This window comes from uncultured Paracoccus sp. (assembly GCF_937873615.1).
In the GTDB taxonomy this organism is placed as follows: domain Bacteria; phylum Pseudomonadota; class Alphaproteobacteria; order Rhodobacterales; family Rhodobacteraceae; genus Paracoccus.
The window spans coordinates 112,768-167,824 of the sequence record NZ_CALMYP010000066.1; the positions used below are offsets into that span (position 1 = coordinate 112,768).

Here is a 55,057-nt window from a genome sequence, read left to right on the forward strand (position 1 = left end):
AGAATCGAAAGGACATGGCCATGAAACTGACTGAACTGGCCCATGGCGGCGGCTGCGGCTGCAAGCTTGGCCCGGCGGTGCTGCGCGATTTGCTGGCGGATCAGCCGATTGCACAGGTTTTTCCGCAGCTTCTGGTCGGCAATGCCGAATCCGACGATGCCGCCGTCTGGCAGATCGACGACCGGACCTGTGTCATTGCGACCACGGATTTCTTCATGCCGATGGTCGACGATGCCCGCGATTTCGGCCGCATCGCCGCCACCAACGCGATTTCCGACATCTATGCCATGGGTGGCCGACCGATCATGGCGCTGGCGATTCTCGGGATGCCGATCAACGCGATGGAGCCGGCGACCATCCGCGCCATCCTGGCCGGCGGGGCCGAGACCTGCGCCGAGGCCGGCATCCCGATTGCCGGCGGCCATTCCATCGACGCGCCGGAGCCGATCTATGGCCTCGCCGTGATCGGCCTTTGTGCGCCCGAAGACCTGCGCCGGAACGGTGGCGCGCGGGCCGGCGACAAGCTGATCCTGACCAAGCCGGTGGGCGTCGGCATCTATTCCAACGCCATCAAGAAGAACAGCGCGACGCCGGATGACATCGCCGAGATGGTGGCAAGCTGCGCCACGCTGAACCGCATCGGGCAGGACCTCTCGGGCCGGGCCGAGGTTCATGCGATCACCGATGTGACCGGCTTCGGCATCCTCGGTCACGGGCTGGAAATGGCGCGCGGTGCGGGGCTTGGCCTGCGGATAAACCGCGCGGCGATCCCGCTTCTCGACCGGGCGGCGGCCCTTGCCGCCTCGGGGCATCGCACCGGTGCCAGCGACCGCAACTGGACGGCGGTCGAGGCCGAGACCCGGCTGCCCGCCGATATCGCGGGCGCGGAGCTTGACCTTCTGACCGATCCGCAGACCTCGGGCGGGCTGCTGGTCGCGGTTGCGCCCGAGAAGGCCGAAGGGGTGCTGGCAGACATCCGCAAGCGCCACCCGAAAGCCGCAGTCATCGGCGAGGCGGTGCCCGGCGCCGGGATCGAGGTGATCTGAACGACAAGGGGCGGCCCCGCCGCCCCTTCCAACTGCTGCACCCGGGGTCGCAGTCAGTTCAACCCGCGCCCTTTCAGCAACGGCTCGACCCCCGGCATCCGACCCCGGAATTCGGTCCAGAGCGCATCCGCCGGTGCCGATCCGCCCCGCGACAGGATCGCCGCTTCCAGCCGCCGCGCGGTTTCGGCATCGAAGATATCGCCGGCCTCGCGGAAGGCCTCGAAGGCATCGGCATCCATGACCTCGGACCAGAGATAGGAATAATAGCCCGAGGAATAGCCGTCGCCCGAGAATGCATGGGCGAAATGCGGCGTGGCATGGCGCATCGGGATCGCGGCCGGCGCATCCAGCCCGGCCAGAATCTCGGCCTGCCGCGCCATCGGATCGGAGGGCGGCGCGCCGCGATGAAATTCCAGATCGACAAGCGCGCTTTCCAGATATTCCAGCGTCGAGAAGCCCTGATCGGCATTGCCGGCGGCGATGATGCGGTCGCGCAGATCGGCTGGCAGGGCTGCGCCGGTCTCGGCATGGCGGGCGTGGCGGTCCAGCACTTCGGGCAGCTCCAGCCAGTGTTCGTAAAGCTGGCTGGGCAATTCGACGAAATCGCGCGCCACGGACGTGCCCGAGATCGAGGGCCAATGCACATCCGACAGGATATGATGCAGCGCATGGCCGAATTCATGGAACAGCGTATGCGCATCGTCCCATGACAGGTAAGCCTGCCCTCCGGGTGTGGCCGGCGGGGTGAAATTGCACACATTGGTCACGATGGCGCGCTGCCCGGCGCCGATCTTGTGCTGATGGCGCAGCGCGCCGCACCACGCGCCCGAGCGTTTCGAGGGCCGGGCGAAATAATCGCCAAGGAAGATCGCCATTTCGCGCCCGTCGCGCATGATCCGCCAGGCGCGGGTATCGGGCGACCAGAGCCGGGCCTCGAAAGGCTCGAATGTCAGCCCGAACAACCGGCCCGCGACATCGAAGACCGCGCCCAGCATGGCGTCGAGCGTCAGGTAGGGCTTCACCTCGCCCTCATCCAGATCGTGTTCCGCCCGCCGCTTGCGACCGGCATAATAACGCCAGTCCCAGGGCGCGAGGGTGGCATTGACGCCGTCCTGCTGCATCATGTCGGACAGTGCCGCGCCATCGGTATCGGCACGCTTTTTCGCGGCAGTCCAGACCGCTGTCAGCAATTCCTCGACGCGCTCGGCGGTGCCGGCCATCTCGGGTTCCAGCTTGTAGGCGGCGAAATCGGCATAGCCCAGCAATTGCGCGCATTCGTGCCGCAGCGCCAGAATCTCGGCCACGAGGGCAATATTGTCGGTCTCGGCCCCGCCGGCCCCCGCGCCCGATCCGCGCGCGACCCAGGCCCGCCAGGCAATCTCGCGCAGTTCCCGGTCGTCGGAATATTCAAGGAAAGGCACGATCAGAGAGCGGTTCAGCGTCACCACCTGCCCGGCCTGCCCGCGTTCCTTCGCCGCCGCCCGCATTGCCGCGATCAGCCAGTCCGGCAGGCCGGCAAGCCGATCATCGCCCACCGTCATGACGAAATCGCGTTCATCCGCCAGCACGTTCTGGCCGAACCGCGTGTAGAGCACCGCCAGCCGCTGCCGGATTTCGGCCATGCGTTCACGCTCTGCCCCGGTCAGCCCTGCACCGGCACGGCGGAAATCGCGCAGCGCCAGTTCGGTGATGCGGCGATCCTCGGGCGGCAGCGCATCTGCGCCTTCCCAGACCTTCGCCACCCGGTCGTAGAGCCGCTTGTCCATCCCGACCTTGCTGCCATGCGCGGCCAGAAGCGGGGCGAAATCGCGGCTGAGCGCCTCTCGCTCCGGGTTCGAGGCCACGCCGGTCAGCGTATAGAAGACCGCGCAGACATTGTTCAAAGCCTGTTCGGCGGTTTCCAGCGCGGCCACGGTATTGGCGAAGCTGGGGGCTTCGGGATTGGCGGCAATGGCCTCGATCCTGGCCTCGGCCTCGGCCAGGGTCGCCTCCATGGCCGGGGCGAAATCCTCGTCATGGATCAAATCGAAGCGCGGCAATCCGAATTTGCCGGTCCAGTCGGTCAGTTCGCGGTTCATGGCGGTCTCCTTTGATGGGGAAGCTAAGCCTGCGCCGCCCCGCTTCCAAGCCCGGAACAGACCGGGCAATCGGGCCGGCGCGTGACCGCGATGCGGCGCGTCTCTCCGTAGAGCCCGTCATAGACCAGCATCTGCCCGACCATATTCTGTCCCGCACCGGTGATCTGCCGGATCGCCTCCAGCGCCATCATCGAGCCGATGACCCCCGGCAGGGGACCGGCGACACCGGCTTCCGCGCAGGACAGCGCAAGGCCCGGCGCCGGGGCCTGCGGGAAGATGCAGGCAAAGCACGGCCCGCCGGATGCCGGGTCATAGGTGGTCAACTGCCCCTCCCATTGCGAGATCGAGCCGGCGATCAGCGGCACCCCGGCGGCGACGCAGGCGGCATTGATGTCGCGGCGACCCGCAAAGCTGTCGGTGCCATCCAGAACCAGATCGAAAGAGGCCAACAGGCCCTCGTCCCCGGCACCGATTCCGCGGCGCATGGCCTGAACCTCGATCAGAGGATTGAGCGCGCGCATGGCCTCGCCGGCGGCCTGGGCCTTGGGGCGGCCGGCATCGCTGCTGCGATAGATGATCTGGCGTTGCAGGTTCGACAGGCTGACCGTGTCGGGATCGGCGATCCCGATCCGCCCGACACCCGCCGCCGCCAGATAAAGCGCCGCCGGCGCGCCCAGCCCGCCCGCGCCGATGATCAGCACCGAGGCGTGGCGCAGCTTCGCCTGCCCCGGCCCGCCGATCTCGCGCAGCACGATATGGCGGCCATAACGCTCCAGCGCCTCGGGATCGGTGGCGAGGGTTCCGGGCCTGACCGGCACGGGCAAACGGCCCTGTTCCTGCGGATCGCCCCAGAGCGCCACAGCCTTGGACCGCATATTGCGCACGATGCCGGCATAGCCGAGGATCAGCGCCAGGATCACCCCGCCGGCCAGCCAGGCGCGCACATCCATGGTCCCGAAAGCGGTGAATTCCGAGGCCGGTGCCGCCAGCATCAGCGCCAGCACGATCAGCCAGACCAGAAACAGGACGGCAAGAACCCGCAGGAAGCCCCAGCCCATGACCCATGCCGCCGCCACGATGCTGAGAAGGCCAAGCGGCAGAAGCAGCGCCATCGCCTAGCCCCGCCCGGTCGAGCCGAAGCCGCCCGCCCCCCGCGTTGTGTCATCAAGGCTGCCAACCGCCACAAAGCGCGCCTGCACCACCGGGGCGACGACGATCTGCGCCACCCGGTCGCCATGGCGGATCACCAGCAGCTTGTCGGACAGGTTGATGGCGATCACGCCGACCGGGCCGCGATAATCGCTGTCGATGGTGCCGACGCCATTGACCATGGCCAGCCCGTCGCGCAGCGCCGCACCGGATCGGGCCCGGATCTGGACCTCGAAACCCGCAGGGATCTGCATCTTCAGCCCGGTCGGGATCAGCCGACGCTCCAGCGGGGCCAGCACGATTTCGGCGCCGCCAAGGTCGGCGCGCAGATCGGCACCGGCCGCGCCCGCCGTCTCGTAAGCCGGCAGGGGCAGCGCGGGATCCGCGTCATCGGTCTTCTGGATCAGGATTTCTGGCATCATCAGCATGAAAAGGCCGCCCGAAGGCGGCCCCCTTTTTAACCCGACCGGCCTTATTTCGGCGCGATCATCATTACCATCTGCCGGCCTTCCAGCTTCGGCATATTCTCGATCTTGCCGGCCTCGCCGACATCGTCGCGCACCCGGTTCAGAAGGTCGAGCCCAAGGTCCTGGTGGGCCATCTCGCGGCCCCGGAAGCGCAGCGTCACCTTCACCTTGTCCCCGGCTTCGAGGAACTTCATCACGTTACGCATCTTCACGTCATAATCATGCGTATCGGTGCCGGGGCGGAATTTGACTTCCTTGATGTCGATGATCTTCTGCTTCTTGCGGGCCTCGGCCTCGCGCTTCTGCTGTTCATACTTGAACTTGCCAAGATCCATGATCTTGCAGACGGGCGGGGTCGCGTTGGGCGAGATCTCGACCAGATCGAGACCGGCCTCCTGCGCCATCTCAAGCCCACGCGCGGGCGAGACGACACCGACATTCTCGCCATCCGCCCCGATCAGGCGAATCTCGGCGACACGAATTCGTTCATTGACTCGGGGACCGGAGTCGCGGTTTGGGGGCGGCGCGTTATGGGGACGACGGGCTATGGCCAGATTCCTTGTATGGATTCGTACGAATGGCCGGCAAAATAGGCAGTTGCGCCCGGCGGTTCAACCGGATTCGCTGCCCGTGACCGCGATTTCGCGGGGTTTCGGCGGGCTTGGGCTTGTGGCAAGAAGCGGATTGTCAGGACAGGGACGAAGATGAACAGGACCGTCGCCATCATCGCAGCCATGCTTCTGCTCGCCAGCGCGGGCTGGTGGGGCTGGGCACGGCCGGACCTGCTGCCTGCTGGCGTGGATGGGGAGGAAGCCGCTGCAACCGCACCGGCGACAGCGGAAGCGCCCCAGCCCGAAACGCCCCCCGCTGGCGAGAACGCTGAACCCCCGGAAGCCCCCGCCCCGAACCCGGACACCCCTGCCCTAACACCCGCCCCGCGCGACGCCGAACTGCCGCCCGAGACCGGCAGCGCATTGGCGCGAGAGACCGAGGCCGTGGCCGAAGCCGCAATTGCCGCCGCCGATGCCCGCGCCCGGGCCGAGGCGACCGCGCGGGCCGAACGTCTGGCGCTGGAAGCGGCGCAGACCGAATTGCGCGCGGCATTGCAGCCCTTCCTGAACCCCGCCGGCTTTTCGGCGGCGGCGATCCGCGACGCCATCGCAGCGCTGCCAGCATCGGACGGCCCCTTGGTCATGCAGATGCGCGGACGGCTGACAGGTCAGATCTCGGCCATTCTTGAGACGGCGGAATTGGCAAGCCTGCCCGGACCTGCCGCCGATCCCGCCGAAGATGCTGCGGATGATGCCGGATCCGAAGTTGACTCCCCGTTACCGCCCTTCGACCCTGAACCTTATATCGACCTGATAGAGCGACTTCTGTAATGGTTCCGACGCTTTCCACATATCTGCAAGGCAATCGCTCCGAACTCGCCGCAGGCCCGATCGCCGTCATCCTGTGCGAGGACCAGACCGAAATCGCCTCGACGCTGGAACATGCCGAGCGGGTGGGGTTCAAGCTGATCCTTGCGCTCTCGCCCGAGCCGCTGGCGCTTGCCGACCGGCCCCGCTTGCGCAACCTGATCTTCGACACGCGCCGCGCCGATGCCCATGTCGGCGCGGTAAACGCGGTCAATGACGCCGCCATGTCGGGGACCTGGCTTTATTACGGTTATAACGCCGAATACCTGTTCTTCCCCTTCTCGGAAACGCGCCGTGTCGGCGAGATGCTGGCCTTCCATACCGAGGAACGTCGCGCCTCGATGCTCAGCTATGTCATCGACCTTTATGCACCCGATCTGCAGCGCAACCCCAATGCGGTCAGCCTGACTGACGCCATGTTCGACGCCTCGGGCTATTACTCTCTCGGGCGCCGCAATGCGCAGGGCGAATATCCGGAGCGACAGCTGGATTTCCACGGCGGGCTGCGCTGGCGCTTCGAGGAACATATCCCCGAGGATCGCCGCCGCATCGACCGCATCGCGCTGTTCCGCAGCCGCCCCGGCCTGCGCCTGCTGCCCGATCACCGCTTCAGCGACGAAGAATACAACACCTATTCCTGCCCCTGGCATCACAACCTGACCTGCGCCGTGGCCTCGTTCCGGGTCGCCAAGGCCCTGGCCAGCAATCCCGGATCGCGCGACGAGATCACCGATTTCCGCTGGCGCAACTCTCGCCGCTTCGACTGGAGCGCGCAGCAGCTGATGGATCTGGGCCTGATGGAGCCGGGCCAATGGTTCTGATCCGGGACGAGTGAACCGGCCTGTCTGCTGCATTGCTTGCGCGCCAAGCCGCGCCAATGGTAGACGTCGCGTCAAAGAGCGAATGATCGCCCACGAACAGGAAGGTTTTACCAGGCATGGCAATGCAACAGACCCAATTCGACAAGAACGACCTGCTGGCCTGCGCGCGCGGCGAATTGTTCGGCCCCGGCAATGCGCAACTGCCCGAGCCGCCCATGCTGATGATGGACCGCATCACCGGGATTTCCGAAGATGGCGGGCTGCATGGCAAGGGCCATGTCGTCGCCGAATTCGATATCAACCCGGACCTTTGGTTCTTTTCCTGCCATTTCCCCGGAAACCCGATCATGCCGGGCTGCCTCGGCCTCGACGGGCTGTGGCAACTTACCGGCTTCAACCTCGGCTGGCGCGGCTGGCAGGGGCGCGGCTATGCGCTTGGCGTGGGCGAGGTCAAGCTGACCGGCATGGTCCGCCCCGACCGCAAGATGCTGACCTACAAGGTCGATTTCACCAAGGCCGTGCAGACCCGGCGGCTGACCATGGGCGTGGCCGATGGCATCGTCGAGGCCGATGGCGAGGTGATCTATCAGGTCAAGGACATGAAGGTCGCGCTGTCGGAAAGCTGAGCGCCTTCGGTCATCGCCGCTATGGGAACTGCCCACCGAAGAACCTGAGAGCGGCAACACTCTGCGGGGTTGTGTGGTAACAATCGCCTGATTAGTTTCAACCTATCATGGGGGCAGCCCCCTTGAACGAACGGGAAGAGGAGCGTGCATGCGCCGCGTCGTCATCACCGGGCTGGGGATCGTCTCGCCCATCGGCAACAATGCCGAGGAAGTCACCGAAAGCCTGAAGGCGGGCCGATCCGGCATCGTTTTCGCGCCGGAATATGCCGAGCACGGCTTTCGCAGCCAGGTCCACGGCATGCCCCAGATCGTGCTGGAAGACCATATCGACAAGCGCAACCTGCGCTTCATGGGTCCGGGTGCGGCCTATAACTTCATCGCCATGGAGCAGGCGATCGCAGATGCCGGGCTGGAAGAAGGCGATGTCTCCAATCCGCGCACCGGCCTGGTCATGGGCTCGGGCGGGCCGTCGACCTCGAACTTCTTCGACGCCCACCAGATCGTGATCGAAAAAGGCGCGCCCAAGCGGATGGGGCCGTTCATGGTCACCCGCTGCATGTCCTCGACCAATTCGGCCTGTCTGGCGACGCCCTTCAAGATCAAGGGCGTGAACTATTCGATCACCTCGGCCTGTTCGACTTCGGCGCATTGCATCGGCAATGGCGTCGAGCAGATCCAGATGGGCAAGCAGGATATCGTCTTCGCCGGCGGCGGCGAGGAACTCGATTGGACGCTCAGCTGCCTGTTCGACGCCATGGGGGCGATGTCGTCGAAATATAACGACACCCCGCAAAGCGCCTCGCGCCCCTATGACGCAACGCGGGACGGCTTCGTCATCGCCGGCGGCGGTGGTGTGGTCGTGCTGGAGGAACTGGGTCATGCGCTGGCGCGCGGCGCGAAGATCTATGCCGAAGTCACCGGCTATGGCGCGACCTCGGACGGCTACGACATGGTGGCACCGTCCGGCGAGGGCGGCGAGCGGTCGATGCGCGTGGCACTGGCGACCCTGCCCGAGGGGCGCAAGGTCAGCTATATCAACTCGCACGGGACCTCGACCCCGGTCGGCGATATCGGCGAGATCAAGGCGATCCGCCGCGTCTTCGGCGAGGGCAACACGCCTCCGGTCGCCTCGACCAAGTCGCTGACCGGGCACAGCCTTGGCGCGACCGGCGTGCATGAGGCGATCTATTCGCTGCTTATGATGCAGAACGGATTTATCGCCGCATCGGCGAATGTCGCAGAACTTGACCCCGAGTTGAAACCCGAGGAAATCGCCACGAGCCGCAGGGATAATGTCGATTTCGACACGGTCCTGTCGAACAGCTTCGGCTTCGGCGGCACCAATGCGACGCTGGTGATGTCGAAATACCAGGAGTGATTTGAGAATGGGCGATCTTCTGAAGGGCAAACGCGGTCTGGTCATGGGGGTCGCCAATGAACGATCCATCGCCTGGGGGATTGCCCGGGCGCTGGCGGGCGAAGGGGCGGAACTGGCCTTTACCTATCAGGGCGACATGTTCGCCGAACGGGTGCGACCGCTGGCGGAGTCGGTCGGCTCGGACCTGCTGATCGATGTCGACGTGACCGACGATGCCAGTCTGGACCATGCCTTCGCCCAGATCGCTGATCGCTGGGGCAAGCTGGACTTCCTCGTCCATGCCATCGCCTTCTCCAACAAGGACGAGTTGGCCGGCAGGTTCATGGATACCAGCCGCGCCAATTTCAAGCATTCGCTGGAAATCTCGTGCTATTCGCTGATCGAGGTTGCACGCCGCGCCCATCCGCTGATGTCGGCGGGCAGTTCGATCATCACGCTGACCTATGGCGGCTCGAACCGGGTGACGCCGTTCTACAACGTCATGGGCGTGGCCAAGGCAGCGCTGGAGGCGTCGGTGCGTTACCTTGCCAACGACCTCGGCCCCGACGGGATCCGCGTCAATGCGATCAGCCCCGGCCCGATGAAGACCCTGGCCGGTGCGGCCATCGGCGGGGCGCGCAAGACCTTCCGCCACACCGCCGCCAATTCGCCGCTGCGCGCCAATGCGACGCTGGAGGCGATCGGCGGCACCGCCGTCTGGCTGACCAGCGACTGGGCCAATGCCACCACGGGCGAGATCATCATGGTCGACGGCGGCTATCACGTTCTGGGCATGCCGCAGAGCGAGAACCTGTAACCCGCGAAAGGGCCGGACATGACGCAGTTCTTCACCGCCGATGATGGCGCCAAGCTGGCCTATTCGGACGAGGGCGAGGGGCTGCCGGTCCTTTGCCTGGCCGGACTGACCCGCAATATGGCCGATTTCGACCATGTCGCACCGCATCTGTCCGGCGTCAGGATGATCCGCATGGATTATCGCGGCCGCGGCCAGTCGGATTACACCGGGGCGGCCACCTATACCGTCCCGCAGGAAGCCAAGGACGCACTGGCGCTTCTGGATCACCTGGGGGTGAAGAAGGCGGCCGTGCTGGGCACCTCGCGCGGCGGGCTGATCGGGCTGTTTCTGGCCGCCGTCGCCAAGGATCGTTTACTGGGCCTCTGCCTGAACGATGTCGGCCCGCATATCGAGCGCGAAGGGCTGGAACGGATCAAGGATTATGTCGGCCGCAATCCCAACGCCAAAACCCATGAGACAGTGGCCGAGCGCATGGCCGCACTGAGCCCCGGCTTTGCCAATGTTCCCGAGGGGCGCTGGCTGTCGGATGCACGGAAATTCTATGATGAGACGCCCGAGGGGCTGCGCATCAAATACGACCTTGCCCTGCGCGAGGCGTTTCTGGCCGCCTTCGAGGGCGAGGCACCCGATCTCTGGCCGCTCTGGGAGGCCACCGCCGGCCTGCCGGTCGCGGTGATCCGGGGGGCAAATTCCGATCTTCTGGGCCGCGAGGCCTATGCCGAGATGCAGCGCCGCCGCCCGGACGGGATCTATACCGAGGTCCCCGACCGGGCGCATGTGCCATGGCTGGACGAGGCGGAGAGTTTGACCGCTATCGGCGCGTGGATTGACGGGGTAACGAAAACCGGCTGAAATTGCCGTTCCGCCGCGCATTGCTGATCCAGAAAAACCGCCCTGTAGCGGCAGACCGGTTCGCGAAGAAATGGCCACCGTCAGCCATCCGCGCGGCCGTGGAGGCCGCTCTTACCCGGATACCTTCTTGACGAATTCGGACTTCAGCCCCATCTGGCCGATCCCCGGAATCCTGCAGTCGATATCGTGATCGCCGTCCACAAGTCGAATGCCGCGAACCTTGGTTCCCACCTTGACGACGGAAGAAGACCCTTTGACCTTCAGATCCTTGATCACTGTAACAGTGTCGCCGTCTTGAAGCACATTACCGACGCTGTCGCGCACCTCGGGCATTGCGTCCAATGGCTCCGCCAGCGTCCATTCGTGCCCGCACTCGGGACAGGTCAGCAGAGCATCTACCTGATAGGTATAGGTTGAAGCGCATTCAGGGCACGGGGGCAATGTATCGGTCATGACGCAGCTATAGCCTCTCGCCTGACCGCAGGCCACACCTGTCGACGAAGATATTTTGCCGACATTATCCTTATCACGGGTGGCGGATCGTGCGTCTCCGGACTGGTCGAACATGACCGCCGCCTCGACGATGCGCATTATGAGAGCTTGCGGCGACACCTAACTCGCCGGGTTGCTCGTCCGCAGTTCACACGTCGCCGCGTTTTATTGAAAAGCCGCAAGCGATATGCCAAGGGTGGCCCGCATGCCTAACCGCGAAAGACCTTACGGATATGCCTCAAGCTGACGACACGAACCCATTTCGAACCAATCTGATCGTCGGCACGCATCACAAGTCAGGCACGATGTGGATGCAAGCCTCGCTGAGGGCAATGGCCAAGATGGGAGGGTTGCCTATCTCCGCTACAGAAGATCGCTGAAACTGAACGACAGCCTTCCGCAACTGGCGGCCGAGCGGAAGGGCGTCCTGCTGCGTTTCGAAGAAAACTCGTATATCCGTCAGGAAGACCTCGACAAGGCAACCGTCGTTCATGTCGTCCGCGATCCCCGCGACATGCTGGTCTCGGCCACCCATTACCACCAGAAAGCCACGGAGAAATTCCTTCTCAGGCCATGGGCCGATCAAACCGGCACCTCCACCTACAAGGATCACATCAGCAGCCTGCCGAGTTTCGAGGAAAAGCTGATGTTCGAAATGGGTGCCTATACCGGAAAGGTATTTTCCGAGATGATGCGGTGGCCTTACGACGCCGAAGCCCATCACGAACTGCACTATGAAGACCTGATGGCCGATACCGAGATGACCATTTTCCGCGGCATTCTCGACGGTGCCGGCCTGACGCCGGACGAGGTCGAAACCTGCCTGCAGGCGCTGTGGAACAACAGCCTGTTCGGGGGGCTCGCGACCAAGGAATCGCAGGGCAAGGTCCGTTACGAAGGGACGAACCACATCCGCTCCGGGACTGCGCAGCAATGGGTATCGAGCTTTACGCCCACCATTGCCGAGGCGTTTCGCGAACGCTATCAGCCGCTCCTCGAACGCTATGGCTACGAGACCGACGATAGTTGGGTCGAAAAGGTGGCGAATCCGAAGCAATAGGCCTTGGCGGGGCGCGATCACCCGGGGTCCCATCCCGGTCAGGCCGGATCAGGCCCCGTTCGGCAGCAATTCCATCTTGCGGGCGATCATTGCCACGGCCTCGTCCTGCAACCGCGCAAGCTCCGGGTCGGCCAGGAAGCGGTCGACATTGGCCCGCAGGCGCGCATGCCAAAGCGGATCGACCTCCAGCGCGACCTCCTGCCGGTTGGCGCGGCGCCAGAACTGCGAGCCGATCTGGTATTTCCCCGGCTTCGGATTGATGCCGAAGCCCCGTAGCGCCTTGATGGCGAAGGCCTGACGCGAGCGCAGCGCGTAATGGCGCATCTCAGCCGCCTCCCAGGAGAGGTGGTCGGTGCTGCCACGGATATAACGGCTCTTGCGGGGATGAAACATGGCCGCATTGGGCAGTTCCTCGCCCAGGCTGTTGCGCACGACAACCCCCTCGCGCTGCGGCATCTTCGGCATGTGATCGCTGAAAAAGCCGAACAGGTCCGGGCGGAACATGGTCTTGGAAAAGGTTTCCGGCTTCGACATCGTGGCCGAACCGAGCGGACATTGCTCCACCACCAGCCCGCCCGGCCAGGCATCAAGCCCGGTGCCGGCGAAGCGCCAGTCGAAGGCAACCGCATCGCAGGCCGGCAAGCCGGCGACGAAACGACCGATATCGGGGTCGGGCATGTGCAGGTAAAGCAGTTCGTCCGCATCGCAATGCAACAACCAGTCGAGCCCATCGAGCTCACCCGAGGATTTCAGCATGGCCATGCCATGCTCCTGCGCGAAGCCCCCCTCGGGAACCTCGTTGCGCAGATGCGTGACCGGGGCGAGCGCGGCCAGCCGGTCGGCAATCAGGTCGGTGCCATCGTCGCAATCATTGGTCAGCACGATGGCCCGGTCGAAGCCGAGCGCCAGATAATGCGCGACCCATTCGACGAGGAAGGCCCCCTCGTTCTTCATACAGGCGGTAACGGCGAATTGCGGCATCAGGACGATTCAGCCATCTTGGATCGCAGCTCGGCTGCCCAAGGCGCATCCGCCGCGAAAAGGCCCGGGAACTGCTGACGCAGCGCCTCGTCCTGCTGCCAGTTCTCGAACTCGTCCCAGTTCCGGCCAAGCTGCACACGGGAATCGTTCACATCGTGGATGCAGCGGATGAACATCGGGGCGCTCTCGATCAGCTTGCCGCCCAGGCGCTGATGCGATTTCTTGTGCGCGATGGCAAGGATGTTCTTGCCCGAGCGCGTCCCGACCATGGACAGGCCGAGATTGATGAAAGGATAGCGATGGCCATAGACCGCGACCTCGCCCCCGGCATCGTCGCGCAGCGAAAGGCCATAACCGTTCGCAAAGGAGATGAGATAGGGCAGCGGATGCAGGTCCTCGGGCGGTTCTTCGTCCAGCAGGGTCAACTCGGTCCGCAAGGTGGCGATGAAGTTCGCGGCCAATCCGTCATCGTCGTCCAGAACCACCTGGATGACGGTCTGCTGCTCGAATTTCCGCTCCATGAAGAAGCGCAACGCCCGACGGGCGCGGCCGGGCTTGCCGGCAACCACCGAAAAGCGGCTTTCGTCGCCATAAGTTTCCCGGCAGACATCGCGCAGCGCCTCAAGCGCCCATTCGGGCATCTGGTCGCTGGTCAGAACGAAATGATGAAAGCCCTGATCGGTCTGCGCCTTCAGCGAGGGCAAGGTCACCGCGCGGAACAGTTCCAGCCGGCGTTTCAGCCGGCTTTCTTCGAACAAAAGCTCGGCGTCGCGCGAAGCTTCGCTTTTCCAGCCGGAATCGCCCAGGAAAGAAAACCGCGTGACGATCAGGATCGGTGCGGAATCGAACCGTTCCTGCGGAGTTGCGGTTGGCGTGTCGGCTGCGGGGTTGTGATCGGTCATACCCGCTTCACCCTGTCATTCATTGGTCTTGCGCCGGGCAATCTAACGTCTCGAAGCGGGATTGCACAGGGCCAGTTTCACCGCATGATGAACAGGCCAAGACGTCAAGCCGGGTGGCCGACATGATCGAGTTGACGCGGCAATACGGTCGCTAGGGCGGTCGCCGGACCGCCGTGCTGCTGCGAGATGCCGGCTGGCTGGTGAACGACACGCGGCTCAAACGGCTGCGGCGGCATGGCGACGGGTTTCTGAATGGCGAGTCCTTCTGCAGCCTGCGCGGGGCGCAGATCCTGACGTCCTGAGCTTTGTGTCTGTCCTGGCCCATTCTGCGCCAGTTCGCCATGAATCTCGGGATGCGTAGCACCCGGGTAATCTCGGCCAGCGTCGGAAAGGCGGTCGAGAGCATATCTTTGCAAAGGCCAACCTGCTGAAAGGGTGATCCATGCTGGAACTCCGGCAAGTTGGACGATGGATATGGGCCTGTTTATTGGCCGCTTGCCAGATAAACGGTGCCGTCAAAGCTGTTCAGCCGGGCGATCAGGTCGGGCGCGGTGTCGGCTTCGGCGGTGTTTACGGCATCGGCCAGGCGCTTCGCTGCCCCCGCACCCAGGCCCATCGAGATATAGCTGGCCGGCAGCACAAGGCTTTCGCCCGAGAAAAGCTGGACAGACCAGCCCGCACCGTCATTGCGCAGAAAGGCCCGACCGCCCTTGTCGCCCTGCGTCCAGCCGGCGACAGCGACATTGCCCTGAACGGTGATCGGCGCGACCGTGAGCGTCGCTTCAGGCCGCTCAAAGCTGGCCTTCATCGCCGATTCGATCTCGGTGGCATCGTCGCTGTTCTGCGACTGATCGGTCGGTGCTGCAGCGCCGTGCCCCTCTGCATCGGCGGGATCGACGGAAAACCCGATCTCGACTTTGCCTGCGTGTTCGAAGATCAGGGTTGCGGGGACCATGTCGCCTTCGGCCAGCGAACCGCTGAGGCCCTGAAGCAGCACATGCATGCCGCCCGGATGCAGTTCGACAGTGCTGCCTGCGGGAATGTCTATCGCGGCCAAGGGCGCGCCATCGGCCCCGGCGAAGATCGCCGTTTGTGTCATGGGCGCCTCGATCCCCGTCAGTCGGTCGGGATCGTCCCCGTGGTTCTCGATGCTCATGAAGCCCTTGGCCTCAGTCGCCCCTTCCGGCGGCACGGCAATCGAAGGGTGAACGACGGTCAGGTTCTCCGCCTCCATCTGGTGTGCCAGCGCCGCGGGCGCAGCAGCAAGCAGAAATGCGGCGATCATACGCGTCAGGGTTGTCATTTCGTCTCTCCGGTTGTGGTTGTTTGCCAATCGCCGGTCAGCGAAATCTGTTCGAAATCGCTGATCAGCAGGGTCAGGTGGATCGTCCAGGGCCCGGGCGTCGGCAGTGTCGAAGGCCCGGCGGACCATTCGCCGGGGCCGAGATGCTGCATCGGGACGGATAGCGGCCCGATGCCCCTTTGCTGGTCCGTCAGGGTCATGGTCAGTTCCTTCGGGTCCAGCGTCGCCATATCCCCGTCCATCGTCGTCACCTCGAAGGTGATCGGACCCGGGGGTGCGCCAGATGGCGTGAGCAGGGCCATCGCCCGGTCTCGATGCATGTGGATGATCTCGGCAGGCTCGGGCAGTGCAGCGGCGGGTGGGGGCGCGAACCGGAATCCCATCGCCAGTACGATCACCGCAAATCCCAGAACAGCCTCAAGGCTGATGCTGCGGGACAGTCCGGCACCCTCGCCGGCGGCCAGACGCGGCGTCGAGACAAACCGATGCCACAGCGCCAGCGCCAGCATGGCGGAAACCAGAGCCAGCTTGACCGCCAGCAGACGCATCCAATCAGAGCCGAAGAGCCCCGGAATGCCGGTGCGGATCCAGATCAGCCCTGTGCCCGACGCGATCAGGACCAGCACAATCGGCAGCGCGAATTGCGAAAAGCGGCGCAAGATGCGCAGCCGCGCGGTGCCAAGCATCATCTGACGGGCCAGTGGCAGCAGGCTGCCCGCCCAGAACAGCATTGCGCCGGCATGAAGGACGGTCAGAAACGGCGCCAGATGCCCCGGCGCGGATCGCGCATGGCCCGAGACAGCGAAGGACAGCGCCGCCAGCAGCCAGGCGACAGGCGCCGCCCATCTGCGCCCCGACATCGCCACAAAAGCAGCCAAGGCGGACAAGACAACCGTCGGCATGACGGGCGCCGCAAAACCGGCAGAGAGCGCAGCCCAGGACAACAGTTGCAGCGGCGACAGCCCCATGCGGTCGGCGCCCTCGGCCCCCATCAACAGAAGGCCGGCGGGCAGCACCAGCAATGCCGCCCCGATGGCAATGCGGCGCGAAACCGTATCGACCGGCGCGATCAGCCAGCCGAATACGGCGGTTCCGACCGACACCACCAGCGCCAGCACCATCACCGCCCGCAGGACCACCGGCGAGACCGCCGGACCACCTTGCGCAACCTGTGGCGCGCCGGTGATCTCACCCACCGAAAAGACCAGCCCCCCGGAGACCGGATGACCATCGGTGGAGGCGACGCGCCAACTGAGCGCATAGGTGCCAGTGGGACCGGCGGACGGCGTGGTGATGCGGAGGCCCTCACCATCGCCAACCGCTTCGGCGGGCAGGCTTGCGCCGTCCGGCGTCAACCAGTGAACGGTCAGGACGCCGACCGGCTCGGAAAAGCGCAGCACGACTTCGGGCGGCATGGCCTGAAGCAGCGCGTCGGCCTCCGGGGTCGAGCCCCGATATTCCGCATGCGCATGGGCCGCGACGATCCCGACGCAGAGCCACAACAGCGCAGCGCCAAGCAAGGCGCCGAACTGCCGAAGGATGTGACGGGGCCGGATCATCGCGCCGTCCCGTCAGTGCGCCGCCGCAGGGACGATCTTCACGCCGGGCGCCGGCCCCTCAAGCTCGTGGGGGTCCTGACCTTCGGCGGGAATCTCGATCCAGCGTTCGGCCCCGTTCGCGCATTCCTGCACGGTCGGGAAATAGACGGTCGAGCCAGCAGGGAAGGCTTCGGTTATCGTGGCGCGAAAGACGAACTCGTCATAGTATTCCTCCGGCAATTCCCCGGTCCAGACCAGTTCCTTGACGCCTTCGGTCAGCTTGGTCCCGAAATAGTCATATTCCTTCTCATAGGCGCCTTTCACCGTTTCCAGCGCCCAGCCGGCCTTGGGCATCGGCTTGACCGAAATCACCCCCTCGGGGATCTGGACGCGCAGCTTCTGGGTCGGTTCGCCGTCGCAGCCATGCCCGATCCGCATCACCGCCTTGTAGGTCGCGCCTTCGGGCGCCTCGGACTGTTCAAGCGTGGCATGGGCCAACGCGGCGGGGGCGCCAAGCATGAGGGTGGCCACGGTCGCAATGAGGCATTTCACGATGTTTGCCTTTCGGGTTTTGGGCACTCCTGGTGCCGGAAATCGTTGCCCGATGCCGCAGGCTCCACGCCGGCGGCATCGCTTTTTCGAGGTGTCAGGACAGGGCCTGCCGAAGTGCCGGAAGCCGCTCGATGACCAGCAGATCCACCAGCAGGACCACGATCAGAGAGATCCCGGCCATCGGGAATGCCAGCGCAATGGCAAGCGCGACCAGCAGCGCCCCTTTCCAGTGCGGCAAGGCTTCTGGGCGGGGCGGCGCGGCCAGACGGCCAGCCCCTGCCGGGCGGCGCTTCCACCAGACCACCGCGCCTGAGATGCAGGTGAACAGGATTGCGCTGATCAGCACGATGTTCAGAACGAAGTTCCAGGTCCCGGCCAAACCCCTGTGCAGGGCAATGCCCCAGGCCATCGCCTTGGCCACCAGCGAGTATTCGGCATAGCCGATATCGGCCAGCACGTTGCCGGTATACTGGTCGATATGCACTGTGCGGTCGCTCGAAGGATTGACGCTGTCTTCGTTGCGCCCCTCGGCCATGACGGTATAGACGCCGGTTTCCGAGGCAGGCAGGCTGACCTTGTATTGCCTGACAAAGCCGTTTGCAGCGGCCCATTGCACAACACTGTCAAGCGCAACCGGCGACGGAACCCCGGCAATGCCCGCATCTGTACCCGAGACGGGCATCGGCGTCAGTTCCAGCCCCCAGGGCACCTCGTCCAGCGGGCCGTGGTTCAGCGAGGCATGGGTGACGTCCGAGGACCACATCGAACTGTTCTTTTCAGCCGGGAACGACGACCAGGGCTGGACGAATTTTCCGCCCCAGATCCCTGCCCAGGCCAGGCCCGACAAAGCGAAAAGCACGAGGAAGACGGCGATCCATGTGCCCGTCGTCGCGTGAAGCGATTTCCAGAAGCTGCGGCCCCTGCCAGAAAGGTCGGGCACCAGCGCGCGCCAGCCCATTTTCGGCAGCCACATGTAAAGCCCCGTGGCGATGAGCAGCAGCATCAGCGAGACTGCCGCTTCGATCAGCCGGTCCCCCGCGTCGCCGATCATGAGCGTGCCGTGGATCTTGTTGGCATAGGCGTAAAGCGTTTTCGTCTTGTCGATCTGGTTCAGCACCTCGCCGGTATAGGGATTTACGGCAACCGAGATCACCGCATCGGCGTCACGGATTGCGAAGAAGGTCGGTCGGTCGACGCCCTCTGGCGCGATATACTGGTTCAGAACGCCGCCGGGAACGGTTGCCAGCGCGGCCTGGGCCTGAGTCGAGATCGGCAGCGTGCTTTCGCCCACGGCGATGTCGGCGACATAGCCCATCTGGTTGGACTGGCTGGTGGTCAGCAGCATGATCATGCCGGTGATCGCCAGCGTCATGACGAAGGGGATGACAAAAAGCCCGGCATAGAAATGCCAGCGCCAGGCGGTGAAGTACAGCGCGTTGCTCCGCGGCGCAGCCTGTTGGTTGCTTGGTGCCATTATCTTTCCTTTCCAGGTCAAGGCATGATGCGATTGGTGTTGGCCGGATGCCCGTCCGGCCAGGGGTCGGAAAGGCGCGGATCGGACAGGAAATCCTCGTCCGTCAGGCTTTCCAGGAAGGCGATGATGTCGTCGATCTCGGCCTCGGTCGCGGTGAAGCCCGCGATCATGCCGTCCTTCATCGGATGGCCGGGTGCGCGGCCCGCCGTGGCGTAATGCGCCATCACGCCCCGCAGATCGGGGACCGAGCCGTCGTGCATGTAAGGTGCCGTCACCGCGACATTGCGCAGCGAGGGGGTCCGAAAGCGCCCTGCATCCTCGGCCCTGCGGGTGATCTCGATCAGGCCGGGGACGGCGGCGGGATAGGGGTCGTAAAGCCCGGTATTGTGGAAGCCGATTTCGGGCTGCGACGATCGCGAGGTCTGCAGATTATCCGTGAACATCGCGCCCTGATGGCAGTGATAGCACTCAAACCGATGATCAAAGAACAACTGCTCGCCGCGCTTGGCGGAGGGCGACAGGGCGTCGGTCTCGCCCCAATATTTGTAGCGGTCATAGGCGCTGTTGACCGAGATCATGCTGCGCTCGAACGCGGCCAGCGCGCGGGTGACGGTAAAGAGGTCTGGCGCGGGCCGGTCGGGGAAAGCCTCGGGAAAAGCCGTGGCGTAATAGGGATCGGCGGCGAGCAGCGCAAAGATCCGGTCGTCCTGGCCCGCGCTGCCCATCTCTTCCGGGTTTTCGCCGAACATCGGGATCAGCGACTGGAATTCGAGGCTGTCCATATGCGGATTGGCCCAGGTCAGCACCGGGAAATAACCCGCATTCGCCAGACCCGGCGCGTTCTTCGCCCCGGTGATGCCCTCGATCCCGACAGCGGTTTCCCGGCCATCGGTAAAGGCGCGCTCCTGCACATGACAAGACACGCAGGCGACCGTGCCGTCGCGCGACAGCCGGGCATCGTAGAACAGGTGCCGCCCCAAATCGACCTTGGCCGCCGACATGGGATTGTCGGCGGGCACGGGCGGCGGCGGCATCCAGACGGGCAGCGGCCAGACGTAATCCTCGGCAGGGGCACTTTGCGCCCCGGCCAGGATCATGACCGCCACCTGAAAGATCAGGCGGCGCATCGATATCTACCGTGCCGTGATCAGCGATTGCTGGCCGGCCGCCACATCCATGTAGGGCAGCCCCAGCTTTGCCATCACCGTCATGCAATCGCCATCGTCCGGGAAGGACATGCAGCCGGGCGAGGTCTCGGGGGCGTTTACCGTCAGATCGGCATCGGCCACGACCGGCGCCGGATCGACAACCAGAACGTTCTTCGCCGGATCGAACCCGTCCACCTTCAGCGAGAGCGTGTTCGGATTCTTGCACGCGGTCGGTGCCTCGGTCTTGGAGGCGGCATCGCACATGGTCGAGCCGAGGTGCAGGAACCAGCCGGCTGCCTCATTGCCCTCGGCCTTCTGCGCGGGCACCATGTCGATGCGCACGAATTTATAGCCACCCTGCCAGTTCCAGAACATCGCCGTCGTGTTGAGCGGCGCAGGCGCAAGCGTTGGGTCGACGTGGTTTTCCTCGAAGGGAATGCCGACATCGAATGCGATGCCGGTATACTCACCTGCCGGGACGGTCCCGGTCAGCGCGGCATGGGTGCCCGGCGTGCCATTGGTGCAGCCACCGCTCGCGTCCTCGAAATCCAGCAGCGCGACATCGCCCGACTGCCACTGGCCGTCCTGATCCAGCGTGATGGGCTGTCGGCTGCCGTCCGCGCGGATCATTGCCGCGTTCGAGACAAACATCCGGAAATCGGTCGCGGTCACGTCGGCGCTGGTTGATCCCATCTCCGGATAGCTTTCCGTGCAGGAAAACGGCTTGCCGCCGATCTCGGCCACGAAGGGAATCGTGACGTTCACGTCGTCGGCCAACGCGGGCATCGCGACAGCTGCAGCGATTGCTGCGACAAGAATATGTTTCATTGTGGTTCTCTCTGGCTTGGTCGCCATTGCGGCGACATCATGAGTTGATCGAAGTCGTCAGATTCGATCAGGCCAGAGGTGGAGCGCGTGTCCCATGCGCGGGATCAAGAACCGCACGCCGCGCGCGGTCCTGACATGGGGCAACGATTCTCGCGACGAAGATCAGGTCGGCTTTGAAGACGCTGACGGGTGGGTCGGGCAATATCGTGGCCGCGACGATATGGCAGGCTGGGCAATCGCCAGTCATCGCCTGCTCGTCATCGCCCATATCGCCGCAAAGCGCCGAAAGATCGCCACCCGAGAGGACATAGTTTTCAAGCGCCACATCGGATGCGGTCGGCATGCGATGGCCAAAGCCCACCGCGACAAGCGCGAAGGCGATCAGGCCGACAACGGCGACCCTGCAGACCAATGCACGAACCTTCATGTCCATCGGCTCATCTTGTCAGAACGACTGCATTGCGACAAGACGCATTGCAGCGCCAGAGCTGGGCATTATTGACACATCCCCTGCCCGGATCGAGACGGAACTGCTGTGCGATGCGGGCTGGAGGCACCGAGCATGGTGAGGTGACTGAATTTGATAGAGAAATCGGTTCTGTAGGCAGCGCCGAAACCGGGGCCGGGACTGTCGGATCCTCGGCAGCGAGGTGCAGAGATTTGCGCCCTGCATCCACCGTTTGCGGCAACTGGGCGTTTACCCTGCACTGTTGCCGTGCCGGACGCCCGAGGGTGTCCAACCCATCATCAAAGCCAACATGGCGCAGCATAGCATATTCTTCAAAACAAAAAATTTTGATTGAATAATTTTTTAATTCAAAATATTATTTGCCGTAGATCAGCGAGGTGTCTTCATGCGGCGGCAGCCATTGCACTCGAGTCTCGATGCAGTGTTCAAGCTATGCGGCTTTGTCGCCAGCGCCAGTTTCGGCGCTCTGACGCTGAACGTCACGGCGGATATCCTGTTCCGCAATCTCGGCATCGCCAAATGGCCATGGCTGAACGAAGTCACGGAGTATCTTCTGACCATCGCCACCTTCTTTGGTGCGCCCTGGCTGTTGCGCGCCCATGGCCATGTCAATGTCGATGTCGTGTTGCGGCTGGTGCCGGATGTGGTGGCGGGGCTGCTTGGCAGGCTGGCCAATATTCTGGGCCAGCTGATCTGCGCGTTGATGTTCTACGAATCGCTGCGGGTGATCGCTGACACCCGCGCCGTGGGGTCGCTGGTGTTCAAGAACCTGATCTTCCCCGAATGGTATCTGCAGATCCCCATGGTCGTCTGTTTCGGCCTGTGCACGCTGGAACTGTTGGGCCGCGTCCTTCAGGGAAGGGTTGAGGCATGATGACCTGGTGGTTGACCTTGCTGGTGCTGGGCGGCCTGCTGGCGGCGCTCTTCGCGGTTGGGCTGCCGGTGGCCCTGGCCTTTCTTGGCGTCAATACCGCGCTTCTGGGCGGGACCCTGTCGCAAGCCACAGCGACGTCCTGCCAGCCCAGCACTTCGTCAGCTTCGCCCTGCCAGAAATCATCGGCCTTGCCACGGGCGTATTCATACCTGGTCGAGGCTGCCAGATCCTCTGCCGCCTGCCCATGTTCCTCGAAGGTCGGCGTGGGTGCCTCGGGCAATTCACCTATGACCCGTCCGTCATCATCCAGTTCGACGAAACCGCCCAACCGGATGTCTTCATCCTCATCCAGCAGATAGCGGTAATAGGCAGCCTTGGCAGCCGCGACCTGATCGGGCGTCAGTTCATCCTGAACCCCGATCCGCTCGCCCCTGATCTTGCGGCGATGCGCCTCGAACCGGCGATCAACCTCCACCGCAGCCAGCCGGACCAACCGCAAGGCCACGGCCCGGTCCTTGGTCTTGAGCGAGGAGGTTTCCTCGGCTTTCGGGTAGCTGTCCTTGATGTGCTGCGGGATGGCAGCACGGTGATAATATACCGCTCCACGGCGGGCCAAACGGGTGTGTCCAGTCACGGCAACAAGCCTCATCACTGTAACACTTCCCCGTAGCAGGACACCGAAATTCCCCGGCAATTGCAGGAAATTAGATGAAAAACAATGCGCTAGAAGTGACTGGTGGAGCCGAGGGGAATCGAACCCCTGGCCTCATCATTGCGAACGATGCGCTCTACCAACTGAGCTACGGCCCCATCAGGCGCGGTATTTGGGGCAGGCTCGTCTCAATGTCAAGCTGGGAATCGCGGGGCTTGCGCCGGGGGGCGCGGCGGTTCATGACATTGGGAAAAAAGGAATGTCATGGATATCGTCATCTTGGGCGCGGGGCAGGCGGCGGCGTCGATGGCTGCGAAGCTACGGGCGCTTGGCTCGGGTGCCACGATCACCGTTATCGGGGATGAGGCAGCAGCACCCTATCAGCGCCCCCCCTTGTCGAAGGCCTATCTGCTGGGCGATATGCCGCTGGAGCGGCTGACCCTGCGCGCCGACGAGTGGTGGAGAGAGCAGGATATCCGGCTGATGACCGGCACCAAGGCGACCCGGATCGACCGCGCAAAGCAGGTTGTGGAGACGGGCGCCGGACCCCTGCGCTATGACATGCTTGCCCTGACGCTCGGAGCGGAGCCGCGGCACCTGCCGGTCGGGATGGGCGGCGATCTGGCGGGGGTTCATGCGATCCGCAAGCTGAACGATATCGCGGGGCTGGCGCCGGAGCTGGTGGCGGGGCGCAATCTCGTGGTGATCGGCGGCGGCTATATCGGGCTGGAAGCGGCGGCGGTCGCCCGCAAGCTGGGTCTGAACGTGACCCTGATCGAGGCCGCGCCGCGCATTCTCGGGCGGGTCGCGGCGGCGGAAACGGCCGATCTGATCCGCGAGTTGCACCGGGCGCATGGGGTCGAGATCGTCGAGGGCACCGGGCTGGCGGCACTGGAAGGCACGGATCGGGTCAGCGCCGCGCGGCTGGACGACGGGCGCAGCCTGCCAGCGGATCTGGTCATCCTCGGGATCGGGATCGCGCCCGAGACGGCGCTTGCCGCCGAGGCCGGATTGCAGATCGAGAACGGGATCGCCTGCGATGCGCAGGGGCGGACCTCCGTTCCCAATATCTGGGCGGCGGGGGATTGCGCCTCGTTTCTTTGGCAGGGGCAGCGGATGCGGCTGGAAAGCGTCGGCAATGCCATCGACATGAGTGAGCTGGTGGCCGGGAACATGCTGGGCGCGGGGCAGGATTATGCGCCGAAGCCGTGGTTCTGGTCGGACCAATACGACGCGAAGCTTCAGATCGCCGGGCTGAACGCGGGCTATGACCGGATCGTGCAGCGCCCGTGCGAGGGCGAACATGCCGGCTCGGTCTGGTATTACCGCGCGGGGCAGTTGATCGCGGTCGATGCGCTGAACGACGCCCGCGCCTATATGGTCGGCAAGCGGCTGATCGAGGCCGGGCGCAGCCCCGAGCCGGCGCGCGTCGCCGATGCCGGCATCCCGGTGAAGGAATTGATGTGAGGATCATCGGCGGCAGGCTGCGCGGGCTGAAACTGGCCGAGATCGGGGCCGGCGATCCGGCGGCGCATCTGCGTCCGACCACCGACCGGGTGCGCGAGACCATGTTCAACCTGCTGATCAACAGCCTCGGCATCGGGCTGGAGGGCGCGCGGGTGCTGGATCTCTTTGCCGGCAGCGGTGCCCTTGGGCTGGAGGCATTGTCGCGGGGCGCGGCACGGGTGGCCTTTGTCGATGACGGGGCGGCGGCACGGGCGCTGCTGCGCGCCAATATCGAGAAGACGCGCGCCATGGGCACGACCGATGTCTGGCGTCGGGATGCGACAAGGCTGGGACCGAACCGGGGCGCGGGTTACGATCTGGTCTTCATGGACCCGCCCTATGGCATGGCCCTGGGCGAGGCCGCGCTGCAATCGGCGCTTGAAGGCGGCTGGTTGGCCCCCGACGCCGTGCTGGTCTGGGAGGAGAGCACGCCCCCCACCCTGCCAGATGGCTTCGCGCTGCTGGATCAGCGCCGCTATGGCGAGACGCTGGTGACGATCCTGCAAAGGCAGGCGGCATAGGCCGCCCGCCCTGTCCGGTCAGTCGCGCAGAAGATCGTTGATCGAGGTCTTCGAGCGGGTCTTTTCGTCCACGCGCTTCACGATCACCGCGCAGTAAAGATGCACGCCGTTCTTCGAGGGCATCGAACCGGCGACGACGACAGAACCGGCCGGCACCTCGCCATACATGACCTCGCCGGTCTCGCGGTCGACGATCTTGGTGGACTTGCCGATGAAGACGCCCATGCCAAGGACCGAGCCCTCGCGGATGATGCAGCCCTCGACCACCTCGGAACGGGCACCGATGAAGCAGTTGTCCTCGATGATGGTGGGGCCGGCTTGCATCGGTTCCAGCACGCCGCCGATGCCGACGCCGCCCGAGAGATGCACGTTCTTGCCGATCTGCGCGCAGGAGCCGACCGTGGCCCAGGTATCGACCATGGTGCCTTCATCGACATAGGCGCCGAGATTCACGAAGCTCGGCATCAGCACCACGCCCTTGGCGATAAAGGCGGATTTGCGCACGATGCAGTTCGGCACGGCGCGGAAACCTGCCTCGCGCCACTGGTTGTCGCCCCAGCCGGCGAATTTGCTGTCGACCTTGTCCCACCAGCCGCCGTTCTGCGGACCGCCCGGCTGCATTTCCATGTCCTTGATGCGAAAGCCCAGCAGGACCGCCTTCTTGGCCCATTGGTTCACATGCCAGTCCGCCCCGCGCTTCTCGGCCACGCGCAGTTTGCCGCTGTCGAGCGCGTTCAGCGTGTCCTCGATCGCCTCGCGGGTCTCGCCCGTGGTGGCAGGGGTGATCGCATCGCGGCCCTCCCAGGCGGTTTCGATGGCCTTTTCCAGCGCGTCGTTCGACATGGGTCTCTCCTCGGTCAGGGTGGAAACTGCTTCGCAACGGCTATAAGCGGGGGGGTGAGCAGGCGCAATGCGCGCGAACCAACCAGAGGCCATAGATGACCGAAGACGACGCCCGCGCCCATCCCTTCCCGCATAGCCGGGAAGATGCGAAATCCGCCGAGAAGACCCCGGACACGCCGCAGACCCGCGCACCGGCCTATAAGCTGGCCTTCGCGGATACCGATTTCCTGCTGCGCGAGGAATTGCGCGCCGTGCGCCTGCAGCTGGAACTGCTGAAGCCGCAGATGATCCTGGACGAGCGCGGCATCGAATCGACCGTGGTCATGTTCGGCGGCGCCCGCATCCCCGCACCCGAAGACAAGGGCAGCGCCCGCACCGAAACGCTGGCCGGCCTGTCGAAATATTACGACGAGGCCTATCGCTTCGCCCGGCTGATGACCGAGCGCAGCCTGAAGACCTATGGCCGGGAATTCGTTATCTGCACCGGCGGCGGCCCCGGCGTGATGGAGGCCGGCAACAAGGGCGCCCATGAGGCCGGTGGGCAGTCCATCGGCCTCGGCATCGTGCTGCCGCACGAACAGGCGCCGAACGAATATGTGACCCCGGACCTGTCATTCAACTTCCACTATTTCGCCATCCGCAAGATGCACTTCCTGCTGCGCGCACGGGCGATCACCGTCTTTCCCGGCGGTTTCGGCACCATGGACGAGCTGTTCGAGACCCTGACCCTGATCCAGACCGGGCGCATGAAGCGGGTGCCGCTGCTGCTGTTCGGACGCGAGTTCTGGGATTCCGTGATCGACTGGAAGGCATTGGCCGATGCCGGCACGATCAGCGCCAGCGACCTGAGCCTGATGCAATATGTCGAGACGGCGCAGGAAGCGGTCGATATCATCGACGCCTTCGATCCCGACGCCTGCGACTGAATTGGAAAGGCCCGGCGCAATGGCCGGGCCTTCTATCCATCCGTGAAATCCGCTCAGGCCAGCTTGTCGCGGAAGATCGCGAAAACCTGTTCATAGACCGCGCGCTTGAAGGGCACGATGGTTTCGATCAGGTCGCCGGCGCGCATCCAGGCCCATTTGTGGAACTCGGGATGTTCGGTGGCGATGTCGATCCGGGATTCGTCGCCGGTCAGGCGCATCAGCACCCATTTCTGGCGTTGCCCGCCATATTTGCCCTTCCAGACCTTGCCGACCAGTTCCGGCGGCAGGTCGTAATAGACCCAGTCCTCGGCCTCGGCCTCGATCTCGACCGCATCGGGCGGCAGGCCGGTTTCCTCGCCCAATTCGCGGATCGCGGCCTCGACCGGGGTTTCGACCTTGTCGATCCCGCCCTGCGGCATCTGCCAGGCTTCGGCGGTGGTGTCGATGCGCAAACCGGCAAAGACCAGCCCCGCATCGTTGATCAGCACCACCCCCGCGCAGGGGCGATAGGGCAGCCCGGCGGGGCCAAGCCGTCCCTTATCCCCGGTCATTGCGCAGCACCTTCCGGTGCCGGAGCCTCGGCCGAGCCGTCGTCCGCATCGCCGCCGTCGTCCTGCATCTCGGGCGCGTCGGTGGCGGGTGCGCCGTCTTCTGACGGTGCCGCATCGGTGCCGGAATTCTCGCCGGTCACCGCCGGCGTATCCGCCGCGACCACGTCATCGGCCTTGAAGTCCACGGCCGCCAGCCCTTTCAGGATGTCGATCGCATAGGCCAGTTGATAGTCCTGCTCGCGCAGCTTGGCGGTCGCCTGAACCTCGGCGGCTTCCTGTTCCAGCTGACGCTTCTCCTCGTCGGAATAGCTGTCGTTGTTCAGCGCCCCGCGCAGATCCGCTTCCGAGGTCGAGAAGCTCGACTGCGTGCGCGGCGCGTCCTCTTCCGTCGGTTCGGGCTTCGGTGCGGGCTGGGCCACGATAATATCGGGATTGATCCCGAGCGCCTGAATCGAGCGGCCCGAGGGCGTGTAATAACGCGCCGTGGTCAGCCGCATGGCGCTGTCCGAAGTCACCGGCAGCACCGTCTGGACCGAGCCCTTGCCGAAGGATTTCTCGCCCACGACGATGGCGCGGCGGTGATCCTGCAGCGCGCCGGTCACGATTTCCGAGGCCGAGGCAGAGCCGCGATTGATCAGCACGACGATGGGCTTGCCCTCGGCCAGATCGCCCGGTGTGGCGTTCCAGCGCTCGCTGTCCTCGGGATTGCGGCCCCGGGTGGAGACGATCTCGCCCTTGTCGAGGAAGGCATCCGAGACATAGATCGCCTGATCCAGCAGCCCGCCGGGGTTGTTGCGCAGGTCGATGACGAAGCCGGTGACCTTGTCGATCCCGCCAAGTTCCTCGACCGCCTTCTTCAGATCGGCCTCCAGCGAAGATATGGTCTCGTCGTTGAAGGTGGCGACGCGCAGGACCACGGCATGGCCCTCGGTCCGGCCCTTCACGGCGGTCAGCTTGATGGTGTCGCGCACGATCTTGACATCGAACGGTTCCTGCTCGCCCTGACGCAGGATGGTGATGGTCACCTCCGAGCCGATCTCGCCGCGCATCATGTCCACGGCCTGATCCAGCGACAGGCCCATCAGCGCCTCGCCATCGACATGGGTGATGAAATCGCCGGCCTGGATCCCGGCCTCGGCGGCGGGGGTGTCGTCCATGGGCGAGATGACCTTCACCAGCCCGTCTTCCTGCCCGACCTCGATACCGAGGCCGCCGAAGCTGCCCCGGGTCTGGGTCTGCATGTCGGCGTAATCGTCAGCCGGCAGGAACGAGGAATGCGGATCCAGCGATTGCAGCATGCCGTTGATGGCCGCCTCGATCAGCTTCTTGGAATCGGTTTCCTCGACATATTGGCTGCGCACCGTCTCGAAGATGTTTCCGAAAAGGTCGAGCTGTTCATAGACCGATTCGCTCTTGCCGGCATCCTGCGCCGAAAGCGGGCCGGCCAGCGTGGTAGTCAGCAGGATTCCGGCCAGAGTGCCGCCGATGCCTGCAATCAGATAATGCTTCATTGCGTCTCCGCCTGTTCTTCAGCCTGCGCGTCCATGCCTTCAACGATATGGTTGAGCACGAACCATTCCCCGGGGTCCAGCGTTTCCTTGCCCCGCCTCAGTTCCAGATACAGTGTTTCGCTGCGATCCGCATCCCTGCCCGTTGCGGCATTGACGACGAAATCTATCCCGAATTCCTGCGCCGAGGGTTCGGTGCCGCCCATCAGGCCGACCGGCTCGCCCGCCGCAAGCACATCGCCGACCTCGCCAAAGACCTGGGCCATGCCGGCCAGGATCAGCAGATAGTCCTTTGCCGGCTCCAGAATGGTGACATTGCCGTAATCCAGCAGCGGGCCGCGATACCGGATCGTGGCCGGCCAGGGTGCGGTCACCAGCGAGGCCGGCGCGGTCGCGATCACCAGCTCCGGCCGTTTGATCCCGGCGGCATCGGCTTCATCATAGCGCCGCAGCACCGTGCCCAGCACCGGCATCGGCAGCGATCCCTGCGCCCCGTCGAAATCGGCCAGTGGCGGGCCGACATCGGATTCCATCCCGGCGATGCCTTCCGCAAAGGCGTCCAGCGTCGCCGCCGAGCGTTCCAGCGCCTGCAATTCCTCGGGGTTGTCGGCAAAACGCGCCGGCATGGTCGAGCGGTCCTTGGCCGCGCTTGCCAGCAGGCGGCGGGCCTCCTGCACGCGGCCCAGCCCCTCGGCCAGCGTATTGGCTGCGCCTTCCTGCAATTCGCGCACCTCGCCAATCTCGTCGAGGCCCTGCTTCAGCCGGTCGGCCTCGGCGCGCAGGCCCGGGGTCACGCTGGACAGGATCATGCCGGAACGCGCCGTCGCCTCTGGCCCCGCCGGATGCAGCAGCATCAGCGTCTCGGGCGATTGCTGCATCGACAGCATGACGCCGACGATATCGGACAGCTCGGCCCGGCGGCTTTCCCATTCGGCCCGGATCTCCTGCTCGCGGATCCCGGCCTGACGCAGCCCGGCCCGAAGCGAGGCCAGCCCGGCCTCATAGGCCTCGATCATGTCGGTCAGCGCGGCGACCTGGTCATCCTTGCTGAGCGCATCCTCCAGCCGGCCCGTGGCCTCGCGCAGTTGGAAGGCGGCGCGGGCGGCATCGTCGCCGGCCCGGCTTTCGGCCAGAACCGGCCCGGCCAGCAGGGCGCAGAGCGCGCCGGACAGAAGGATCGGCGCCTGCTTCATGCCCGCTCGATCAGGCTCTGGCCGGTCATTTCGGGCGGCAGATCCAGCCCCATCAGATCCAGCACGGTCGGCGCCACATCGGCCAGCCGCCCACCCGGGCGCAGCGCCTTGGCAGAGGCATCGCCCACCACGATCACCGGCACCGGATTGGTCGTATGCGCGGTATGCGGGCCGCCGGTTTCGGGGTCGATCATGGTTTCGCAGTTGCCGTGATCGGCGATGATGACCGCAGCCCCGCCCGCATTCGCCAGCGCATCCAGCGCCCGGCCCAGATTGCGGTCCACCGCCTCGCAGGCCTTCACCGCCGCCGGCAGGCTGCCGGTATGACCGACCATGTCCGGGTTGGCGAAATTCACCACGATCAGGTCATAGCCCTGTTCGATCGCCTTCACGAACCAGTCGCCGACCTCGTCTGCGGCCATTTCCGGCTGCAGGTCATAGGTCGCGACCTTGGGGCTTGCCGGCATGTGCCGGTCCTCGCCGGCCTCGGGCGCCTCCTTGCCACCGTTCAGGAAGAAGGTGACATGGGGGTATTTCTCGGTCTCGGCCAGATGAAACTGGCTCAACCCTTTCGAGGCCACCCAGGCGCCAAGCGTGTTTTCCACCTGCCGCTTGGGATAGGCGGCGCTCATGAAGGTGTCATGGATGGCCGAATAATCGACCATGCCCAGCAAAGCCGCCCATTTCGGCCTCGGGCCGGTCTCGAAAGCGTCGAAATCCGGCTGGCCGATGGCCGACAGGATCTCTCGCGCCCGGTCGGCACGGAAGTTCAGGCAGAAGAACCCGTCGCCATCCTTCGCCCCATCGAAACCCGCGACCACCGTCGGCTGAATGAATTCGTCGGTCTCGCCGCGCGCATAGGCGGCGTCCACGGCATGGGCGGCGTCGGGGGCAGAAAGCCCCTCGCCCCCAACCATGGCGGCATAGGCGCGCCCGACCCGGTCCCAGCGATTGTCGCGATCCATGGCGAAATAGCGCCCGATCACCGTGCCGATCCGCGCGCCCTTCGGCAGGTTGCCCTGCAATTCGGTCATGAACCCCATGGCCGATTTCGGCGGCACGTCGCGGCCATCGGTGATCGCATGGATCACCACCGGCACGCCCTTTTCAGCGACCGCGCGGGCGGCGGCCAGCACATGCTGGATATGGCCGTGAACGCCACCATCCGAGACCACGCCCATCAGATGCGCCGTGCCCCCGGTCGCCTTCATCTTCGCAATGAAATCGCCCAGACCGGTATTGTCATAGAAACTGCCGTCCTCGATGGCGAGGTCGATCTGGCCCAGATCCATCGCCACCACCCGACCGGCGCCGATATTGGTATGGCCGACCTCGGAATTGCCCATCTGGCCCTTCGGCAGACCGACATCGGGGCCGAAGGTAATCAGCGTCGAATGCGGACAGGTGGCCATCAGCCGGTCCATGACCGGCGTGTCGGCCTGATCGGGCGCGCTCTGTTCCGGTCGGTCGGAAATCCCCCAACCGTCGAGAATGCACAGAACGACCGGCTTCGTCGCGCTCATAGCCCCGCCCCCTCGTCGATGCCCAGCATGATGTTCAGGTTCTGCACGGCAGCGCCGGACGCGCCCTTGCCGAGATTGTCCAGCACCGCCACAACCACGGCGCAACCCGCCGCATCGTCGCCATGGACCGAGATTTCCAGCATGTTGGTGCCGTTCAGCGCGGTTGCGTCGATGCGCGCGCCGATCTCCTCGGCCTCGCGGACGCGGACGAATTCGGCGCCGGCATAATGCTGCACCAAGGCGCCGTGCAACGAGGACAGCGTCCGCGCACCGCCCAGATGCAGAGGCAGCGACACCGCCATGCCCTGCGCGAATTGCCCGACCGAGGGCGCGAAGACCGGCTGCACCGCCAGTCCGGTCATGGCCATGATCTCGGGGATATGCTTGTGATGCTGGTTGAGCGCGTAAAGGAATTGCGGCGAAGCCTCGCCCTTCTCGAACTCGGCGATCATCGCATTGCCGCCGCCGCTATAGCCCGAGACGGCATTGATCGAGACGCCCTCTTCCGGCCCGACCAGCCCGGCCTCGACCAACGGGCGCAGCATGGCGATGGAGCCGGTGGCATAGCAGCCCGGATTGGCGACGCGGCGCGCGGTGGCGATACGCTGGCGCGCCCCGGCGATCAGTTCAGGGAAACCGTAGGCCCAGTCGGGGTCGATCCGATGCGCGGTCGAGGCGTCGATCAGCCGCACCGGCAGATCGGCCGAAAGCGCCACCGCCTCGCGCGCAGCATCGTCGGGCAGGCACAGGATGGCCACGTCCGCAGCCTCGAAACAGGCGCGGCGGGCATCGGCATCCTTGCGCAGCGCATGATCTATCTGGATCAGCTGGATATCGTCGCGCCCGGCCAGCCGGTCGCGGATCTGCAAGCCGGTCGTGCCGGCCTCGCCGTCGATGAAGACCTTATGTGCCATGTTCGCCCCCTTCTTGCCTGCGCCCCTGACATAACGCCACGGCGTGCCGGGGGCAATGCAGGCAGGGCTTCGCCCAAGCATGTCGCGCAGAGTTGAAACGCCCCTGCCCGATCGCGTATCACCGGCCCATGACCGACCGTTACGCCCCCAGCCCCTCCGCAACCCGCGCCTCCGCCGGCCAGCCCGCGCGGCTTTATCACACCCCGCTTTCCCCCTATTCGCGCAAGGTCCGGCTGGTCCTGGCCGAAAAGCGGATCGAGGTGGAACTGGTCGAGGAACGCTATTGGGAGCAGGGGCCGGAACTTTTCCGCCGCAACCCCGCCGGCAAGATCCCGGTGCTGCGCCATGACGGGATGCTGATGGCCGAAAGCCAGGCGATCTGCGAATATCTGGACGAAACCGTGCCAAGCCCGGCCCTGATGCCCGAAAGCCCCGCCGGGCGTTACGAGGTCCGCAGGCTCTGTTCCTGGTTCGACGACAAGTTCAACGCCGAAGTCACCCGCCCGGTGCTGACCGAGCGGGTCTGGAAGAAGGTCCAGAAGATCGGCTATCCCGACAGCCGTGTCGTCAAGGCGGGCCTCGGCGCGATCAAGGCGCATGTCGATTACATGCACGGCTTGCTGGAAGAGCGCCGCTGGCTGGCCGGCCCCTCGCTCAGCATCGCCGATTTCGCCGCCGCCGCGCATTTTTCCTGCCTCGATTACATCTCGGACGTGGATTGGGACCGTTCCGATCTGGTCCGGCAATGGTATGCGACGATCAAGTCGCGCCCGGCCTTCCGCAGCGTGCTGGCCGATCAGGTGCCTGGGCTGCATCCAGCCCCCCATTACGCCGAACTGGATTTCTGAACCGCCAGCCGCCCCCGGAAGCCGCAATAGAGTCAGCATCGAAACGATGGCCCGATTCCCCGCTTTGCCGGGTATGGGCTGGACCCAATCGTCACGCAGGAATGGGACGGGGACGGCCTGCCCATGACTCGCCCGACTGACGAGAAAATGCCATTTGGCCTTGAGATTTCCGCCGAAATCGCCTCTAAGCTCGGTCATCGCGCAAGGACCCGGTGAAATTCCGGGTGGCTCTTCCGGCCGCTGATCCGCCGGACAACCCCTAAGATAAGCCCAAACTGTCATGCCGGCCCGTCTTGAGAAAGGCGCACCGACACAGGGTCTTGGACTGTAATAATGATATCGATTTCCGACTACCGGCAACAATGGTTCGGCAATATCCGTGGCGACGTACTGTCGGGTCTGGTCGTCGCCTTGGCGCTGATCCCCGAAGCCATCGCCTTTTCCATCATTGCGGGCGTTGACCCGAAGGTGGGGCTCTATGCCTCCTTCTCGATCGCGGTTCTTCTGGCCATTACCGGCGGGCGGCCCGGCATGATCTCTGCCGCCACCGCCGCCACGGCGGTGCTGATGGTGACGCTGGTGCGCGATTATGGGCTGCAATATCTGCTGGCGGCAACGGTCCTTGCGGGTCTGATCCAGATCGGCGCCGGGTTGCTGAAACTGGGGCGCTTCATGCGCTATGTCTCGCAATCGGTGATGACCGGCTTCGTGAATGCACTGGCGATCCTGATCTTCATGGCGCAATTGCCGGAATTGAACCCGGCGACCGAAGGCGTCACCTGGCTGACCTATGCTCTGGTGGCGGCGGGGCTGGCGATCATCTATCTGTTTCCGCGCATCACCACCGCCGTGCCCTCGCCTCTGGTGACGATCATCCTGCTGACGGCGCTTGTCGTCGCGATGGGCTGGGACGTGCGAACGGTCGGCGACATGGGCGAGTTGCCCGATACGCTGCCGGTCTTCCTGATCCCGCAGGTGCCGCTGACATTCGAGACGCTGGCCATCATCTTCCCCTATTCGCTGGCGGTTGCGATCGTCGGGCTTCTGGAAAGCCTGATGACGCAGAACCTCATCAACGACCTGACTGACACCAGATCGGACCGCAATCAGGAATGCATCGGTCAGGGCATCGCCAACACCTGCACTGGCTTCATCGGCGGCATGGCCGGCTGCGCCATGATCGGGCAGTCGATGATCAACGTGAAATCCGGCGGGCGCGGGCGACTGTCGACCTTCATCGCCGGGGCGGTCCTGCTGGTGCTGGTCGTTGGCCTCGGCGATCTGGTCGCGCGCATCCCGATGCCCGCGCTTGTCGCCATCATGATCATGGTGTCTATCGGCACCTTCTCCTGGTCCTCGATCAAGAACCTGCGGGTGCATCCGCGCTCTTCCTCCATCGTCATGATCGCGACCGTGGTCACGGTGGTCTATACCCACAACCTCGCCATCGGTGTGCTGGTCGGGGTGCTGCTGTCGGGGATCTTCTTCGCCGGCAAGATCGCGCAACTGTTCCGCATCTCCTCGACCCTGTCAGCGGATGGGCGCGCGCGCACCTATATCGTGGAAGGCCAGCTTTTCTATGGCTCGACTGAGGATTTCGCCGATGCCTTCGATTTCCGAGAGGCGCTCGACCGCGTCACCATCGATGTCAGCCGCGCCCATATCTGGGACATCAGTTCGGTGCAGGCCTTGGACATGGCGATCCTGAAGCTGCGCCGCGAAGGCGCCGAGGTCGAGCTTATCGGTATGAACGAAGCGACCGAAACCCTCGTCGACAAGCTTGCCATCCATGACAAGCCCGGCGCGATGGACAAGTTGATGGGACATTGAGCGAGGACAGAATGGACAAGATACTGACACTTCTTGACGGCTCGGCCTATTCGGAAAGCGTCTGTCACCATACCGCCTGGATCGCGCAGAAGCTGAATGCCGGCGTGGTCGCCATGCATGTGCTGGGCCGCGAGGCAGGGGCGTCGTCGAAGGACCTGTCGGGGGCGTTGCGCCTTGGTGCCCGAACGGCACTTCTGGAGGAGCTTTCGGCGCTGGATCAGCAGCGCGCCCGGCTGGCCCAGGCCAAGGGCCACGCCATCCTGGAGGATGCGAAGGGAATCATCGAACAGGACGGTGTGCCCGATGTCAGCCTGCGCCTGCGCAAGGGCGACCTTCTGGAAGCGGTGCGCGAGATCGAGGGCGAGATGCGCGCGATCACCATCGGCAAACGCGGCGAGGGTGCGGATTTCGCTTCGGGCCATCTGGGGTCGAATCTCGAACGGATCCTGCGCAGTTCCAAGGTTCCGGTCTTAGTGGCCTCGCGAGAGTTCCGGACGATATCGAAGGTGCTCGTCGCCTATGACGGCAGCGCGAGCGCCAAGGTCGCGATCAAGCGCATGTCGGCAAGCCCTGTCTTCACCGATCTGGAAATCTGCGTGCTGAGCGTCGGGCCGGATCAGGCGCGCGCGCAGTCAGTCGCGGATGAGGCGGTGGCGGGACTCAAGGCCGCGAATATCGTTGCGGCACCGCGAACGGCCACGGGCGAGGCCGAGGAGGTGCTGGGCGCGTTGATGACCGGGGAAGGCTTCGACCTTCTGGTCATGGGCGCCTATGGTCACAGCCGCATTCGCTCGTTGATCATCGGTTCCACGACAACGGCGATGATCCAGTCGGTAAAGGCGCCGGTCCTGCTCTATCGCTGAGACCGTCGGGCAGCCGCTTCCCGAAAGGCGTTGCGCTTCGGTCGCGGCCCTGTCAGCCGAGCGCGTAACCGGCACCGCGCACGGTGCGCACCGGATCGGCGCCGCCATGGATCATCAGCGCCTTGCGGAGCCGACCCACATGAACGTCGATGGTGCGCGTATCGACATAAATGTCGCGCCCCCAGACCCGATCCAGAAGCTGCTCGCGCGTCCAGACGCGGCCCGGCTTTTCCATCAGCGTCGACAGCAGCCGGAACTCGGTCGGGCCGAGATGCAGCGCCTGACCGGCGCGAAAGACGCGATGCTCGCCCGCATCGAGGATGATGTCGGCGAAGCTGAGCCTTTCGCCCATGGTCGCGGGCCGGGTGCGGCGCAGCTGGGTGCGCAGCCGGGCCATGAGTTCGACCACCGAATAGGGTTTGACGACGTAATCGTCCGCCCCGGTTTCAAGGCCCCGCACCCGGTCGACCTCGTCGCCGCGCGCGGACAGCATGACGATGGGGATCGGCCGGGTCGCCGGATCGGCCTTGATGCGGCGGCAGATCTCGATCCCCGAGACATTGGGCAGCATCCAGTCCAGCACGATCAGGTCGGGCTGTTCCTCCTGCACCAGAAGCAGCGCCTCGTCGCCGTTCTCGGCCATGACAACCTCGAAACCCTCGGCTTCGAGGTTGTATTTCAGCACCTCGCGCTGCGCGCCCTCGTCCTCGACCACGAGAACACAAGGAGTCTGACGCACCGACATGGCTTCAGCCCCCCAGCTCGATCTGGTCGGCGGTCGGGGTCTGCACCACGCCGTCCCTCTTGGGTCGCGCATCTTCTGGAAGGGAACCGGTGACCAGATAGATCACCTGTTCGGCGATCGAGGTCGCGTGATCGCCCATCCGCTCGATATTCTTGGCGATGAAATGCAGATGCATGCAGGCGGTGATCTGGCGCGGGTCTTCCATCATATAGGTCAGGAATTCGCGGAACAGCGCATTATACATCTGGTCGACTTCCAGATCGCGCGCGCGCACATCGGCGGCCAGATCCGTATCGCGCTGGATATAGCTGTCGAGCGCATCCTTCAGCAGCCGCTCGGCGGTCACCGCCATGCGGCGCAGCGCCATCCCGGCGCCGTCGATCACCGGCTGCTGGGACAGGACGTGGGCGCGTTTGGCCATGTTCTTGGCATAATCGCCCACCCGTTCCAGCGAGGCCGAGATCTTGATGACCGTCAGCACCAACCTGAGATCGGTGGCGGTGGGGGCACGCAGCGCGATCAGGCGCGCGGCCTCCTCGTTGACCTGATGGTCGAGCGCGTCGATCTCGCGGTCACGGCGGCGCACATCCTCGGCCAGTTCGTCGTCGAAGGTTTCCAGCGCACGGGCGGCATCGATGATGGCGCTTTCCACCATGCCGCCCATGCGCACGACCAGTGCCTGGACGGTTTCCAGGTCGCGGTCGAAGGCCGAGGCGATATGTCTGTCGTTCTGCATCCTGCTCTCTCCACTTCCCTCAGCCGATGCGGCCGGAGATATAGCTTTCCGTCCGCGGGTCCTGCGGGTTGGTGAAAATGTCGTCGGTCTCGCCGTATTCGACAAGGTTGCCGAGATGGAAAAAGGCGGTTTTCTGGCTGACCCGTGCCGCCTGCTGCATGGAATGGGTCACGATCACCACCGAAAATTCCTGACGAAGCTGGTCGATCAATTCCTCGACCTGGCTGGTGGCGATGGGATCGAGCGCCGAACAGGGCTCGTCCATCAGCAGCACTTCGGGCGCGGTGGCCACCGCGCGGGCGATGCAAAGCCGCTGCTGCTGGCCGCCCGACAGCCCGGTGCCGGGCTCTTGCAGGCGGTCCTTGACCTCGTTCCACAAAGCCGCGCCGCGCAGCGATTTCTCGACGATCTCGTCCAGCTCGGCCCGGCCCCGGGCGAGGCCGTGGATGCGCGGACCGTATGCCACGTTGTCATAGATCGACTTCGGAAACGGGTTCGGCTTCTGGAACACCATGCCGACCTTGGCGCGCAACTGCACCGGATCGACGCGGCGGTCATAGATATCCTCGCCATCCAGCGCGATCCTGCCCTCGACCCGGCAGATGTCGATGGTGTCGTTCATGCGGTTGATGCAGCGCAGGAAGGTCGACTTGCCGCAGCCCGACGGGCCGATGAAGGCGGTCACCGTCTTGTCGAGGATATCGACATTCACATCCTTGATGGCGTGTTTCTCGCCATAGAAGACCTGCACGTCGCGGGCCGTGATCTTGATTTCGTCCTGCACCAGTCTACGCTCCACAAGGCTCATGTCGTTCATGGGTTCACCCTTGGCCGCATCTACCAGCGGCGTTCGAACCGGCGGCGCAGGAAGATCGCCAGCAGGTTCATGCAAAGAAGGAAGATCAGCAGCACGATGATCGCCCCCGAGGCTCGCTCGGAAAAGGCCGGGTCGGCGCGCTGCGTCCAGTTATAGACCTGCACCGGCAGGGCCGAGGCGGGGTCGAAGAAGCCCTCGGGCGGGGCCGCCGGGAAGGTGGTGACAAAGGCCACCATGCCGATCAGCAGAAGCGGCGCGGTCTCGCCCAGGGCTTGCGCCAGACCGATGATGGTGCCGGTCAGGATCCCGGGCATGGCCAGCGGCAGGACATGGTGGAACACCGTCTGCATCCGCGAGGCGCCCACGCCAAGTGCCGCGTCGCGGATCGAGGGCGGCACCGATTTCAGTGCCGCGCGGGTCGAGATGATGATGGTGGGCAACGTCATCAGCGTCAGCACCAGCCCGCCAACCACCGGGGTCGAACGCGGCAGGCCGACGAAATTGATGAAAGCGGCCAGCCCGAGAATGCCGAAGACGATGGAAGGCACCGCCGCGAGATTGGCGATATTCACCTCGATCACATCGGTCAGGCGATTCTTCGGCGCGAACTCCTCCAGATAGATCGAGGCGGCAACGCCGATGGGCAGCGCCAGGATCAGCACGATCAGCATCATGTAGAAGGACCCGAGGATGGCCACGCCGATCCCCGCCGCCTCGGCCCGGTTGTCCGAGGCATCGGGCTTGGTGATGAAATCGCCGTTGAACTTCGTCACCAAAGCCCCGTTTTCCTTCATCGCCTGCGCCAGCCGAAACTGCGCAACCGAAGTCTTGCTGTCGAGCGCCGCCGTTTCCTCGGTCACGCGGCCCTTGAACATGCCGTCGATGCGGCTGGAGGTCAGGGCCGTCATCTCGACGGTCTGGCCGACCAGTTCGGGATCGGCCAGCACCATGTTGCGCAGCCGCGCCGGCGCCTCGCCCGAGAAGAAGGACTTGGTGTCGGCATCCGACAGGCCCTCGATCCGGATATTCTCAGCCGCGATCCATGCTTTCAGCGAATCATCCAGAAGCTTGCCGTAGGACAGCGAAATGACCTTGGCCATCTCGGCCGGATCGCGATTGCCCTTCGGGTCGACGACTTCGGCCGAGACCGTGACCGGGATCGAGGCATAGGTCTGCCGGAACGCCCCCGCGCCGTCCCGAACGATGGAAGACATCAGAAAGCACAGTGCCAGCACGGCGATGGCGATGGCGGCGATGCCGTAAGCCTTGAAGCGGGCTTCGGCGGCATTGCGGCGCTTTGTGCGCGCCGAGGCGGTCAGCAACGAGCCGCTGGTATGGCGCGCTGGCTGGGCTGGAATGGTGCCCGGATCGGTCGCGTCGGTCATTCGTACTGCTCCCGGTATTTGCGCACGATATAAAGCGCGAAGATGTTCAGCCCCAGCGTCAGCACGAACAGCGTCAGGCCAAGGGCAAAGGCGACCAGCGTTTCGGGGCTGGCAAAGTCGTTATCGCCGGTCAACTGGCCGACGATCTTGACGGTGATGGTGGTCATCGCCTCGAACGGGTTGCCACTGATCTGCGCCATGGCGCCGGCGCCGAGGACCACGATCATGGTCTCGCCGATGGCGCGCGACGCAGCCAGCAGCACCGCACCGACAATGCCCGGCAGGGCGGCGGGCAGCACGACCTGACGAATGGTTTCCGAACGGGTGGAACCGAGGCCGAGGCTGCCATCGCGCAGGCTTTGCGGCACGGCATTGATGATGTCGTCAGACAGCGAGGACACGAAGGGAACCAGCATCACCCCCATGACCAGCCCCGCCGTCATCACCGACGATCCGCTATTGCCCAGACCCAGCGGCGAGGCGATCCAGTCGCGGATCATCGGGCCGACCGTCACCAGTGCGAAAAGGCCGTAAACGATGGTCGGAATCCCGGCCAGGATCTCGATCGCCGGCTTCACGACGGAACGCACACGGGGGCTGGCATATTCCGACATGTAGATCGCCGCGAACAGCCCGATCGGCACCGCGAAAAGCAGCGCGATCACCGAGATGTAGAGCGTCCCCCAGAGCAGCGGCAGCATTCCCAGCTTGGAGCCGCCGCCGAAGCTGGGCGTCCATTCGGTGCCGAAGAAGAAATGCTGCCATTGGTAGAGCCGGAAGAAATGTATCGATTCGAAGACCAGCGACAGCACGATGCCGAGGGTGGTGGCAATGGCGATGCTGGAACAGGCGATCAGCATCCCGCGCATGACCCGCTCGACCACGTTGCGGGCGCGGAAGTCGGGCTTCGTGCGCATCAGCGCCCAGGCAAACCCGGTCCCGGCAAGGGCCAGCGACAGGATGCCAAGCCAGATCGAACCCATGCGCTGCATTCCCAGATATTGCTGGGCGGCGCCAAGGACCGGCGGACGGGTCAGCACGGCAAGTCCGGCATCCTTCAGGCGACCCATCCCATCGGCGTCATCGACGCGCAGCGCCATCATCTCGGGCCGCGAAAGAACCCCCTGCGACACGGCCGAGGATAGTTTGTCGGCGATCTGGGCGGCCTCGCTCAGCACGATGCCGCGGGTCTGGCCCTCGGGGATGGCATCGTCGGAAATGGTGGAACTGACACTGTTCCCGATGATCGCCGGCTGCAGGAACAGCCAGATCACCATCAGGACAAGGGCCGGCAGGGCGGTGGAAAAAGCCACGTTCCAGCCGTAGTAACCGGGCCGGGAATGCAGCTTGCGGGCGTCGCCATCGACCTGGGTCAGGGCGCGGGACTGCCCCAGCACATAACCTGCCGCAGCAAGCGCCAGAACGATCAGGACGATCCAGAAGACGGGCATGTGATCCTCCGCAAAGGCGCAAGGCCGGGCGGCGCGAAGGCCGCCCGGTCGGATGCGTTATTGCATCGCCGCTTCATCAGCGACGGTCTGCTGGACGGTGGCCAGTTCCGGGTCGGGCACCAGACCATAGCTGGACAGCGGGCCGCCGGGGCCGGCGATGGCGTCCGAGACGAAGAACTCGGCATATTCCTTCAGACCGGGGATGACGCCGATATGGTCCTTCTTCACATAGAAGAACAGCGGGCGCGACACCGGGTATTCCGCCGAGGCGACGGTTTCGACCGAAGGCGTCACACCGTTGATGGTGGCAACCTTCAGCTTGGTGGTATTGCTCTCATAGAAGGACAGGCCGAAGACGCCGACGCCGTTCTTGTCGCTTTCGATGCGGGCCAGGGTCTCGGGATAGTCGCCGTCGACATCCACCGACTTGCCATCGGTGCGGATCGCGATGCAGGCGGCTTCGGCGGCCTTTTCGTCGGCATTGGCGGCCTTGAAGGCGTCGAGCGCGCCCGATTCCTCGCAGCCGGCCTTCATGACCTTTTCCTCGAAGACTTCACGGGTGCCGTGCTTGGTGCCGGGGATGAAGGCCATGATCGGCTGTGCCGGCAGGTCCGGGTTCACGTCCGACCAGTTGGCGGCGGCGTTGGCGGTCACCACGCCGTCCACGACGACCTCACCGGCCAGCGCCAGGAACACGTCCTTCGGGGTCAGCGCGAAATCGGGGCCGTTGATGTCGCTGGCAAAGACGATGCCGTCATAGCCGAACTGGACCTCGATGATATTGGCGACGCCATTGGCCTTGCAGGTCTCGATTTCCGAGTCCTTGATCTTGCGGCTGGCATTGGCGACATCGATGGTATTTTCGCCCACACCTTCGCAGAACTGCTTCAGCCCGGCCGACGACCCGCCACCTTCGACCACGGGGGCCGCGAAGCCGGAATTTTCGGCAAAGGCCTCGGCCACGATATTGGCATAGGGCAGCACGGTCGAGGACCCCGCGACCTGAACCTGATCACGCGCGGCGGCGACCGAGGCCGAGGCGGCGATGACGGCCAGGGCCGAGACGGTGAGCTTGACGGATTTCATAGGATCACTCCTGAACACATAAGGACGGCCCGAATTGGCCTGCGCCTTCCCTAAGGCGGGATTGCGACGCTTATGCGACGGGAATGTGACGATTTCGTGACGATGCCGGGCCGGGGCGAAAGGCCCCTGAAATACCGGGGTTTATCGGGCGCGGGGGGTTCCCCGGCGCGCGGCGAATCATCGCTTCTTCGCGGCCTTCTTCGGCAGGTTTGCGACGGTCAGCGCAAGGATGCGCGCCATATGGCCGGGATCGTCCAGATCCTCGGGCCCGATTCGCAGATGCGGACGGGCATTGTGATAGGGAATACCCTCGCGGGGCGCGCGCAGGACGGCGCGGGCGGCATCGGTCGGCTTGATGAAAAGATCGCCGTCGCAGATCACCCCGAAAATCACCCCGTCCAGATAGACCCCGTATTCGCCGAACATCGGTCGGGCCACGACATCGCCTGCGGGCGTCAGCCTGGCAAGGATGGCCGCCGCCTGATCCTTTGTTGTGCCCATCAGCCGATCCGGCCCCGGATGCCGCCGGTCTGGGCGCGGTCCAGAAGCAGGTGGTCCAGCACCACGCAGGCGGCCATGGCCTCGGCCACCGGCACGGCGCGGATGCCGACGCAGGGGTCGTGGCGGCCCTTGGTGATCAACTCGATTTCCTCGCCCGTCCGGGTAATGGTGCGGCGCGGGGTCAGAATGGAACTGGTCGGCTTGACCGAAAACCGCACCACGATATCCTGCCCGGTCGAAATCCCGCCAAGGATCCCACCGGCATGGTTCGACAGGAATTCAGGCCCGGCGGGCCCCATGCGGATCTCATCGGCATTGTCCACGCCGGTCAGCGCCGCCGCCGCCATCCCCTCGCCGATCTCGACGCCCTTCACGGCATTGATCGACATCATCGCCGCCGCCAGATCGGTATCGAGCTTGCCATAGACCGGCGCGCCAAGCCCGGGCGGGCAGCCGCGTACCAGCACCTCGACCGCCGCGCCGACGCTGTTCTGCGCCTTGCGAATGCCGGTCAGGTAATCCTCCCACGCCTGCGCGGCACCGGCATCGGGCAGGAAGAAGGCGTTCTGACGGATCGCGGTTTCATCGAAATTCGCCCGGTCCAGATGCATCTCTCCCATCTGGACCATATAGCCGATCACCGCGACAGAGGGCGCCAGATCGCGCAGCACCGCCTGCGCCACCGCCCCCGCCGCCACGCGCGCAGCGGTCTCGCGTGCCGAGGAACGCCCGCCGCCGCGATAATCCCGCAGCCCGTATTTCTGGTGATAGGTGATATCGGCGTGACCGGGCCGGAAGGCCTTCGCGATCTCGCCGTAATCCTTGGACCGCTGGTCGGTATTCTCGATCATCAGCATGATCGGGGTGCCGGTGGTGCGCCCCTCGAACACGCCCGACATGATCCGCACCCGGTCGGCCTCCTGCCGCTGGGTGGTGTTCTTCGAGGTGCCGGGCCTGCGGCGGTCCATGAAGGGCTGGATCCAGTCCTCGTCAAGCGCCACGCCGGGCGGGCAGCCGTCGACCACGGCCCCAAGTGCCGGCCCGTGGCTTTCGCCCCAGGTGGTGACGCGGAATACATGGCCGAAACTGTTGAGGCTCATCGCGGATCTCCTTTCGTCCTTGGTTAGCGGTCCCGCCCTGCCCGGACAAGCCGGGGCGGGCAACATTCGCTTGCGCTGCCGGCGCTTATTGCCCATCTTGTGCGGGCCTCGGGGGGCCATAAGGCTGAGACGCATCACGCGGACCCGTAGAACCTGATCCGGCTAACACCGGCGGAGGGAAGGTTTCGCTGCCCTTTCATCCGAAACCCGATCGATGGAGGAAAGCGATGCGACACGCCCTTCTTGCCCTTTTGGCAAGCACCACCCCGGCCCTTGCCGCCGGCCCTGAATTCACCGTCTATGCGCCGGAATATTTCGCCTCGGAATGGGGTCCCGGCCCGAAGATCGAGGCAGGCTTCGAAGCCATCTGCGATTGCGATCTGGTCTTCGTCACCGGCGACGTGTTGCCCCGCATCCTGCTGGAGGGTGAAGGCACCAAGGCCGATGCCGTCATCGGGCTGAGCATGGACCAGACCCTGCGCGCCCGCGACAGCGGGCTGTTCGCGCCGCATGTGCAGGACATCTCGGGCCTGACCATGCCGCTGACATGGGACGACCCGATCTTTCTGCCCTTCAACTGGTCCGAAACCGCCTTCATCTATGACGAGACCCGGCTGGCCGACCCGCCGCACAGCTTTCACGAACTGATCGAGGCCCCAGACGATCTGAAGATCGTCATTCAGGACCCGCGCAGCTCGGTCTCGGGTCTGGCGCTGCTGATGTGGATGAGGGAGGTCTTCGGCAGCGAAGGCAACGCCGAGGCCTGGGAGAAGCTGAAGCCCAAGATCCTGACGGTGACGCAAGGCTGGTCCGAAGCCTATGGCATGTTCACCGAAGGCGAGGCCGACATGGTGCTGAGCTTCACCACCTCGCCCGCCTATCACATCGGCGCCGAGGACGACGCGACCAAGCACGCCGCGATTTTCGAGGAAGGCCATTACCTGCTGGCGGAACTGGCCGCGCAGGTGAAAACCTCCGATCAGCCGGAACTGGCGCAGAAATTCATGGAATATATCCTGTCGCCGGATTTCCAGGGCATGATCGCCGAGGCGAACTGGTCCTATCCGTCGAAACTGCCCGACGATCGGTTGCCGGATTATTTCGCCGCCCTGCCCCGCCCGGCAATCACGCTCTGGCTGCCCGAGGATGAGGCCGAGGCCCTGCGCAAGCCCTTGTTGGACGAATGGCTCAGCGTCTTCGCCAACTGAGCCCTTCGCCCGGCGGGCTGGCGGCGGGGCTGCTGGTGCTGCTGATCCTCGGCACGCTGGCGGCGGTCGCGACCCATGCCGGCGGGCTGTCGGCGCTCGGTCCCTGGGACTGGCGCGCGGTCTGGTTCACGCTCTGGCAGGCGGCGCTGTCGGCCACGGTCTCGGCGGTGCTGGCGGTGCCGGTCGCGCGCGCGCTGGCACGGCGGCGCTTTGGCGGGCGCGCGCTGCTGATCACGCTTCTGGGCGCGCCCTTCATCCTTCCGGTGATCGTCGCGGTCATGGGACTTGTGTCCGTCTTCGGGCGAAACGGGCTGGTGAACGATCTTCTGGGGGCGTTCGGCCTTGCGCCGCTTTCGATCTATGGCTGGCAGGGGGTGATCCTGGCTCATGTCTTCTTCAACCTGCCGCTTTCGGTGCGCATGATCCTGCATGGCTGGCAGGCGATCCCGACCGAGCGGTTCCGGCTGGCCGCCTCGCTGGGTTTCGGGCCGGGGGACATCGCCCGCCATCTCGAACGCCCGATGCTGAGAGAGGTCCTGCCGGGTGCCTGGCTGGCGGTGTTTCTGGTCTGCCTGACCAGTTTCGCGGTGGCGCTGGCGCTTGGTGGCGGACCAGGCGCCACGACGGTGGAGTTGGCCATCTATCAGGCCTTCCGCTTCGATTTCGACATGGGCAAGGCGGCAACGCTGGCGCTTGTGCAGGTGGGGCTTTGCGTGGCGGCGCTGGCACTGGCGTCACGGGTCAGCCGGCCCGCCGGTTTCGGCGCCGGGCTGGATCGCGACACGCCGCTGCCCGCGCCTGCGGGTTGGCGGCGGGGCGCGGATGCCGGGGCGATCCTGCTGGCGGCGGGCTTCCTGCTGGTGCCGATGCTTGCCGTGATCCTGCAAGGTGCGCCGGGGCTGGCCGGCCTGCCCGGCGCGGTCTGGGCGGCGGCGGGGCGTTCGGTGGTGATGGCGCTGATTTCGGCCATGGCAGCACTGGCATTGGCGCTGGCACTCGCGCAGGTCATCGCGGGCGGGCGGGCGTGGGCGGAACTGGCCGGGATGCTGCCGCTGGTGGCCTCGCCCCTCGTGCTGGGGACCGGGCTTTACCTGCTGCTGCGCCCGCTCGTCTCGCCCACGGCTCTGGCGCTGCCGGTGACGGTGGCGATCAATGCGGTCATGGCCCTGCCCTTCGCGCTGCGCATCCTCATTCCCGCCGCCCGCAGCCTGCAGGCGGATTACGGGCGGCTGGCCGATTCGCTTGGCCTGCGCGGACTGGCCCGGCTGCGCCTGCTGACCCTGCCGCGCCTGGCCCGCCCGCTTGGCTTTGCCGGCGGGCTGTCGGCGGCGCTGGCCATGGGCGATCTGGGGGTGATCACGCTCTTTGCCGACAGCCGCAACCCGACCCTGCCGCTGAAACTTTACCAATTGATGAACAGCTACCGCATGGGTGATGCCGCCGCCTGCGCGGTGCTGCTGATGGCGATCAGCTTTGCCCTTTTCTGGCTGTTCGATCGCGGAGGACGCATCCATGCTGCGCTTTGACCGGGCCGAGGCCACCCTTGGCGATTTCCGCCTGAACGCCGATTTCGCGCTTGAGGCCGGCGCGCGGGTGGCGGTGATCGGCCCCTCCGGCTCGGGCAAGTCCACGCTTCTGGGCATGGTCGCGGGTTTCGTGCCGCTCAGCGCCGGGCGGATCCTGTGGCAGGGGCAGGATCTGGCCGGGATGGCACCGGGGGCGCGGCCGGTCTCGATCCTGTTTCAGGACCAGAACCTGTTCCCGCATCTGAGCGTGGCCGAAAATGTCGGCCTCGGCCTGCGCCCCGACCTGCGGCTGAGCAGGGCCGAACATGCTGCCGTCGCCGGGGCCTTGCAGGAGGTCGGGCTTCAGGACATGGCCGCACGCCGCCCGGCGCAACTTTCCGGCGGCCAGCAGAGCCGCGTGGCCCTTGCCCGCGTGGCGCTGCGCGCCCGCCCGGTCCTGCTGCTGGACGAGGCCTTCGCCGCCCTCGGCCCGGCGCTGAAATCCGACATGCTGGCGCTTCTGGCCCGCATCGCCGACCGGAACGGCGCCACGGTGCTGATGGTCACCCATGACCCCGACGACGCCCGCGCCTTCGCCGATCAGACCGTCGCCGTCATCGCCGGCAGGGCGCATCCGCCGGTGCCCACCGGCCCGCTTCTGGACGACCCGCCCCCGGAACTTGCCGCCTATCTCGGTTAGCGAACCGCCCGGATCATCTTGCGATCGAAGACCCGCAGCACCTGCGCCAGGTCCTGCCCGCGCTTCAATATCCGCCCATCCATGGCGATCACCGCATACATGCCCTGCGCGCCGCGCAGCTTCGGACGTTTCTCGACCCGGAAGATCGGCGTCTCGGCGGCATGGCGGAAGATCGAGAAGACCGCGACATCGTTGAGAAAGGCCATCGCGTAATCGCGCCACTCGCCGGCGGCGACCATGCGGCCATAGATGGAAAGGATCGACGCCAGCTCCTTCCTGTCGAAGGCGACGCGGTCGGGCTGCGGGGCGAACGGCTGCATCGGGCTTTGCATGAACAAATGGTGACAGGCCGGACGGTTATGTCAACGGCAAATCACCGGGCTGCCGGGCAAGGCCCATCAGCCGCAATCGACGCCCGAGATATTGCCCGTCGAATCCAGCCGGAACACGATACGGTTCGGATTGTATTCCTGCGGCTCGATCCCACGATATTCGACGATGCGATATTCCTTGGTGATCCCCAGCGTCGGCACCACGCCGCCGGGCTGGCCGATATAACCGGCATAGGTCGAGGCCTTGCACAGGTCCGGCTTGCGCTCGGTCAGCCCGTCATCGGCGGCGGTCGGCAGCGGCTCGATCCCCGGCGGCTGCACCGGCATATCGTTGACGGGTACGCTGCGCGCGCAGCCGACCACGGCCAGCGACATCAGCAACGGGGCGAGGAAATGGCGCGTCTTGATCATTCTGGTCATCTGTCCCTGATAGGTTCCCGCGATCCCGACCCGCACCCCTTGGCGGGGCTTTGATCTGGTCGGGCCGTCTGGCAAGCTATACGCGCGCAAATGGCCGCTGTTAAGCCCGACCGCGGTCAACTTCGCATCAGCAACGGAGAAGGTCACGCGCGGCATCTGTGCCGTAATGGGACAGAAACATTTCGACCGCATTGTCGACCGAGCGCCGGATCATGTCATCATCGACCGAATCGCGACCCTTGAGGAGCACGCGTTCACGGACCCCGACCGCGCTCAGGCTGACGAAGCACTCTGCGGCAAGGCCAAGATCGGGAATGTTCCCGCGCAGCATCCCCTCATCCTGCCAGCGCTTCAACTGTTCGGCCAAAGTGCATTGCAGGGCGGCCGGGCCGATAACGTAATACTCCCGCGCCAAGGCGGGGAAACGTTCGGCTTCGGCAATCGCAAGTCGCAATGTGCGGGATCCAAATTCCGACACGGCATGGTTGGCGATCAGATGGCCGGTGAAGCGCAACACCTGGTCGATGGGCAGGTCCGTGGCCACCAGTTCAGTGCCGTCAACACGCTGACGCTCCAGTTCCTCACGGAACACGGCATCGAACATCAGCCGCTTGTCGGGAAAATAATTATAGAGAGTCGCCTTCGACACCGCCGCCTCGCGGGCGATGTCATCGACGCTCGCGCCGGCAAAGCCCTCGCGCATGAACACACGCCGCGCGCCCTCAAGGACCTGATCGAATTTGCGACCGCGTGTAATGATACGTTCCTCGATACCCATAATACCTGTGAAAATAAGTGCACTATTATGGTCATATAGTTCCCCATCTGGCCCGAAGGCACAAGATGCGAAGCAAGCCGACGAATTTCGTTGCGATTTTCCGCCATTGCCCCGAAGCTCTGCCTTGTAAATGGGCAAAACGGAGAACCATCATGTCGAATGCGCATCCCTCCTTCCGCGACTCCGTTGATCGGATGTTCACGCATGCTGCCTCGTTGATGAAACTTCCGCCGGGTCTGGAAGAAAAGATCCGGGTCTGCAACTCGACCTATACGGTCCGTTTCGGGGTGCGCCTGCGGGGCGCGATTCACACCTTCACCGGCTATCGCTCGGTCCATTCCGAACATATGGAGCCGGTCAAGGGCGGCATCCGCTATGCCATGTCGGTGAACCAGGACGAGGTCGAGGCGCTGGCAGCGCTGATGACCTATAAATGCGCGCTGGTGGAGGTGCCATTCGGCGGCTCCAAGGGCGGGCTTCGCATCAACCCGCGCGAATGGGACGAGGACGAGCTGGAGCGGATCACCCGCCGCTTCACCTATGAGCTGTCGCGCCGCTCGCTGATTTCGCCCTCGCAGAACGTACCGGCGCCCGACATGGGTACGGGCGAGCGCGAAATGGCCTGGATGGCCGATGCCTACAAGCGGCTCCATCCCGACGACATCAACGCCAAGGCCTGCGTGACCGGCAAGCCGGTGACCATCGGCGGTATCCTCGGCCGGGTCGAGGCGACCGGGCGCGGTGTGCAATATGCGCTGCAGGAATTCTTCCGTCACCCCGACGCGCTGAAACGGGCCGGGCTTTCCGGCAACCTCTCGGGCAAACGCGTCGTCGTGCAGGGCCTGGGCAATGTGGGCTATCACGCCGCCAAGTTCCTGCAGCAGGAAGATGGCTGCGTGATCGTGACGGTGGTCGAGTATAACGGCACCGTCCACAATCCGAACGGGCTCGATATCGACGCCCTGAAGGCCCATATCCGCGAAACCGGCGGGGTCGAGAACTTCCCCGGCGCCAGCTTCCGCCCGGCCGGGATGGAAGGGCTGGAGGACGAATGCGACATCCTCATCCCCGCCGCCGTCGAAAGCGTCATTACCGGCAAGAACGCCAACAGGGTTCAGGCCAAGCTGATTATCGAGGCCGCGAATGGCCCGGTTACCGCCGAGGCCGATGAGATCCTCAAGAAGCGCGGGGTCGTGATCATCCCTGACATGTACGCCAATGCCGGCGGTGTGACCGTGTCTTATTTCGAATGGGTCAAGAACCTCAGCCAGATCAGCCTCGGCCGGCTGGAGCGCCGGCACGAAGAAGCCCGGAACATGCTGTTGATCTCGGAAATCGAACGGCTTTCGGCGGATTCCGGCGTCAAGTGGTCGCTGTCCAGCGGCTTCAAGGAGGCCTATCTGCGCGGCGCAGACGAGTTGGAACTGGTCCGTTCGGGCCTCGATGACACCATGCGCGAAAGCTACATGAAGATGCAGGAGGTGTGGTTCGACGACAACCGGGTCCGCGACCTGCGCACCGCCGCCTATGTTGTCGCCATCCGTCGGATCGGCAATGTCTACGGCTCGCTGGGACTCTGAGGTCCAGCCACGGGGCGACAGAAAGCCACCACGCTGAAACAATGGCCGGTCGCGAATATCGCGGCCGGCCATTGCTTTCGCCCCCTGCCCTTTCGGTCCCGCACCGACCAACCCATTCCACAAATGAAAACGCGCCCCGAAGGGCGCGTTCGCTATCTCATGTGCAATGGATCACTCGTCGCGGCCATGCTTGATCGGCCACCACAGGCGCTTGTTGGTCAGGTAGAGCAGCGCCGCCAGGATGGTCAGGAAGATCACCGCAATGAACCCGTTCTGCTTGCGGTCCATCATCTTCGGCTCGGCTGTCCACATCAGGAAGGCTGAGACGTCACGGGCCATCTGGTCGATCGTCGCCGGGGTCCCGTCCTCATAGGTGACGAGGTCGTCGAACAGCGGCGCCGGCATCGAGATCCAGTTCCCGGCGAAAGCGGCGTTGTGATAGAGGACGGTGCCCGCCTGCTCTTTCTCTTCTCCGTCATAGCCGGTCAGCACGGCATGGATATATTCCGGCCCGCCGATACCCCGAAAGAACTGGTTGATCCCCGAACCATAGGGGCCGTGGAAGCCGGCACGAGCCTTGGCCATCAGCGACAGGTCCGGACCCATGCCATCGGCCTGAATGATGGTCGGGAAATGGTCGGTCGGAATGCGCGGACGATCCTCGCCGGTTTCCGGGTCGGTGATATCCATATTCGCGGCATAGGCGCGGACCTGATCCTCAGGCAGGCCGGGGCCGCCATCGTCATGCAGGGTGCGGATCGGCACCTGCTTGAGGCCGTGGCAGGCCGAGCAGACTTCCGTATAGACCTGTAGCCCGCGCTGCAACTGGAACTGGTCGTATTTGCCGAAGGGACCTTCGAAGCTGAAGGCGATATCCTCGATATGCGCGGTTTCATGGCTGGCAGCGGCTTCGCCTTCTGCCGCAGCATGTTCTTCTCCGGCTGCGGCCTCTTCCTCGGCAGCGGCCTCTTCCTCGGTTCCGGCGGCCTCTTCGGTGGCAGCCTCCTCGACAGCGGCGGCACCTTCGTCTTCAGCGGCGGCCTCCTCGGCGGGGGCTTCTTCCGCCGGGGCTTCCTCGGTCGCGGCCTCTTCAGGCGCGGCTTCGGGCTCTGCCTGGGCTTCTTCCGCCATGTCGGCCTCGGCGGCGGTTTCTTCCGCCGCATCGGCTGCTGCTTCCTCGGCCGGAGCCTCGGCTGCCATGTCTTCTGCCGGGGCTTCTTCTGCCGCAGCTTCTTCTGCCGGAGCGGCTTCTTCCGTGGCCGCATCTTCTGCGGCAACGGCTTCACTGGCGTTGTCGCCAGCGGCTTCGGCGGTTTCAGCCGCAGTCTCCGCAGCGGCGTCAGCCGCTTCGGTCACGGTCTCGCTTGCCTCGGTCGCAGCGGCATCGACTGCGTCTGCGGCCTCGGTGGCGGCATCCGCAGCCATGTCGGCAGCCGCATCGACGGTTTCGCTTGCGGTATCGGCAACGGCGGCAGCCGCGTCATTCGCCGCGTCCATGACGGCATCGGCGGCCTGCGCCGGGGTTGCGGTGTCCGGTGCCGGGACGACAACGGTCGCGTCCTGCGCCCATGCTGCCGCACCAAGGGACAGCGCGGCGACGGCCGTGAGGGTCTTGGTTCTCAGGGTCATGCTTGCCTCTCCTTACTCGGCAGGATGGGTGTGTTTGCCGTAATGCGCGTCGAAATCTTCCTCGATCGTCGCCGGCATGGCATCGGGCTTCTCGATCAGGCCAAGCAGCGGCAGGATGATCAGGAAGTAGGCGAACCAATAGGCCGCACCCGCCAGCGCGATATAGGGATAGATCCCTTCCGCCGGCATGGCACCCGCCCACATCAGCACCACGAAGTCGATGCAATAGAGCCAGTACCACCACTTGAACAGCGGACGGAAGCGACCCGAACGCACGCGCGAGGTATCGAGCCAGGGCACGAGCGCCATGACGATGATCGCGCCGAACATCGCGATGACACCGAAGAACTTGGCATCGACGATGCCGAAGGTCAGCCAGTCGACCAGCATCACCACCCAGACATCGGCGGTGAAGGCGCGCAGGATCGCGTAGAAGGGCAGGAAGTACCATTCCGGCACGATATGCGCAGGCGTCGCCAGCGGGTTCGCCTCGATATAGTTATCGGGGTGGCCGAGATAGTTCGGCATGAAGCCCACCACCGCGAAGAAGACGACCAGGATCACGGCAAGCGCGAACAGGTCCTTGATCACGAAATAGGGCCAGAAGGGCAGCGTGTCCTTCTCGGCTTCTTCCTTCGAGCCGCGACGGACTTCGATCCCGGTCGGGTTGTTGTTGCCGGTGGTGTGGAAGGCCCAGATATGGACGATCACCAGTGCCGCAATCACGAAGGGCAGCAGGTAATGCAGCGAGAAGAAGCGGTTCAGCGTCGCGTTATCGACAGCCGGCCCGCCCAGAAGCCAGGTCTGGATCGACGGCCCGATGCCGGGGATGGCACCAAACAGGCCGGTGATCACGGTCGCACCCCAGAACGACATCTGACCCCAGGGCAGAACATAGCCCATGAAGGCGGTGCCCATCATGCACAGATAGATCAGCATCCCGATGATCCAGGTCACTTCGCGCGGCGCCTTGTAAGAGCCGTAGAAGAGACCGCGGAAGATATGGACATAGACCGCAAAGAAGAACAGCGAGGCGCCGTTCGCATGCAGGTAACGCAGCATGTAGCCGCCGTTCACGTTGCGCATGATATGCTCGACGCTGTTGAAGGCGTTGCTGACATGCGGCGTGTAATGCATCGCCAGAACGATGCCGGTGGCGATCTGCAGCACCAGGCAGAAGGCCAGGACGATACCCCAGATCCACCACCAGTTCAGGTTTTTCGGGGTCGGGATCATCAGCGTGTCATAGAGCAGGCCGACCACCGGCAGGCGGCGATGCAGCCAGCGCTCGATGCCGGTCTTGGGTTCGTAATGATCGTGCGGAATTCCGGACATGGGCGCCTCCTCAGCCGAGCTTCAGCGTTGCGTCGTCAACGAAGGACGCCACGGGAATTTCAAGATTGCGCGGCGCCGGGCCACGACGGATGCGGCCCGCAGTGTCGTAGTGAGAGCCGTGGCAGGGGCAGAACCAGCCGCCGAAATCGCCGGCACCGTCGCCGATCGGCACGCAGCCCAGATGGGTGCAGACGCCGATCTGGACCAGCCATTCGCCGGCCTCGTCCAGGGTGCGGTTTTCATCCGTGGCGGCTTCACCCGGCTTGTTCTTGTTCTCGGCGCCCTTGTCGATCAACTCGTCCAGCGAGACGGCGCGGCCGGCGTCGATCTCTTCCTGGGTGCGGCGGCGGATGAACACGGGCTTGCCCAGCCATTTCACGACCAGCTGCGTGCCGGTCTCGACCCCGCTGATATCGACCATGATCGAGGACAGCGCCTGCACATCGGCCGAGGGGTTCATCTGGTTGATCAGGGTCCAGGCAGCGGCGCCGGTCGCGACCGTCCCGGCCCCTGCGGTGGCGTAATAGAGGAAGTCCCTCCGCGTGCCTTCGTGTTCTTCAGCGTGGGTCACGGCTATTCTCCGGTTCAGGCCCGCCAACGCGGACCGGCTATGTTCGGTTGGGCCGCTTGAATCGCAGCCTAGGCATCGCATCTCTACCGATCAATTTCCCGCCAGTCCAGCGGCGCGAGGCGATCTGTTTCGGGCAAATGGCCGCAGGTGTTGCGTTTTCGCCTTGCGCAATGTCAAGGCACCGCGACATTCCGTCGCATATCAGGCCTTGCGGGACCGCCCTCACCGCCTCAGCCGCGCAGGAAGCGGCGCAGGACCTTTTCCAGCTTCGCCGCCCCCAGAGGCGCCATCTGCTTGGTATGGTCATGGCTGATCGATTCGTCGGAGAGGCCCGCACCCATATTGGTGATGACCGAGATCGCGGCGCAGCCGAGGCCAAGGAAACGAGCCAGGATGATCTCTGGCACCGTCGACATGCCGACCGCGTCCATGCCGAGGATGCGCGCCGCGCGAATTTCGGCCGGGGTCTCGAAACTGGGGCCGGAGAACCATCCATAGACGCCTTCGGGCAGGTCCACGCCCTCGGCCCCGGCGGCGGCTTTCAGGGCGGCGCGCATTTCCGGGTCATGGGCGTCGGTCATCGGCACGAAACGGGCATCCGTCGCCTCGCCGATCAGGGGATTGGTGCCGGCAAAGGCGATGTGATCGCTCAGCAGCATCAGACCGCCCGGTGCCAGTGCCTCGTTCACTGCGCCGGCGGCATTGGTCAGGATCAGCTTCTTCGTGCCAAGCGCGGCCAGCACCTCCAGCGGCAGGCGCATGGCATCGGCGCGACCGGACTCGTAGTAATGCGACCGCCCGCCGAAGACCGCGACCCGCGCGCCCTCAAGATCCCCGATCACCAGTTGCGGCACATGGCCGGAAACCCCGGCATGGGGAAATCCCGGCAGGTCGTCATAAGGAATCGCCACCCCATCCACCGCGCCCGACAGATGACCGAGGCCCGAGCCGAGGATCAGCCCGTATTCCGGGGCGGCCCCGCCGGCGCGGGCGCGGATCAGATCGGCAAGCTCAACGCTCTTTGACATAGGGTTCTCCGCCCGCGCGCGGCGGGATGGCGCGGCCGACAAAGCCCGCAAGGATGATGACGGTCAGGATATAGGGCAGCGCGTTCATGAACATGGACGGAATGGTGACCGGCCCGATTTCAAGGTTCGGATAACGGTTGGCAATCGCCTCCAGCAGCCCGAACAGGAAGGTCGCGAAAAGCGCGCCCCAGGGCGTCCATTTGGCAAAGATCAGCGCCGC

General features: G+C 64.7%; 56 protein-coding genes, 1 tRNA gene, 1 pseudogene, 1 riboswitch and 1 other annotated feature (1 of these 60 cut by a window edge). Of the genes and pseudogenes, 21 read left to right on the forward strand and 37 right to left on the reverse strand.

The features are described from left to right. Positions 1-20 precede the first annotated feature (20 nt). Complete coding sequence (gene selD, locus Q0330_RS16470) at positions 21-1,046, forward strand: selenide, water dikinase SelD (protein ID WP_299481975.1); 1,026 nt, start codon at positions 21-23, stop codon at positions 1,044-1,046. Positions 1,047-1,099: 53 nt separating this feature from the next. Here the strand turns inward: selD and Q0330_RS16475 are convergent, their stop codons facing one another. The 4 genes from Q0330_RS16475 to infC are packed head-to-tail and all read right to left on the reverse strand — an operon-like array spanning position 1,100 to position 5,288. Beyond that, a complete protein-coding gene (locus Q0330_RS16475) occupies positions 1,100-3,124 on the reverse strand; it encodes a M3 family metallopeptidase (RefSeq protein WP_299481978.1) in 2,025 nt (674 codons plus the stop codon). 23 nt (positions 3,125-3,147) lie between these two features. Then, the gene (locus Q0330_RS16480) at positions 3,148-4,236 is read right to left on the reverse strand and encodes a HesA/MoeB/ThiF family protein (protein WP_299481981.1); all 1,089 of its coding nucleotides are present in this window, start codon (positions 4,234-4,236) and stop codon (positions 3,148-3,150) included. A gap of 3 nt (positions 4,237-4,239) precedes the next feature. Then, entirely contained in the window at positions 4,240-4,695 is a 456-nt protein-coding gene (gene dut / locus Q0330_RS16485; RefSeq protein ID WP_299482185.1) for a dUTP diphosphatase, read from the reverse strand. 50 nt (positions 4,696-4,745) lie between these two features. Further along, positions 4,746-5,288: a translation initiation factor IF-3 gene (infC, locus tag Q0330_RS16490; RefSeq protein WP_299482188.1), complete on the reverse strand. Its 543-nt coding sequence runs from the start codon at positions 5,286-5,288 to the stop codon at positions 4,746-4,748. A gap of 156 nt (positions 5,289-5,444) precedes the next feature. On the opposite strand from infC, the gene Q0330_RS16495 reads away from it, so the two are divergent. The 6 genes from Q0330_RS16495 (at position 5,445) to Q0330_RS16520 (ending at position 10,631) form a co-directional block, all read left to right on the forward strand. Continuing rightward, on the forward strand, positions 5,445-6,122 hold the full coding sequence (locus Q0330_RS16495; RefSeq protein WP_299481984.1) for a hypothetical protein: 678 nt from the start codon (positions 5,445-5,447) through the stop codon (positions 6,120-6,122). Beyond that, a complete protein-coding gene (locus tag Q0330_RS16500; protein WP_299481987.1) occupies positions 6,122-6,979 on the forward strand; it encodes a hypothetical protein in 858 nt (285 codons plus the stop codon). The genes Q0330_RS16495 and Q0330_RS16500 overlap by 1 nt, the downstream gene beginning before the upstream one ends. Before the next feature lie 116 nt (positions 6,980-7,095). Beyond that, the gene (gene fabA, locus Q0330_RS16505; RefSeq protein ID WP_299481990.1) at positions 7,096-7,605 is read left to right on the forward strand and encodes a bifunctional 3-hydroxydecanoyl-ACP dehydratase/trans-2-decenoyl-ACP isomerase; all 510 of its coding nucleotides are present in this window, start codon (positions 7,096-7,098) and stop codon (positions 7,603-7,605) included. A gap of 148 nt (positions 7,606-7,753) precedes the next feature. Next, on the forward strand, positions 7,754-8,983 hold the full coding sequence (gene fabB / locus Q0330_RS16510; protein ID WP_299481993.1) for a beta-ketoacyl-ACP synthase I: 1,230 nt from the start codon (positions 7,754-7,756) through the stop codon (positions 8,981-8,983). Positions 8,984-8,990: 7 nt separating this feature from the next. Further along, on the forward strand, positions 8,991-9,779 hold the full coding sequence (locus tag Q0330_RS16515) for an enoyl-ACP reductase (RefSeq protein ID WP_299481996.1): 789 nt from the start codon (positions 8,991-8,993) through the stop codon (positions 9,777-9,779). An 18-nt stretch (positions 9,780-9,797) separates the two neighbouring features. Then, a complete protein-coding gene (locus Q0330_RS16520) occupies positions 9,798-10,631 on the forward strand; it encodes an alpha/beta hydrolase (protein WP_299481999.1) in 834 nt (277 codons plus the stop codon). A gap of 111 nt (positions 10,632-10,742) precedes the next feature. Here Q0330_RS16520 and Q0330_RS16525 read toward each other — a convergent pair whose 3' ends face one another. Next, the gene (locus Q0330_RS16525) at positions 10,743-11,084 is read right to left on the reverse strand and encodes a zinc ribbon domain-containing protein YjdM (protein ID WP_299482191.1); all 342 of its coding nucleotides are present in this window, start codon (positions 11,082-11,084) and stop codon (positions 10,743-10,745) included. Positions 11,085-11,430: 346 nt separating this feature from the next. Between Q0330_RS16525 and Q0330_RS16530 the strand changes: the two genes are divergently transcribed. Next, the gene (locus tag Q0330_RS16530; protein ID WP_299482002.1) at positions 11,431-12,183 is read left to right on the forward strand and encodes a sulfotransferase domain-containing protein; all 753 of its coding nucleotides are present in this window, start codon (positions 11,431-11,433) and stop codon (positions 12,181-12,183) included. A 48-nt stretch (positions 12,184-12,231) separates the two neighbouring features. On the opposite strand, the gene Q0330_RS16535 is transcribed toward Q0330_RS16530, so the two are convergent. Beyond that, positions 12,232-13,164, reverse strand: a complete 933-nt coding sequence (locus Q0330_RS16535) for a glycosyltransferase family 2 protein (RefSeq protein WP_299482006.1) — start codon at positions 13,162-13,164, stop codon at positions 12,232-12,234. Next, complete coding sequence (locus tag Q0330_RS16540; RefSeq protein ID WP_299482009.1) at positions 13,164-14,066, reverse strand: glycosyltransferase; 903 nt, start codon at positions 14,064-14,066, stop codon at positions 13,164-13,166. The genes Q0330_RS16535 and Q0330_RS16540 overlap by 1 nt, the downstream gene beginning before the upstream one ends. Positions 14,067-14,179: 113 nt before the next feature. Between Q0330_RS16540 and Q0330_RS16545 the strand changes: the two are divergent. Then, positions 14,180-14,305 (forward strand): annotated as a pseudogene (locus Q0330_RS16545) (IS3 family transposase); the annotation flags it as partial. A gap of 245 nt (positions 14,306-14,550) precedes the next feature. Here the strand turns inward: Q0330_RS16545 and Q0330_RS16550 are convergent. From Q0330_RS16550 to Q0330_RS16575, 6 genes are all read right to left on the reverse strand, one after another. Beyond that, positions 14,551-15,369, reverse strand: coding sequence for a copper uptake system-associated protein (locus Q0330_RS16550; RefSeq protein ID WP_299482012.1), 819 nt, complete (start codon positions 15,367-15,369; stop codon positions 14,551-14,553). After that, on the reverse strand, positions 15,366-16,928 hold the full coding sequence (locus tag Q0330_RS16555; protein ID WP_299482015.1) for a CopD family protein: 1,563 nt from the start codon (positions 16,926-16,928) through the stop codon (positions 15,366-15,368). The genes Q0330_RS16550 and Q0330_RS16555 overlap by 4 nt, the downstream gene beginning before the upstream one ends. A gap of 12 nt (positions 16,929-16,940) precedes the next feature. Next, positions 16,941-17,459, reverse strand: a complete 519-nt coding sequence (locus Q0330_RS16560; protein ID WP_299482018.1) for a DUF1775 domain-containing protein — start codon at positions 17,457-17,459, stop codon at positions 16,941-16,943. 94 nt (positions 17,460-17,553) lie between these two features. Next, positions 17,554-18,933 (reverse strand): PepSY domain-containing protein, encoded by a 1,380-nt coding sequence (locus tag Q0330_RS16565; RefSeq protein ID WP_299482021.1) that lies wholly within the window; start codon positions 18,931-18,933, stop codon positions 17,554-17,556. A gap of 17 nt (positions 18,934-18,950) precedes the next feature. Next, a complete protein-coding gene (locus tag Q0330_RS16570) occupies positions 18,951-20,060 on the reverse strand; it encodes a methanobactin export MATE transporter MbnM (protein WP_299482024.1) in 1,110 nt (369 codons plus the stop codon). Positions 20,061-20,066: 6 nt separating this feature from the next. Further along, the gene (locus Q0330_RS16575) at positions 20,067-20,909 is read right to left on the reverse strand and encodes an MbnP family copper-binding protein (RefSeq protein WP_299482027.1); all 843 of its coding nucleotides are present in this window, start codon (positions 20,907-20,909) and stop codon (positions 20,067-20,069) included. A gap of 94 nt (positions 20,910-21,003) precedes the next feature. Between Q0330_RS16575 and Q0330_RS16580 the strand changes: the two genes are divergently transcribed. Further along, positions 21,004-21,411 carry a hypothetical protein gene (locus tag Q0330_RS16580; protein WP_299482030.1) on the forward strand — a complete coding sequence of 136 codons (408 nt, stop codon included), beginning with the start codon at positions 21,004-21,006 and terminating at the stop codon, positions 21,409-21,411. A gap of 388 nt (positions 21,412-21,799) precedes the next feature. Further along, on the forward strand, positions 21,800-22,252 hold the full coding sequence (locus Q0330_RS16585; protein ID WP_299482033.1) for a TRAP transporter small permease: 453 nt from the start codon (positions 21,800-21,802) through the stop codon (positions 22,250-22,252). Here the strand turns inward: Q0330_RS16585 and Q0330_RS19255 are convergent. Continuing rightward, positions 22,140-22,901 carry a DUF6538 domain-containing protein gene (locus tag Q0330_RS19255; RefSeq protein WP_366518342.1) on the reverse strand — a complete coding sequence of 254 codons (762 nt, stop codon included), beginning with the start codon at positions 22,899-22,901 and terminating at the stop codon, positions 22,140-22,142. The genes Q0330_RS16585 and Q0330_RS19255 overlap by 113 nt on opposite strands. A gap of 85 nt (positions 22,902-22,986) precedes the next feature. Next, positions 22,987-23,062 (reverse strand) — tRNA-Ala (locus Q0330_RS16595). A 106-nt stretch (positions 23,063-23,168) separates the two neighbouring features. On the opposite strand from Q0330_RS16595, the gene Q0330_RS16600 reads away from it, so the two are divergent. Beyond that, entirely contained in the window at positions 23,169-24,371 is a 1,203-nt protein-coding gene (locus Q0330_RS16600; RefSeq protein ID WP_299482039.1) for an FAD-dependent oxidoreductase, read from the forward strand. Next, entirely contained in the window at positions 24,368-24,931 is a 564-nt protein-coding gene (rsmD, locus tag Q0330_RS16605; protein ID WP_299482042.1) for a 16S rRNA (guanine(966)-N(2))-methyltransferase RsmD, read from the forward strand. The genes Q0330_RS16600 and rsmD overlap by 4 nt, the downstream gene beginning before the upstream one ends. Before the next feature lie 18 nt (positions 24,932-24,949). On the opposite strand, the gene dapD is transcribed toward rsmD, so the two are convergent. Beyond that, entirely contained in the window at positions 24,950-25,774 is an 825-nt protein-coding gene (gene dapD, locus Q0330_RS16610; RefSeq protein WP_299482045.1) for a 2,3,4,5-tetrahydropyridine-2,6-dicarboxylate N-succinyltransferase, read from the reverse strand. Between the two features lie 95 nt (positions 25,775-25,869). On the opposite strand from dapD, the gene Q0330_RS16615 reads away from it, so the two are divergent. Further along, on the forward strand, positions 25,870-26,700 hold the full coding sequence (locus Q0330_RS16615) for a TIGR00730 family Rossman fold protein (RefSeq protein WP_299482048.1): 831 nt from the start codon (positions 25,870-25,872) through the stop codon (positions 26,698-26,700). Positions 26,701-26,753: 53 nt separating this feature from the next. Here the strand turns inward: Q0330_RS16615 and Q0330_RS16620 are convergent, their stop codons facing one another. From Q0330_RS16620 to argC, 5 genes are read right to left on the reverse strand one after another with little or no spacing between them, the layout of a single operon-like run. Beyond that, the gene (locus Q0330_RS16620; RefSeq protein ID WP_299482051.1) at positions 26,754-27,251 is read right to left on the reverse strand and encodes an RNA pyrophosphohydrolase; all 498 of its coding nucleotides are present in this window, start codon (positions 27,249-27,251) and stop codon (positions 26,754-26,756) included. Next, positions 27,248-28,762, reverse strand: coding sequence for a S41 family peptidase (locus tag Q0330_RS16625; RefSeq protein WP_299482054.1), 1,515 nt, complete (start codon positions 28,760-28,762; stop codon positions 27,248-27,250). Before Q0330_RS16625 ends, Q0330_RS16620 begins: the two co-directional genes overlap by 4 nt. Continuing rightward, positions 28,759-29,952, reverse strand: a complete 1,194-nt coding sequence (locus Q0330_RS16630) for a peptidase M23 (protein ID WP_299482057.1) — start codon at positions 29,950-29,952, stop codon at positions 28,759-28,761. Before Q0330_RS16630 ends, Q0330_RS16625 begins: the two co-directional genes overlap by 4 nt. After that, positions 29,949-31,475 (reverse strand): 2,3-bisphosphoglycerate-independent phosphoglycerate mutase, encoded by a 1,527-nt coding sequence (gene gpmI / locus Q0330_RS16635; RefSeq protein WP_299482060.1) that lies wholly within the window; start codon positions 31,473-31,475, stop codon positions 29,949-29,951. The genes Q0330_RS16630 and gpmI overlap by 4 nt, the downstream gene beginning before the upstream one ends. After that, positions 31,472-32,389, reverse strand: a complete 918-nt coding sequence (gene argC, locus Q0330_RS16640) for an N-acetyl-gamma-glutamyl-phosphate reductase (RefSeq protein WP_299482063.1) — start codon at positions 32,387-32,389, stop codon at positions 31,472-31,474. Before argC ends, gpmI begins: the two co-directional genes overlap by 4 nt. Positions 32,390-32,517: 128 nt before the next feature. Here argC and Q0330_RS16645 point away from each other — a divergent pair, with 128 nt between their 5' ends. The 3 genes from Q0330_RS16645 (at position 32,518) to Q0330_RS16655 (ending at position 35,930) form a co-directional block, all read left to right on the forward strand. Then, positions 32,518-33,237, forward strand: coding sequence for a glutathione S-transferase family protein (locus tag Q0330_RS16645; protein ID WP_299482066.1), 720 nt, complete (start codon positions 32,518-32,520; stop codon positions 33,235-33,237). Positions 33,238-33,439: 202 nt separating this feature from the next. Beyond that, positions 33,440-33,495, forward strand: a sequence feature (sul1 is cis-regulatory element that is thought to sense ions involved in sulfur or methionine metabolism; They are found in Alphaproteobacteria). A 75-nt stretch (positions 33,496-33,570) separates the two neighbouring features. After that, positions 33,571-35,067 carry a SulP family inorganic anion transporter gene (locus Q0330_RS16650; protein WP_299482069.1) on the forward strand — a complete coding sequence of 499 codons (1,497 nt, stop codon included), beginning with the start codon at positions 33,571-33,573 and terminating at the stop codon, positions 35,065-35,067. A gap of 11 nt (positions 35,068-35,078) precedes the next feature. Continuing rightward, positions 35,079-35,930: a universal stress protein gene (locus Q0330_RS16655; protein ID WP_299482072.1), complete on the forward strand. Its 852-nt coding sequence runs from the start codon at positions 35,079-35,081 to the stop codon at positions 35,928-35,930. A gap of 52 nt (positions 35,931-35,982) precedes the next feature. Here the strand turns inward: Q0330_RS16655 and phoB are convergent, their stop codons facing one another. The 8 genes from phoB to aroC all read right to left on the reverse strand — a co-directional run bounded on the left by phoB (position 35,983) and on the right by aroC (position 43,751). Beyond that, positions 35,983-36,675 (reverse strand): phosphate regulon transcriptional regulator PhoB, encoded by a 693-nt coding sequence (phoB, locus tag Q0330_RS16660; protein ID WP_299482075.1) that lies wholly within the window; start codon positions 36,673-36,675, stop codon positions 35,983-35,985. A 4-nt stretch (positions 36,676-36,679) separates the two neighbouring features. Next, positions 36,680-37,411: a phosphate signaling complex protein PhoU gene (gene phoU / locus Q0330_RS16665; RefSeq protein ID WP_299482078.1), complete on the reverse strand. Its 732-nt coding sequence runs from the start codon at positions 37,409-37,411 to the stop codon at positions 36,680-36,682. A gap of 19 nt (positions 37,412-37,430) precedes the next feature. Beyond that, positions 37,431-38,228: a phosphate ABC transporter ATP-binding protein PstB gene (gene pstB / locus Q0330_RS16670; protein ID WP_299482081.1), complete on the reverse strand. Its 798-nt coding sequence runs from the start codon at positions 38,226-38,228 to the stop codon at positions 37,431-37,433. A 20-nt stretch (positions 38,229-38,248) separates the two neighbouring features. Next, on the reverse strand, positions 38,249-39,613 hold the full coding sequence (gene pstA / locus Q0330_RS16675; RefSeq protein WP_299482084.1) for a phosphate ABC transporter permease PstA: 1,365 nt from the start codon (positions 39,611-39,613) through the stop codon (positions 38,249-38,251). Further along, complete coding sequence (gene pstC / locus Q0330_RS16680) at positions 39,610-41,064, reverse strand: phosphate ABC transporter permease subunit PstC (RefSeq protein ID WP_299482087.1); 1,455 nt, start codon at positions 41,062-41,064, stop codon at positions 39,610-39,612. Before pstC ends, pstA begins: the two co-directional genes overlap by 4 nt. 57 nt (positions 41,065-41,121) lie before the next feature. After that, positions 41,122-42,150 carry a substrate-binding domain-containing protein gene (locus tag Q0330_RS16685; protein ID WP_299482090.1) on the reverse strand — a complete coding sequence of 343 codons (1,029 nt, stop codon included), beginning with the start codon at positions 42,148-42,150 and terminating at the stop codon, positions 41,122-41,124. Positions 42,151-42,327: 177 nt separating this feature from the next. Continuing rightward, positions 42,328-42,651 (reverse strand): TfoX/Sxy family protein, encoded by a 324-nt coding sequence (locus Q0330_RS16690; RefSeq protein ID WP_299482093.1) that lies wholly within the window; start codon positions 42,649-42,651, stop codon positions 42,328-42,330. After that, on the reverse strand, positions 42,651-43,751 hold the full coding sequence (aroC, locus tag Q0330_RS16695) for a chorismate synthase (protein ID WP_299482096.1): 1,101 nt from the start codon (positions 43,749-43,751) through the stop codon (positions 42,651-42,653). The genes Q0330_RS16690 and aroC overlap by 1 nt, the downstream gene beginning before the upstream one ends. Positions 43,752-43,850: 99 nt before the next feature. Beyond that, a riboswitch (TPP riboswitch) is annotated at positions 43,851-43,948 on the forward strand. Positions 43,949-43,978: 30 nt separating this feature from the next. Between aroC and Q0330_RS16700 the strand changes: the two genes are divergently transcribed. The 3 genes from Q0330_RS16700 to Q0330_RS16710 are packed head-to-tail and all read left to right on the forward strand — an operon-like array spanning position 43,979 to position 47,164. Then, a complete protein-coding gene (locus Q0330_RS16700) occupies positions 43,979-44,959 on the forward strand; it encodes a thiamine ABC transporter substrate binding subunit (RefSeq protein WP_299482099.1) in 981 nt (326 codons plus the stop codon). Then, positions 44,935-46,485, forward strand: coding sequence for a thiamine/thiamine pyrophosphate ABC transporter permease ThiP (locus Q0330_RS16705; RefSeq protein WP_299482102.1), 1,551 nt, complete (start codon positions 44,935-44,937; stop codon positions 46,483-46,485). Before Q0330_RS16700 ends, Q0330_RS16705 begins: the two co-directional genes overlap by 25 nt. Continuing rightward, complete coding sequence (locus tag Q0330_RS16710; protein ID WP_299482105.1) at positions 46,472-47,164, forward strand: ATP-binding cassette domain-containing protein; 693 nt, start codon at positions 46,472-46,474, stop codon at positions 47,162-47,164. Before Q0330_RS16705 ends, Q0330_RS16710 begins: the two co-directional genes overlap by 14 nt. On the opposite strand, the gene Q0330_RS16715 is transcribed toward Q0330_RS16710, so the two are convergent. The 3 genes from Q0330_RS16715 to Q0330_RS16725 all read right to left on the reverse strand — a co-directional run bounded on the left by Q0330_RS16715 (position 47,161) and on the right by Q0330_RS16725 (position 48,694). Further along, positions 47,161-47,484, reverse strand: coding sequence for a DUF2794 domain-containing protein (locus Q0330_RS16715; RefSeq protein WP_299482108.1), 324 nt, complete (start codon positions 47,482-47,484; stop codon positions 47,161-47,163). The two genes, Q0330_RS16710 and Q0330_RS16715, sit on opposite strands and share 4 nt — an antisense overlap. Positions 47,485-47,562: 78 nt before the next feature. Then, positions 47,563-47,907 (reverse strand): hypothetical protein, encoded by a 345-nt coding sequence (locus tag Q0330_RS16720; protein ID WP_299482111.1) that lies wholly within the window; start codon positions 47,905-47,907, stop codon positions 47,563-47,565. A 136-nt stretch (positions 47,908-48,043) separates the two neighbouring features. After that, positions 48,044-48,694 (reverse strand): TetR/AcrR family transcriptional regulator, encoded by a 651-nt coding sequence (locus Q0330_RS16725; RefSeq protein WP_299482114.1) that lies wholly within the window; start codon positions 48,692-48,694, stop codon positions 48,044-48,046. 152 nt (positions 48,695-48,846) lie between these two features. On the opposite strand from Q0330_RS16725, the gene Q0330_RS16730 reads away from it, so the two are divergent. Beyond that, positions 48,847-50,274 carry a Glu/Leu/Phe/Val dehydrogenase gene (locus Q0330_RS16730; protein ID WP_299482117.1) on the forward strand — a complete coding sequence of 476 codons (1,428 nt, stop codon included), beginning with the start codon at positions 48,847-48,849 and terminating at the stop codon, positions 50,272-50,274. Positions 50,275-50,445: 171 nt separating this feature from the next. Here the strand turns inward: Q0330_RS16730 and Q0330_RS19260 are convergent, their stop codons facing one another. The 5 genes from Q0330_RS19260 to Q0330_RS16755 form a co-directional block, all read right to left on the reverse strand. Then, a complete protein-coding gene (locus Q0330_RS19260; RefSeq protein ID WP_366518343.1) occupies positions 50,446-51,903 on the reverse strand; it encodes a cytochrome c1 in 1,458 nt (485 codons plus the stop codon). 12 nt (positions 51,904-51,915) lie between these two features. Continuing rightward, on the reverse strand, positions 51,916-53,238 hold the full coding sequence (gene petB / locus Q0330_RS16740) for a cytochrome b (protein ID WP_299482120.1): 1,323 nt from the start codon (positions 53,236-53,238) through the stop codon (positions 51,916-51,918). A 10-nt stretch (positions 53,239-53,248) separates the two neighbouring features. Continuing rightward, complete coding sequence (gene petA / locus Q0330_RS16745; RefSeq protein WP_299482123.1) at positions 53,249-53,809, reverse strand: ubiquinol-cytochrome c reductase iron-sulfur subunit; 561 nt, start codon at positions 53,807-53,809, stop codon at positions 53,249-53,251. Between the two features lie 230 nt (positions 53,810-54,039). Further along, complete coding sequence (locus Q0330_RS16750; RefSeq protein ID WP_299482126.1) at positions 54,040-54,837, reverse strand: purine-nucleoside phosphorylase; 798 nt, start codon at positions 54,835-54,837, stop codon at positions 54,040-54,042. Further along, positions 54,821-55,057, reverse strand: partial view of an ABC transporter permease gene (locus Q0330_RS16755; RefSeq protein WP_299482128.1) — the 3' portion only. The gene runs 729 nt beyond the window's last position; only the last 237 of its 966 coding nucleotides appear in the window; the start codon falls outside the window, past its right edge — the gene reads right to left on this strand; it ends in the stop codon at positions 54,821-54,823. The genes Q0330_RS16750 and Q0330_RS16755 overlap by 17 nt, the downstream gene beginning before the upstream one ends.

Bases quoted from the DNA above. Each gene is read 5' to 3' on its own strand.
- selD (WP_299481975.1), top strand. From the start codon at position 21: ATGAAACTGACTGAACTGGCCCATGGCGGCGGCTGCGGCTGCAAGCTT.
- Q0330_RS16475 (WP_299481978.1), bottom strand. From the start codon at position 3,124: ATGAACCGCGAACTGACCGACTGGACCGGCAAATTCGGATTGCCGCGC.
- Q0330_RS16480 (WP_299481981.1), bottom strand. From the start codon at position 4,236: ATGGCGCTGCTTCTGCCGCTTGGCCTTCTCAGCATCGTGGCGGCGGCA.
- dut (WP_299482185.1), bottom strand. From the start codon at position 4,695: ATGATGCCAGAAATCCTGATCCAGAAGACCGATGACGCGGATCCCGCG.
- Q0330_RS16495 (WP_299481984.1), top strand. From the start codon at position 5,445: ATGAACAGGACCGTCGCCATCATCGCAGCCATGCTTCTGCTCGCCAGC.
- Q0330_RS16500 (WP_299481987.1), top strand. From the start codon at position 6,122: ATGGTTCCGACGCTTTCCACATATCTGCAAGGCAATCGCTCCGAACTC.
- fabA (WP_299481990.1), top strand. From the start codon at position 7,096: ATGGCAATGCAACAGACCCAATTCGACAAGAACGACCTGCTGGCCTGC.
- fabB (WP_299481993.1), top strand. From the start codon at position 7,754: ATGCGCCGCGTCGTCATCACCGGGCTGGGGATCGTCTCGCCCATCGGC.
- Q0330_RS16515 (WP_299481996.1), top strand. From the start codon at position 8,991: ATGGGCGATCTTCTGAAGGGCAAACGCGGTCTGGTCATGGGGGTCGCC.
- Q0330_RS16520 (WP_299481999.1), top strand. From the start codon at position 9,798: ATGACGCAGTTCTTCACCGCCGATGATGGCGCCAAGCTGGCCTATTCG.
- Q0330_RS16525 (WP_299482191.1), bottom strand. From the start codon at position 11,084: ATGACCGATACATTGCCCCCGTGCCCTGAATGCGCTTCAACCTATACC.
- Q0330_RS16535 (WP_299482006.1), bottom strand. From the start codon at position 13,164: ATGCCGCAATTCGCCGTTACCGCCTGTATGAAGAACGAGGGGGCCTTC.
- Q0330_RS16540 (WP_299482009.1), bottom strand. From the start codon at position 14,066: ATGACCGATCACAACCCCGCAGCCGACACGCCAACCGCAACTCCGCAG.
- Q0330_RS16550 (WP_299482012.1), bottom strand. From the start codon at position 15,369: ATGACAACCCTGACGCGTATGATCGCCGCATTTCTGCTTGCTGCTGCG.
- Q0330_RS16555 (WP_299482015.1), bottom strand. From the start codon at position 16,928: ATGATCCGGCCCCGTCACATCCTTCGGCAGTTCGGCGCCTTGCTTGGC.
- Q0330_RS16565 (WP_299482021.1), bottom strand. From the start codon at position 18,933: ATGGCACCAAGCAACCAACAGGCTGCGCCGCGGAGCAACGCGCTGTAC.
- Q0330_RS16570 (WP_299482024.1), bottom strand. From the start codon at position 20,060: ATGCGCCGCCTGATCTTTCAGGTGGCGGTCATGATCCTGGCCGGGGCG.
- Q0330_RS16575 (WP_299482027.1), bottom strand. From the start codon at position 20,909: ATGAAACATATTCTTGTCGCAGCAATCGCTGCAGCTGTCGCGATGCCC.
- Q0330_RS16580 (WP_299482030.1), top strand. From the start codon at position 21,004: ATGCGCGGGATCAAGAACCGCACGCCGCGCGCGGTCCTGACATGGGGC.
- Q0330_RS19255 (WP_366518342.1), bottom strand. From the start codon at position 22,901: ATGAGGCTTGTTGCCGTGACTGGACACACCCGTTTGGCCCGCCGTGGA.
- Q0330_RS16600 (WP_299482039.1), top strand. From the start codon at position 23,169: ATGGATATCGTCATCTTGGGCGCGGGGCAGGCGGCGGCGTCGATGGCT.
- dapD (WP_299482045.1), bottom strand. From the start codon at position 25,774: ATGTCGAACGACGCGCTGGAAAAGGCCATCGAAACCGCCTGGGAGGGC.
- Q0330_RS16615 (WP_299482048.1), top strand. From the start codon at position 25,870: ATGACCGAAGACGACGCCCGCGCCCATCCCTTCCCGCATAGCCGGGAA.
- Q0330_RS16620 (WP_299482051.1), bottom strand. From the start codon at position 27,251: ATGACCGGGGATAAGGGACGGCTTGGCCCCGCCGGGCTGCCCTATCGC.
- Q0330_RS16625 (WP_299482054.1), bottom strand. From the start codon at position 28,762: ATGAAGCATTATCTGATTGCAGGCATCGGCGGCACTCTGGCCGGAATC.
- Q0330_RS16630 (WP_299482057.1), bottom strand. From the start codon at position 29,952: ATGAAGCAGGCGCCGATCCTTCTGTCCGGCGCGCTCTGCGCCCTGCTG.
- gpmI (WP_299482060.1), bottom strand. From the start codon at position 31,475: ATGAGCGCGACGAAGCCGGTCGTTCTGTGCATTCTCGACGGTTGGGGG.
- argC (WP_299482063.1), bottom strand. From the start codon at position 32,389: ATGGCACATAAGGTCTTCATCGACGGCGAGGCCGGCACGACCGGCTTG.
- Q0330_RS16645 (WP_299482066.1), top strand. From the start codon at position 32,518: ATGACCGACCGTTACGCCCCCAGCCCCTCCGCAACCCGCGCCTCCGCC.
- Q0330_RS16650 (WP_299482069.1), top strand. From the start codon at position 33,571: ATGATATCGATTTCCGACTACCGGCAACAATGGTTCGGCAATATCCGT.
- Q0330_RS16655 (WP_299482072.1), top strand. From the start codon at position 35,079: ATGGACAAGATACTGACACTTCTTGACGGCTCGGCCTATTCGGAAAGC.
- phoB (WP_299482075.1), bottom strand. From the start codon at position 36,675: ATGTCGGTGCGTCAGACTCCTTGTGTTCTCGTGGTCGAGGACGAGGGC.
- phoU (WP_299482078.1), bottom strand. From the start codon at position 37,411: ATGCAGAACGACAGACATATCGCCTCGGCCTTCGACCGCGACCTGGAA.
- pstB (WP_299482081.1), bottom strand. From the start codon at position 38,228: ATGAACGACATGAGCCTTGTGGAGCGTAGACTGGTGCAGGACGAAATC.
- pstA (WP_299482084.1), bottom strand. From the start codon at position 39,613: ATGACCGACGCGACCGATCCGGGCACCATTCCAGCCCAGCCAGCGCGC.
- pstC (WP_299482087.1), bottom strand. From the start codon at position 41,064: ATGCCCGTCTTCTGGATCGTCCTGATCGTTCTGGCGCTTGCTGCGGCA.
- Q0330_RS16685 (WP_299482090.1), bottom strand. From the start codon at position 42,150: ATGAAATCCGTCAAGCTCACCGTCTCGGCCCTGGCCGTCATCGCCGCC.
- Q0330_RS16690 (WP_299482093.1), bottom strand. From the start codon at position 42,651: ATGGGCACAACAAAGGATCAGGCGGCGGCCATCCTTGCCAGGCTGACG.
- aroC (WP_299482096.1), bottom strand. From the start codon at position 43,751: ATGAGCCTCAACAGTTTCGGCCATGTATTCCGCGTCACCACCTGGGGC.
- Q0330_RS16700 (WP_299482099.1), top strand. From the start codon at position 43,979: ATGCGACACGCCCTTCTTGCCCTTTTGGCAAGCACCACCCCGGCCCTT.
- Q0330_RS16705 (WP_299482102.1), top strand. From the start codon at position 44,935: ATGGCTCAGCGTCTTCGCCAACTGAGCCCTTCGCCCGGCGGGCTGGCG.
- Q0330_RS16710 (WP_299482105.1), top strand. From the start codon at position 46,472: ATGCTGCGCTTTGACCGGGCCGAGGCCACCCTTGGCGATTTCCGCCTG.
- Q0330_RS16715 (WP_299482108.1), bottom strand. From the start codon at position 47,484: ATGCAGCCGTTCGCCCCGCAGCCCGACCGCGTCGCCTTCGACAGGAAG.
- Q0330_RS16720 (WP_299482111.1), bottom strand. From the start codon at position 47,907: ATGATCAAGACGCGCCATTTCCTCGCCCCGTTGCTGATGTCGCTGGCC.
- Q0330_RS16725 (WP_299482114.1), bottom strand. From the start codon at position 48,694: ATGGGTATCGAGGAACGTATCATTACACGCGGTCGCAAATTCGATCAG.
- Q0330_RS16730 (WP_299482117.1), top strand. From the start codon at position 48,847: ATGTCGAATGCGCATCCCTCCTTCCGCGACTCCGTTGATCGGATGTTC.
- Q0330_RS19260 (WP_366518343.1), bottom strand. From the start codon at position 51,903: ATGACCCTGAGAACCAAGACCCTCACGGCCGTCGCCGCGCTGTCCCTT.
- petB (WP_299482120.1), bottom strand. From the start codon at position 53,238: ATGTCCGGAATTCCGCACGATCATTACGAACCCAAGACCGGCATCGAG.
- Q0330_RS16750 (WP_299482126.1), bottom strand. From the start codon at position 54,837: ATGTCAAAGAGCGTTGAGCTTGCCGATCTGATCCGCGCCCGCGCCGGC.